At 70.3% G+C, this 57,671-nt stretch carries 45 protein-coding genes and 2 pseudogenes (1 of these 47 running past the window's edge); 24 read left to right on the top strand and 23 right to left on the bottom strand.

Annotated elements, in window-relative coordinates:
- Positions 1 to 226 precede the first annotated feature (226 nt).
- From ABTY62_RS15665 to ABTY62_RS15695, 7 genes are all read left to right on the top strand, one after another.
- On the top strand, positions 227 to 1,156 hold the full coding sequence (locus ABTY62_RS15665; RefSeq protein ID WP_352129946.1) for an ABC transporter ATP-binding protein: 930 nt from the start codon (positions 227 to 229) through the stop codon (positions 1,154 to 1,156).
- Entirely contained in the window at positions 1,156 to 2,085 is a 930-nt protein-coding gene (locus tag ABTY62_RS15670; protein ID WP_352129947.1) for an ABC transporter permease, read from the top strand. The genes ABTY62_RS15665 and ABTY62_RS15670 overlap by 1 nt, the downstream gene beginning before the upstream one ends.
- Positions 2,086 to 2,110: 25 nt before the next feature.
- Positions 2,111 to 3,454: a sensor histidine kinase gene (locus ABTY62_RS15675; RefSeq protein WP_352129948.1), complete on the top strand. Its 1,344-nt coding sequence runs from the start codon at positions 2,111 to 2,113 to the stop codon at positions 3,452 to 3,454.
- A complete protein-coding gene (locus tag ABTY62_RS15680) occupies positions 3,451 to 4,119 on the top strand; it encodes a response regulator (RefSeq protein WP_352129949.1) in 669 nt (222 codons plus the stop codon). The genes ABTY62_RS15675 and ABTY62_RS15680 overlap by 4 nt, the downstream gene beginning before the upstream one ends.
- A gap of 441 nt (positions 4,120 to 4,560) precedes the next feature.
- Positions 4,561 to 5,223, top strand: a complete 663-nt coding sequence (locus ABTY62_RS15685; protein ID WP_352129950.1) for a TetR/AcrR family transcriptional regulator — start codon at positions 4,561 to 4,563, stop codon at positions 5,221 to 5,223.
- Position 5,224: 1 nt separating this feature from the next.
- Positions 5,225 to 5,656: a thioesterase family protein gene (locus tag ABTY62_RS15690; protein WP_352129951.1), complete on the top strand. Its 432-nt coding sequence runs from the start codon at positions 5,225 to 5,227 to the stop codon at positions 5,654 to 5,656.
- On the top strand, positions 5,653 to 6,339 hold the full coding sequence (locus tag ABTY62_RS15695; protein ID WP_352129952.1) for a TetR family transcriptional regulator C-terminal domain-containing protein: 687 nt from the start codon (positions 5,653 to 5,655) through the stop codon (positions 6,337 to 6,339). Before ABTY62_RS15690 ends, ABTY62_RS15695 begins: the two co-directional genes overlap by 4 nt.
- A 162-nt stretch (positions 6,340 to 6,501) precedes the next feature.
- On the opposite strand, the gene ABTY62_RS15700 is transcribed toward ABTY62_RS15695, so the two are convergent.
- Together ABTY62_RS15700 and ABTY62_RS15705 are read right to left on the bottom strand one after the other, a co-directional pair.
- The gene (locus ABTY62_RS15700) at positions 6,502 to 7,461 is read right to left on the bottom strand and encodes an NADP-dependent oxidoreductase (RefSeq protein WP_352129953.1); all 960 of its coding nucleotides are present in this window, start codon (positions 7,459 to 7,461) and stop codon (positions 6,502 to 6,504) included.
- Between the two features lie 110 nt (positions 7,462 to 7,571).
- Positions 7,572 to 8,495, bottom strand: coding sequence for a zinc-binding dehydrogenase (locus ABTY62_RS15705; RefSeq protein WP_352129954.1), 924 nt, complete (start codon positions 8,493 to 8,495; stop codon positions 7,572 to 7,574).
- A 142-nt stretch (positions 8,496 to 8,637) separates the two neighbouring features.
- Here ABTY62_RS15705 and ABTY62_RS15710 point away from each other — a divergent pair, with 142 nt between their 5' ends.
- On the top strand, positions 8,638 to 9,210 hold the full coding sequence (locus ABTY62_RS15710; RefSeq protein WP_352129955.1) for a TetR/AcrR family transcriptional regulator: 573 nt from the start codon (positions 8,638 to 8,640) through the stop codon (positions 9,208 to 9,210).
- Positions 9,211 to 9,442: 232 nt separating this feature from the next.
- Here ABTY62_RS15710 and ABTY62_RS15715 read toward each other — a convergent pair whose 3' ends face one another.
- The 4 genes from ABTY62_RS15715 to ABTY62_RS15730 all read right to left on the bottom strand — a co-directional run bounded on the left by ABTY62_RS15715 (position 9,443) and on the right by ABTY62_RS15730 (position 14,541).
- The gene (locus ABTY62_RS15715) at positions 9,443 to 10,096 is read right to left on the bottom strand and encodes a hypothetical protein (protein WP_352129956.1); all 654 of its coding nucleotides are present in this window, start codon (positions 10,094 to 10,096) and stop codon (positions 9,443 to 9,445) included.
- Between the two features lie 491 nt (positions 10,097 to 10,587).
- Positions 10,588 to 11,433, bottom strand: a complete 846-nt coding sequence (locus tag ABTY62_RS15720) for a YncE family protein (RefSeq protein WP_352129957.1) — start codon at positions 11,431 to 11,433, stop codon at positions 10,588 to 10,590.
- Between the two features lie 52 nt (positions 11,434 to 11,485).
- A complete protein-coding gene (locus ABTY62_RS15725) occupies positions 11,486 to 13,618 on the bottom strand; it encodes a hypothetical protein (RefSeq protein WP_352129958.1) in 2,133 nt (710 codons plus the stop codon).
- Positions 13,619 to 13,623: 5 nt separating this feature from the next.
- Positions 13,624 to 14,541 carry an SGNH/GDSL hydrolase family protein gene (locus tag ABTY62_RS15730; RefSeq protein ID WP_502997468.1) on the bottom strand — a complete coding sequence of 306 codons (918 nt, stop codon included), beginning with the start codon at positions 14,539 to 14,541 and terminating at the stop codon, positions 13,624 to 13,626.
- Positions 14,542 to 14,660: 119 nt separating this feature from the next.
- Between ABTY62_RS15730 and ABTY62_RS15735 the strand changes: the two genes are divergently transcribed.
- The 3 genes from ABTY62_RS15735 to ABTY62_RS15745 all read left to right on the top strand — a co-directional run bounded on the left by ABTY62_RS15735 (position 14,661) and on the right by ABTY62_RS15745 (position 17,371).
- Positions 14,661 to 15,911 carry an RsbRD N-terminal domain-containing protein gene (locus ABTY62_RS15735; protein ID WP_352129960.1) on the top strand — a complete coding sequence of 417 codons (1,251 nt, stop codon included), beginning with the start codon at positions 14,661 to 14,663 and terminating at the stop codon, positions 15,909 to 15,911.
- Positions 15,912 to 16,203: 292 nt separating this feature from the next.
- On the top strand, positions 16,204 to 16,944 hold the full coding sequence (locus ABTY62_RS15740) for a class I SAM-dependent methyltransferase (protein ID WP_352129961.1): 741 nt from the start codon (positions 16,204 to 16,206) through the stop codon (positions 16,942 to 16,944).
- Between the two features lie 85 nt (positions 16,945 to 17,029).
- Complete coding sequence (locus tag ABTY62_RS15745; protein WP_352129962.1) at positions 17,030 to 17,371, top strand: DUF5713 family protein; 342 nt, start codon at positions 17,030 to 17,032, stop codon at positions 17,369 to 17,371.
- Positions 17,372 to 17,580: 209 nt separating this feature from the next.
- Here the strand turns inward: ABTY62_RS15745 and ABTY62_RS15750 are convergent, their stop codons facing one another.
- Positions 17,581 to 17,952, bottom strand: coding sequence for a winged helix-turn-helix transcriptional regulator (locus ABTY62_RS15750; protein WP_352129963.1), 372 nt, complete (start codon positions 17,950 to 17,952; stop codon positions 17,581 to 17,583).
- An 89-nt stretch (positions 17,953 to 18,041) separates the two neighbouring features.
- On the opposite strand from ABTY62_RS15750, the gene ABTY62_RS15755 reads away from it, so the two are divergent.
- Both ABTY62_RS15755 and ABTY62_RS15760 read left to right on the top strand, forming a co-directional pair.
- Positions 18,042 to 18,971, top strand: coding sequence for an NADP-dependent oxidoreductase (locus tag ABTY62_RS15755; protein WP_352129964.1), 930 nt, complete (start codon positions 18,042 to 18,044; stop codon positions 18,969 to 18,971).
- Positions 18,972 to 19,225: 254 nt separating this feature from the next.
- Positions 19,226 to 19,582, top strand: a complete 357-nt coding sequence (locus ABTY62_RS15760; RefSeq protein WP_352129965.1) for a DoxX family protein — start codon at positions 19,226 to 19,228, stop codon at positions 19,580 to 19,582.
- Positions 19,583 to 19,629: 47 nt separating this feature from the next.
- Here the strand turns inward: ABTY62_RS15760 and ABTY62_RS15765 are convergent, their stop codons facing one another.
- Entirely contained in the window at positions 19,630 to 21,279 is a 1,650-nt protein-coding gene (locus ABTY62_RS15765; protein WP_352129966.1) for an allantoin permease, read from the bottom strand.
- Between the two features lie 443 nt (positions 21,280 to 21,722).
- Between ABTY62_RS15765 and ABTY62_RS15770 the strand changes: the two are divergent.
- Positions 21,723 to 22,286 (top strand): annotated as a pseudogene (locus ABTY62_RS15770) (serine hydrolase domain-containing protein); the annotation flags it as partial.
- A 103-nt stretch (positions 22,287 to 22,389) separates the two neighbouring features.
- A complete protein-coding gene (locus tag ABTY62_RS15775) occupies positions 22,390 to 26,967 on the top strand; it encodes a phosphorylase family protein (protein WP_352129967.1) in 4,578 nt (1,525 codons plus the stop codon).
- Between the two features lie 204 nt (positions 26,968 to 27,171).
- Here the strand turns inward: ABTY62_RS15775 and ABTY62_RS15780 are convergent, their stop codons facing one another.
- From ABTY62_RS15780 to ABTY62_RS15825, 10 genes are all read right to left on the bottom strand, one after another.
- Positions 27,172 to 29,448 carry a glycoside hydrolase family 43 protein gene (locus ABTY62_RS15780; protein ID WP_352129968.1) on the bottom strand — a complete coding sequence of 759 codons (2,277 nt, stop codon included), beginning with the start codon at positions 29,446 to 29,448 and terminating at the stop codon, positions 27,172 to 27,174.
- 80 nt (positions 29,449 to 29,528) lie between these two features.
- The gene (locus ABTY62_RS15785) at positions 29,529 to 33,185 is read right to left on the bottom strand and encodes an alpha-glucuronidase family glycosyl hydrolase (RefSeq protein WP_352129969.1); all 3,657 of its coding nucleotides are present in this window, start codon (positions 33,183 to 33,185) and stop codon (positions 29,529 to 29,531) included.
- A 38-nt stretch (positions 33,186 to 33,223) separates the two neighbouring features.
- Entirely contained in the window at positions 33,224 to 35,020 is a 1,797-nt protein-coding gene (locus ABTY62_RS15790) for a glycoside hydrolase family 2 TIM barrel-domain containing protein (protein WP_352129970.1), read from the bottom strand.
- Between the two features lie 58 nt (positions 35,021 to 35,078).
- Positions 35,079 to 35,732 carry a hypothetical protein gene (locus ABTY62_RS15795; protein ID WP_352129971.1) on the bottom strand — a complete coding sequence of 218 codons (654 nt, stop codon included), beginning with the start codon at positions 35,730 to 35,732 and terminating at the stop codon, positions 35,079 to 35,081.
- Positions 35,733 to 35,740: 8 nt separating this feature from the next.
- Positions 35,741 to 36,577: a carbohydrate ABC transporter permease gene (locus ABTY62_RS15800; RefSeq protein ID WP_352129972.1), complete on the bottom strand. Its 837-nt coding sequence runs from the start codon at positions 36,575 to 36,577 to the stop codon at positions 35,741 to 35,743.
- A complete protein-coding gene (locus ABTY62_RS15805) occupies positions 36,574 to 37,545 on the bottom strand; it encodes a carbohydrate ABC transporter permease (protein WP_352129973.1) in 972 nt (323 codons plus the stop codon). Before ABTY62_RS15805 ends, ABTY62_RS15800 begins: the two co-directional genes overlap by 4 nt.
- Positions 37,542 to 38,876 carry an ABC transporter substrate-binding protein gene (locus ABTY62_RS15810; protein ID WP_352129974.1) on the bottom strand — a complete coding sequence of 445 codons (1,335 nt, stop codon included), beginning with the start codon at positions 38,874 to 38,876 and terminating at the stop codon, positions 37,542 to 37,544. Before ABTY62_RS15810 ends, ABTY62_RS15805 begins: the two co-directional genes overlap by 4 nt.
- A gap of 63 nt (positions 38,877 to 38,939) precedes the next feature.
- Entirely contained in the window at positions 38,940 to 39,668 is a 729-nt protein-coding gene (locus tag ABTY62_RS15815; protein WP_352129975.1) for a cupin domain-containing protein, read from the bottom strand.
- The gene (locus ABTY62_RS15820; protein ID WP_352129976.1) at positions 39,662 to 40,585 is read right to left on the bottom strand and encodes a DUF6807 domain-containing protein; all 924 of its coding nucleotides are present in this window, start codon (positions 40,583 to 40,585) and stop codon (positions 39,662 to 39,664) included. Before ABTY62_RS15820 ends, ABTY62_RS15815 begins: the two co-directional genes overlap by 7 nt.
- Entirely contained in the window at positions 40,582 to 41,730 is a 1,149-nt protein-coding gene (locus ABTY62_RS15825; RefSeq protein WP_352129977.1) for a Gfo/Idh/MocA family protein, read from the bottom strand. Before ABTY62_RS15825 ends, ABTY62_RS15820 begins: the two co-directional genes overlap by 4 nt.
- Before the next feature lie 264 nt (positions 41,731 to 41,994).
- Between ABTY62_RS15825 and ABTY62_RS15830 the strand changes: the two genes are divergently transcribed.
- On the top strand, positions 41,995 to 43,038 hold the full coding sequence (locus ABTY62_RS15830; RefSeq protein WP_352129978.1) for a LacI family DNA-binding transcriptional regulator: 1,044 nt from the start codon (positions 41,995 to 41,997) through the stop codon (positions 43,036 to 43,038).
- Between the two features lie 244 nt (positions 43,039 to 43,282).
- Here ABTY62_RS15830 and ABTY62_RS15835 read toward each other — a convergent pair whose 3' ends face one another.
- A complete protein-coding gene (locus ABTY62_RS15835) occupies positions 43,283 to 43,912 on the bottom strand; it encodes a LysE family translocator (protein ID WP_352129979.1) in 630 nt (209 codons plus the stop codon).
- 109 nt (positions 43,913 to 44,021) lie between these two features.
- Between ABTY62_RS15835 and ABTY62_RS15840 the strand changes: the two genes are divergently transcribed.
- Complete coding sequence (locus tag ABTY62_RS15840; protein ID WP_352129980.1) at positions 44,022 to 44,996, top strand: LysR family transcriptional regulator; 975 nt, start codon at positions 44,022 to 44,024, stop codon at positions 44,994 to 44,996.
- A 330-nt stretch (positions 44,997 to 45,326) separates the two neighbouring features.
- Here ABTY62_RS15840 and ABTY62_RS15845 read toward each other — a convergent pair whose 3' ends face one another.
- Positions 45,327 to 45,605 carry a class I SAM-dependent methyltransferase gene (locus ABTY62_RS15845; protein WP_352129981.1) on the bottom strand — a complete coding sequence of 93 codons (279 nt, stop codon included), beginning with the start codon at positions 45,603 to 45,605 and terminating at the stop codon, positions 45,327 to 45,329.
- Positions 45,606 to 45,685: 80 nt separating this feature from the next.
- Between ABTY62_RS15845 and ABTY62_RS15850 the strand changes: the two genes are divergently transcribed.
- From ABTY62_RS15850 to ABTY62_RS15860, 3 genes are all read left to right on the top strand, one after another.
- Positions 45,686 to 46,084: a VOC family protein gene (locus tag ABTY62_RS15850; RefSeq protein WP_352129982.1), complete on the top strand. Its 399-nt coding sequence runs from the start codon at positions 45,686 to 45,688 to the stop codon at positions 46,082 to 46,084.
- Positions 46,085 to 46,501: 417 nt separating this feature from the next.
- A complete protein-coding gene (locus ABTY62_RS15855) occupies positions 46,502 to 48,058 on the top strand; it encodes a hypothetical protein (RefSeq protein ID WP_352129983.1) in 1,557 nt (518 codons plus the stop codon).
- 52 nt (positions 48,059 to 48,110) lie between these two features.
- The gene (locus tag ABTY62_RS15860) at positions 48,111 to 50,042 is read left to right on the top strand and encodes a hypothetical protein (RefSeq protein ID WP_352129984.1); all 1,932 of its coding nucleotides are present in this window, start codon (positions 48,111 to 48,113) and stop codon (positions 50,040 to 50,042) included.
- A 592-nt stretch (positions 50,043 to 50,634) separates the two neighbouring features.
- Here the strand turns inward: ABTY62_RS15860 and ABTY62_RS15865 are convergent.
- Positions 50,635 to 51,720 carry a TolB-like translocation protein gene (locus ABTY62_RS15865; protein WP_352129985.1) on the bottom strand — a complete coding sequence of 362 codons (1,086 nt, stop codon included), beginning with the start codon at positions 51,718 to 51,720 and terminating at the stop codon, positions 50,635 to 50,637.
- 515 nt (positions 51,721 to 52,235) lie between these two features.
- Between ABTY62_RS15865 and ABTY62_RS15870 the strand changes: the two genes are divergently transcribed.
- Positions 52,236 to 53,450 (top strand): acyltransferase family protein, encoded by a 1,215-nt coding sequence (locus ABTY62_RS15870; RefSeq protein WP_352129986.1) that lies wholly within the window; start codon positions 52,236 to 52,238, stop codon positions 53,448 to 53,450.
- 125 nt (positions 53,451 to 53,575) lie between these two features.
- Here ABTY62_RS15870 and ABTY62_RS15875 read toward each other — a convergent pair whose 3' ends face one another.
- Complete coding sequence (locus tag ABTY62_RS15875; RefSeq protein ID WP_352129987.1) at positions 53,576 to 54,250, bottom strand: SDR family NAD(P)-dependent oxidoreductase; 675 nt, start codon at positions 54,248 to 54,250, stop codon at positions 53,576 to 53,578.
- A 21-nt stretch (positions 54,251 to 54,271) separates the two neighbouring features.
- Positions 54,272 to 54,853, bottom strand: a complete 582-nt coding sequence (locus tag ABTY62_RS15880; RefSeq protein ID WP_352129988.1) for an FAD-binding oxidoreductase — start codon at positions 54,851 to 54,853, stop codon at positions 54,272 to 54,274.
- A gap of 165 nt (positions 54,854 to 55,018) precedes the next feature.
- Between ABTY62_RS15880 and ABTY62_RS15885 the strand changes: the two are divergent.
- From ABTY62_RS15885 to ABTY62_RS15895, 3 genes and pseudogenes are all read left to right on the top strand, one after another.
- Positions 55,019 to 55,736 (top strand): annotated as a pseudogene (locus ABTY62_RS15885) (helix-turn-helix transcriptional regulator).
- Positions 55,737 to 55,977: 241 nt separating this feature from the next.
- Positions 55,978 to 56,946 (top strand): PDR/VanB family oxidoreductase, encoded by a 969-nt coding sequence (locus tag ABTY62_RS15890; RefSeq protein ID WP_352129989.1) that lies wholly within the window; start codon positions 55,978 to 55,980, stop codon positions 56,944 to 56,946.
- Between the two features lie 28 nt (positions 56,947 to 56,974).
- Positions 56,975 to 57,671 carry the 5' portion of a dienelactone hydrolase family protein gene (locus ABTY62_RS15895; RefSeq protein ID WP_352129990.1) on the top strand. It continues 62 nt past the right edge of the window, so only the first 697 of its 759 coding nucleotides appear in the window; its start codon is at positions 56,975 to 56,977; its stop codon lies off the right edge, out of view.

Below are 57,671 nucleotides of genomic sequence, written 5' to 3' on the forward strand. Positions count from 1 at the left end.
GGCACCCCCGCGACCGCGCGCGGGCATACCCCCGAGTGACCGCTGGGTCCTTGCTGAGAGCCGTCGGACCGGGCGTCCGAGTGGTACCGCGGTACCACTCGGACGCCGAAGATTCCCCTCCGGTGCCAGAGTCCCGACCTGCTGCGCTCCTAGCTTCGAAGGCAGACACCCCGCCGCATCCGCGGCCGGGTTCGAGGCAGGTTCGAGGCAGGAAAGGCCCACTCCCATGATCGAAGCTCGTGAGCTGACGAAGCGCTATGGCGACAAGACGGTCGTCGACAACTTGAGCTTCACCGTCAAGCCCGGCGAGGTGACCGGCTTCCTCGGCCCCAACGGCGCAGGCAAGTCCACGACGATGCGCATGATCGTCGGCCTGGATGCCCCCACCAAGGGCTCGGTCACCGTGGGTGGCCGCTCCTACGCCAAGCACGCCGCCCCGCTGCACGAGATCGGCACCCTGCTGGAGGCCAAGTCCGTCCACCCCGGGCGCAGCGCGTTCAACCACCTGATGGCGCTCGCCCACACCCACGGCATTCCGCGCCGCCGGGTGGAGGAGGTCATCGAGCTGGCCGGACTCACGAGCGTGGCCGGCAAACGCGTGGGCGCCTTCTCGCTCGGCATGGGCCAGCGGCTCGGCATCGCCTCGGCCCTTCTCGGCGACCCGACCATCGTCATGCTCGACGAACCGGTCAACGGCCTCGACCCCGAGGGCGTGCTGTGGGTGCGCAACCTCCTGCGCGGGCTGGCCGACGAGGGCCGGGCTGTGATGCTCTCCTCGCACCTGATGAGTGAGACAGCGCTGATCGCCGACCACCTGGTGATCATCGGACGCGGCCGGCTGCTCGCCGATACCACGGTCGACGACTTCACCCGGGAGGCCAGCGGCGGAGGCGTGAAGGTCTGCACCGCCGAGGCCGCGAGGCTGCGCTCGCTGCTGGCCGGCCCGGACGTCGCGATCAGCTCCTCCTCCGCCGAGGAACTGCTGGTCACCGGACGCGACGCCCGTGAGATCGGGGCGATCGCCGCGCAGCACGGGGTGCCGCTGTACGAGCTCACCCCGCAGGCCGTCTCCTTGGAGGCGGCGTTCATGGACCTTACCCGCGACGTCGTCGAGTACCAGAGTGCTCCGGCCGACACCGAACGAAAGGCCGCCTGATGCCTGCCACCGCACTCCACCGCAGCCGGCGCCGGCCCCCGGGCAAGGGCCGGAATCACTCCGCGGCTCTTTCCGCGGCACCCGATCCCAAGACGCCCGCCACCCCCGGGACGCCCGCCACCCCCAGGGCGACCTACAAGGTGACCGGTATCCGGGTGCTGCGCTCGGAGCGGGTCAAATTCTGGTCGCTGCGCTCCAGCTGGATCACCCTGGGCGTCGCCGTGTTCCTGCTGATCCTTTTCGGGGCGATCGCCAGCTACACCTACAGCCCCGACGCCGTGGCGACCGGCGGGCCGCCCGGCCCGGGGAGCACCAGCGGCGACAGCGACGCGGTCAGTCTGGCTCTGACGGGTGTGTCCTTCGCGCAGCTGGCCATCGGTGTGCTCGGGGTGCTGCTGTCCGCGGGCGAGTACAGCACCGGCATGATCCGCTCCACCCTCGCCGCGGTTCCGCGGCGGCTGCCCGTGCTGTGGTCCAAGGCCGCCGTGATAGGACCCATAGCCCTGGTCCTGACCACCCTCGGCGCGCTGGCGGCCTTCCAGCTGGGCACCCCCGGCCTGGACGGCGAGAAGATCGCGCTCTCCCTGGGCGACGACGGCGTGCTGCGCGCCCTGGCCGGCGCCGGCGTCTACCTCGGCCTGGTGGCCGTGTTCGGCGTGGCCCTGGGCGTGCTGATCCGCTCGTCCGCCGGGGCCATCGCGGCCTTGGTCGGCGTCCTGCTCATCCTGCCCGGCCTGGCCTCGCTGCTGCCCGACTCCTGGTACGACACGCTCAGCCCCTACTTCCCCAGCAACGCCGGGTCGGCCGTCTACGCCCTGCACCAGTCCTCGGACGCCCTCTCGCCCGGGGCGGGGCTCGCGGTCTTCGCCGGCTGGGTGGCGCTGACACTCGCCGGGGCTGCCTTCCGGCTTGCCCGGACCGACGCCTGACCAGGGCCGGAGGACAATGGTGTTCATGAGCGCGGAACGTCCGGCAGCCGCCACGGACACCCCCCGGAGGGCGGCGCTACCGCCGCCCTCCGGGTTCGACGCCGCCTGGGCACACCCCGTCCTGGGGCGTATGTGGCGCGGCCGGCAGGACCGACAGCGGCTGGACCGCCGCCACCCGTGGCTGCTCGACACCGCGGTGGTGCTGTTCGTCGTGGGCGTCACCCTTCCCGACCTGCTGTGGGGCAGCGGTATCTCGCCCTTCGGGGACACGGACTCCCGCGGCCAACTGCCGTCCGGTGTGCCGTTCGCCTTCGCCGCCGCGCTCATCCTTCCGCTGTGGTGGCGTCGCCGGGCCCCGGCCGTCACGTTCTTCGTGATCGCGCTGGTGTCCCTGGCCCAGTGGGCGGTGGGCATCTGGCTGCCGGCCGGCATCAGCGCCCTGATCGCCCTGTACACGCTGGCCCGGCACGGTTCACTGCGCCTGCTGGGCTGGGCCGGCGCGCTGGCCGCCGCCAATGTGGTCCTGGCCGTCTGGGTCCTGGTGCCCGCCAAACATCCGCTGCTGGGCGTCTTCTTCCTGCTGGGCACGGTGACGGCGGCCGTCGCCGTCGGCCTGACGCTCCGGATCCGTCAGATGTATCTGGCGGCGCTGGAGGACCGTGCCAGACGCCTGGAGATCGAGCAGGAGCAACGCGTCAAACTCACCGCCGCCGCCGAGCGCTCCCGGGTCGCCCGCGAGATGCACGACATCGTCGGCCACAACCTCTCGGTCATGGTCAGCGTCGCCGACGGCGCCGCGACCCTCGCCGCCAACAGGAACGAGCAGTCCACCGAGGCCCTGCGCATCCTCGGCGACACCGGCCGCCAGGCCATGGCCGAACTGCGCCGCGTCCTCGGCGTCCTGCGCGAGTACCAGGAAGACGAACGGATGCTCAGCCCGCAGCCCGGCATTCGGGATCTGGACTCTTTGCTGGCGCGGGTCCGCGCGGCGGGAGTGCCGGTGACGTACCGGACCGTGGGCGATCTTGACGCACTGGGCGACGGCGTGCAGCTCACCGTGTACCGCATCGTCCAGGAGTCGCTGACCAACACCCTCAAGCATGCCGGGACCGACGCGTCCGCCGAGGTCACCCTCGCCGCCGAGGCGGGCGAGGTACGGATCCGGGTCGCCGACACCGGCGCACCGCCGGGGACACTCCTGCGAGTGAAGTCGGCAGCACAGCACAACGACCCCGGCCACGGCCTCGTCGGCATTCGCCAGCGGGCCGCCATGTACGGCGGCACCGTCATCATCGGACCGCGCGACACCGGCCACGGCTGGCTCGTGGACGTCGTGCTCGACGTACCACCAGGAGACCGACTGCCATGACCACCGTCCTCATCGCCGACGACCAGCCCCTCCAGCGCATGGGCGTCCGCATGCTCCTTGCGGGCACGCTGGGCTTGGAGCCGGTGGGCGAGGCCGAGCACGGCGCCGAGGCTGTCCGCAAGGCCGCGCAACTGAGCCCCGACGTCGTCCTCATGGACATCCGCATGCCCGGCATGGACGGCATCGAGGCCACCCGCCGCATCATCGCCGCCGGCGGCCGTACCCGTGTGCTCATCGTGACCACCTTCGACCTGGACGAGTACGTGTACGAAGGACTGCGCGCAGGAGCCAGCGGCTTCCTGCTCAAGGACGCCCGCCCCGAGGAACTCGTGGCAGGCATTCACGCGGTTGCGACCGGCGACGCCGTCGTGGCACCCCGTCTGACCCGGCGCCTGCTGGACGCCTACGCCCACCAGGTCCTCGCACCAGCCGACGCCCCCGCACCGGAGGATCCCCGGCTGCGCACTCTCAGCGACCGCGAGCGCGAGGTCCTGGTCGCGGTCGGCCAGGGCTGGACGAACACGGAGATCGCCGAACGGCTCGTCCTCAGCGAGTCCACGGTGAAGAAGCACGTCAGTCGCGTCCTCACCAAGATCGGGGCGCGCGACCGCATCCAGGCCGTGATCACGGCGTACGACGCCGGGCTGGTCAGGGCCAAGTCGTAGCCCCTGGAGCGCCCAGCCGATACCGGCCTCCATGAAGGCGTCCGGACCGGTACGGTCGGGCCGGCCGCCTGACCCGCGAGAGCTGCTCCTGTCTGCACCTGGCTGCGGCCACCGTGCCGGGTCCCCGGGCCCGGTGGACATCGACGGCCCGCGGCCAGCTGCAATGACTCCGGGCTGCCTTGGTTCCCGGCGGTCAGCCCGTGCCGGCCGTCGTGCGCGGGCCGCAGTCGGGGCAGGCCGAGTTGTCGGCAGGATGGGCCTTGGGCGATGGGGGCGGTGCTGCGGTTGTAGATGCACCCCTGCCATCCGTATCGCCGGGGCGATTGTCTTCAGCGGGATGACAGTTCGGTCCGACGAACGTCCTGGTCCGCCCATGCAGCACATGTTTTATGTGCACCGCGGGACAGCACTTTACTGATCTGTCAGTATAGTCGTGTGGAGATGAAGACCGATGCTGGTGAGAGGCTGCTCGCGGCGGCTTCCGAGCTGTTCTACGCCCAGGGCATCGGGGCGGTGGGAGTCGATGCGGTGGTGGCGCGGTCGGGTGTGTCCAAGCCGACGCTGTACGCCCAGTTCGGTTCCAAGGACGGGCTCATCGCCGCCGTGCTGGACCGGCGGCGCTGGACGAGACAGCAGGCCCTGACCGAGTTCCTGGACGGGCTGTCGTCGGGGCCGGAGGAAAAGCTGCTGGCGGTCTTCGACTGGCTCGCGCGGGGACATGCCAAGCCCGGGTTCCGTGGCTGCCCGTTCACCAACGCCGCGGTGGAACTCCCCGACGCCGACCATCCCGCGCGAGCGGTGATCCTGGCCTACAAGACCTCGCTGCGCACCACCCTGGCCGAACTGGCGGCCGATGCCGGACTGGCCGACCCCGAGGAACTGGGATCGGACCTGCTGCTGCTGATCGACGGCGCGAACGCACGCGTGGTCCACAGCGGTGACCGCACCGCCATGCGCCGCGCCGGGTCCGCCGCGGCCCGGCTCGTAGCCGCCGCCCGCACGCCGTCCGCCCGCACAGCGTCCGCCTGCACGCCGTCCGGCCGCGACGCTTCCGCCCCCGACATCCGTACGCCGGAGAACGACCACGAGGACCCGGAGGACTGAAATGCAGGCGAGTCTCCAGCCGAACCTGACCGCGAGAACGCGATACGAGGTTCCTCTCGACCGCACGGTGCCGCACCTGCTCCCCGAAGCACCGCACTTCACGCAGATGCCCGAGGTCCTGGCCACGGGGTACCTCGTCGGACTGGTCGAGTGGGCCTGTATGCGGGCCCTGGACGGGCACCTCGACGAGGGGGAACGCACCCTCGGCGTGCATGTCGACCTCAGCCACGAGGCCCCCACCCCGCCCGGCCAGAATCTGATCATCGACGTCGAGCTGATCAAGGTGGAAGGGCGAATCCTGACCTTCGACGTCACGGCCCGCGACGAAGCGGCCGTCGTGTGCCGGGGCACCCATCAGCGCGCGGTGATCAGCCTCGAACGGTTCGAGACGAAGCTGTCCGCCCGCGCAGCCGGCGCGGAGAAGCCGGCATGAGCGAGCGTACTGACCAGCGCTCGGTCTTCCCGCTGATCGAGGACGACGGCTACCCGCCGCCCGGGTTCACGGCCGACCGATACGGCGACCACGTCACTGACGACCTCGGCCCCCGTGGCCGAGCGGTGGACCCGGACGGGCTCGACGCCACATCGCTGGACCGGCGGCGCTGGACCAGGCAGACGGCCCTGACCGAGTTCCTGGACGGGCTGTCGTCGGGGCCGGAGGAGAAGCTGCTGGCGGTTTTCGACTGGCTCGCGCTGGGACATGCCAAGCCCGGGTTCCGGGGCTGCCCGTTCACCAACGCCGCTGTGGAGATCACCGACCCGAACCATCCCGTGCGGGCGGTGATCCTGGCCTACAAGAACTGGCTGCGCATGACCCTTTCCGGGCTGGCGGCCGAGGCCGGCCTGCCTGATCCGGAGGAGCTGGGGTCGGACCTGCTGCTCCTGATCGACGGGGCCAACGCCCGCGTCCTGATCAGCGGTGACCACGACGCCATGCGGAGCAAGGTGATCCGGTTCTGTCATCAGATGGAGAACGCGGCCACCGGTGAAGTGTCGGCCATTACGGTCCTTACCGGCGTTCACATCGACACTGTCGAGCGACGCTCCTGCAATCTCCCCGAGGAATACGTTGCCCGTGCCCGAGACCTCATAGTGGGTTTTGATCCCGGTATCTGATGACGCCGCCCCCGTGTTGATGTCGAACTCCTGGAGCAACTCCTCGGCAAGCCCGGGTCGCTGCAAGAGGGAAGGACACGGCCCTACCGACGCGTCCGTCCCCGGCACGGGCAACCCGGCCGTGCCGGGATCCTCGGTGGCCTCGGGTGTGACAGAACTCGGTCAGGGGATCAGTACGATCTTCCCCTTCACGCGGCCGGTCTCGCTGAGTTCGTGCGCCTTGGCCACCTCTGGGAGCGGAAGGGTCTGTTGGATGGCGACCCGCAATTGTCCGCGGAGGGCGAGCGCGATGAGGTCCGCCAGGTCTTTCGCGGTCGGAGTGACGGTGACGTCAGCGAAGCGGATGCCCCGTTGCTGAGCCTTCGCGCGTACTTCCGGGCGACCCGGATTGGGCTGGCGCAGGTCCATGTATGCGCCGCCGGGGGGCAGGAGGGCCAGCGAACGAGGGCCGTAGTCGTCGCCCAGCGGGTCCAGGACCACGTCGACGCCGTCCCGGATCACGCGGGTGAAGTCCTCCGACGTGTAGTCGATCACTTCGTCCGCGCCCAGCCGGCGCAGGAAGGCGTGCTTCGCCAGGCGTGCGGTGCCGATCACATGTGCTCCGTGTGCCTTGGCGATCTGCACCGCGAGATGCCCGACGCCACCGGCTGCCGCGTGGATCAGGACCCGCTGCCCAGGAGCGACCTGAGCCGTCGCCAGGGCCTGCCAGGCCGTCAGTCCCGCTGTGGCCAGTCCTCCTGCCTGGACCAGGTCGACCCCGGTCGGAACGTGGGCCAGCATGTCGGCCCGCGCAAGGGCGTACTGTGCCTGCGCACCACCTGGCGGGTAAACCATCCCGTACACCCTGTCGCCCGGGGCGAAGCCGGTTACTTCACTGCCCGTCGCCGCCACCTCGCCCGCGAGGTCCATGCCGGGCGTGAACGGCGGCTGGAGGAACCGGTGGTCGGCGAGCCCGGCGCGGATCTTCCAGTCGGCGGGGTTGACGCCGGCCGCACGGACGCGGACCAGGACATCCCCGGGACCGGCTACGGGGCGCTCGACCTCGGCGACCTGGAGGACTTCGGGACCGCCGTAGCCGATCTGGCGGACGGCATACATGGAGTGAGCGGTGCTGGTGGGCATGAGTGTGTTCCTGGGGCCTTGGGTTTCGGCAGCGCCGGGCCGGCCCGGCGCTCGGGGGATCCGCTGTGGGGCGGCGGCCGTGCGGTGTCGGCGCAGGAGAAGCCGCTCGGCTACGGGATGCGCACGACCATCCGGCCGTCCAGCTCGCGACGGCCCAGGGCTGCCAGTAGCCGGGGGGCCTCCTCCCAGGAGGCCGCGCCGGTGACCTGGGGATCGAGGCGTCCCGACTCGGCAAGATGCGCCAGCAGCTTCAGCCGCCGTACGCCGCGGCCTGCCTCGCGCTGTCCGTCGGTGTTGTTGACGCTCACGAGCCTCGCCCCGCGGTGCATCGCGAACCAGAAGAAGGGCACGCTCGCGGTCTCCGGGGCGGTCTGCGCCAGCGACGCCACGACCCCGTTCTCGGCCACCAGCGACATCGCATGGCTGAGGACCTCGCCACCCACCAGATCCACGATCAGGTCGAACGGCCCGCCGGTCTCGTCGGTGGTCACGGTGGTCAGCCAGTCGAAGGCCCGCAGCCGGTCACGCCGCTCGGGCGCGCCGATCAGTCCGGTGACGTGCGCGCCCGCCAAGTGGGCCAGTTGCACGGCGAGCCGGCCGACACGGCCCGTCGCGCCGGTGACCAGTACCCGGGACCCGAGCAGAAAGCCTCCGGCTTCGAGCCCCGCGAGCGCGGCGAGTCCACTGTTGGGCAGTGCGGCCGCCATCTCGTCCGAGAGGGTGTCGGGGATCGGCGCGACCAGGGAGCTGTCGAGCGCGGCGCGTTCGGCCCAGCCTCCCCCGCGCGTGGAGGTGTAGCCCATGACCCGTGTGCCCACTGGCGGCCCGGAGCCGTCGGCGGCCTCCTCGGCGACGACGCCGACGACGTCCAGCCCGACGACCCGGCCGGGCGGGGAGAACCGGATCGAGTGCAGGTCACCCCGGCCGACAGTCGACGCCGAGACCCGTATCAGGAGTTCGCTCCCTGTGCGGTCGGGCTCCGGCACCTGTGTGAACTCCACCGAGCCGTCCTTCGTCGTGGTCAACGCGCGCACGTCGGGTCTTCCTCTCATCCGTGCGGGAATGCCCGCGTCGATGCCCGGGCAGGCACCGACAGCGGAACTGGGCTAGGGTGCCCACTTAAGGACCGTAACACGCAAGTGGGCACCCCTGTCCATTTTCTTTCGAGATGGTGGCATGACCGATCAGGACGAAACGCGACGAACCCTGCGCTCCGACGCGGAACGCAACCGAGACCGCATCGCCGGCGCCGCCCGCGCCGCCTTCCGCGAGCTCGGAGCCGACGCGCCGATGAAGGAGGTCGCGAAGCGCGCGGGCGTGGGCACCGCCACGCTCTACCGCCGCTTCCCGACCCGCGAGGACCTCCTGGCCCACGTCTTCGCCGACCGGCTCACCGGATGCGAGGACTCAGTACACACCGCACTGACCAACCCCGATCCCTGGCAGGGCCTGGTCGACCACATCAACCACCTCGCGCACCTCCAGCTGGAGGACCGGGCCTTCACCGCGGTGTTCCTGTACGACTTCCCGCCGGACAGCGCGGTCAGTCACTCGCGCGCCGAGGCCGGAAAAGCACTGCACCAACTGCTCGAGGCGGCGAAGACAGCTGGCGCCCTCCGCCAGGACGCTGACGCGAACGACATCATGCTGCTGCTCAAGGCGAACGACGGCGTACTGCGCTGGTCCCGCGACCCCGCCCAGGAAAGCCGGCGACTCATCGAGCGGTTCCTCCACTCGCTCCACGCCTGACCAGCCGGCCAGTGGGTGCCGGAAGCGGTGTCACCCTAGGTGACCTGCTTGTATTCGTGGATGAGGCCACCGAGCCGATCATGCCGGGAGACTGTTGTGCTGTCGCCGGCTGACCGCGGTCCAGGGGCGATCGGCGGTGTTGGCCGTAGTGCTGGGCGTACTCGTTGACGACGAGGTGGAGGTGGCGGACCACCCCCACGCCCGCGGGGCGGGTCCCGGCGTGGCCGCCCGGTCAGCCGTCGAGCGCTGCGGAAGGTGCGTCCCCGTTCTGGGCCTGTCGGGCCCGCTCGGCGAGCATCGTGGCCAGGTCCCGGACTCCGTCCTCGTCGATGCCGCCCTTGCCCGCGGAACCCGCCACGGTCCACAGCAGCGCCGTGCCGACCCGGGTCTGGGTCACGGCGCCGGGCTCGCCGCGGAAGCCGGAGGAACCGAATCGAGCGTCGCGCTCGTCACCGATCGGGCCGATCCCGAACGTCTTGGCCCTCTGTCCCGCCCTCTTGCCGTAGTAGCCGTCCCAGAGCACGTCGTATGCCTCCCGGGCGGCCTGTTCGCTGTCGTAGGCGATGATCAGAAAGGTGACGGTGGCGGCGTTGTCGTCGTGCCGCAAGGTCGAGGCGCCGTAGAAGCGGGAGTTCTCGCAGCCCGCGTTGCCCTTGATGGGGCAGGCCTGCGAACGGTAGAGCTTGTCCATCTCAACGGCCGTGGGCCGAGTGGACTCCTTCCAACCCGTCATGGCCTCGCCATCCGGCAACGTCTCCCGTACTTGTTCCTTCGTGAGCGCCACCGCCTTGTCGTTCCCGCTGTCGCTCTCCGCGCCACCGCCACAGCCGGCCAGCAGCAGTGCCGCCGCGATCGCCGCGCACCACCGGTAGTTCCTCATGGTCATGCCACCACCCCTCGAGCGGTGATCTTACGCGGACCGTCTTCGCACAGAAGGCGCCGCCCACGAACCGAGGCCGTCAGCCGCCGTCGCGTTGTTCCCCGCGGATCCGCAGTCGGCGAGGAGGGCGTCGGGCCGGTGTCCGGGTCGGCCGACGACGCCGGCCACCGCCCGGACCTTGTCCAGCTGGGGCAGGAGTTGGGTGACGTAGTTGCTCGACGGTGTTTCAGCAGATCGCCGCCCTGGCGCAAGACATGGGCGCCGCATTGGCCGAGCCGCACGGCCGTAACGTCAGGCTCACCCCGGCGGGCCGTCGACCGGCGCAACGTGCGGTGGACATCCTGTCCCCCTGCGCGCCTTCGCCGTTGCCCGCCGGGCCGGGACAGCCGGCCTCCACCCGGTGCTGTGGGGACTCGGCGGGGATTACCGGTCTCGGCTCGGCAGCGTCGCCGCCGAAGCGGCGACGCTGAGAGAGTGCAGTGAGCCCGTTGCGTGGGTCAGCTGGGCTCGTAGTGACGGAAATTGACGCTGAGCCTGTTGGGTGCGACGTCGAGGACGTGCATGGCCGAGCCATCAGGGCGGGAAAGGAAGACGAGGCCCTCGGTTTCGGTGTCTTCGGAGAGGCCGGAGTCGAGTACGTCGCTGACGGATCCGGAATCGGGGTCGATGCGGAAGACCGATTTCGTGGGGCCGTTGGACGAGGCGTAGAGCTGTCCTTGGTAGATCTTGGCTCCCTGGACCTTGGGCACAGGCTGGCTGAGAGGGATCTGCTTGACCAGGTGGCCGTCGGTGAGGCTGTAGGCATTCAGTGCCGTGGCGTTGTACTCGGACGAGTAGAAGTAGCCGCGGGCGGGATCTACGGCGACCCAGGGGACACCGTCGCGCTGGACGGATTGGGGAAGATCGTAGGATATGCCGGTGTATTCGAGCGTGGCGGCGTCGAAAACGGCCACGTGGCCGTGTTGGTAGGCGGAGCCGTCCTCGATCGGTACATAGAGCCGGCTCTGGTAGTAGTCGATATCGCCGATGTGGTTGTCCCCTTGGGCCAGGAATTCGGCGGGAATCGCGAGCGTCTTGCTGGTCAGCGTCGACTCGCCGTCGAGGGTGACCTTGCTCAGGCCGAACTGCCAGGAGAAATACCAGTACTGGCCGTCGGTGGCGACTCCCTGAGATCTTTGCAGCGCGGTGAGCAAATGGAAGCTCTGGTTGGTGGTCTGCCGCCACTCCGCGGCGCTCGCTGTCGTTGTCGTGGTACCGAGAATGAGTGACGTTGTGGCCGCGACCACGGCCAGGGAAAGCCTTCTCATGGAAAATTCCGTTCTGGCGTCGAGGGAACGAGCCATGCGTCGGGTTCGATAGCCTCGCTAGTGGTGCGCGCCGACGCGGTGGTTGTTCCTAGGGGTTTCGAAGGGGAACGGGTGTCGCCGTACAGGGCGCGCCCCCGCACACGTCGATCACTCGCCCCGTCGTGAGGAACGCGCCCTTCTGCGCCCGCGCCGCCACGGAGTTGCGCGGGTCGGAGTGCGGGTCGTGGCCGTGGCCGGTGGGCGGGGTGTTGGTGGTGGGTGGCGACGGGGCGCCGCTGTCCCAGACCGTCATCGCCGAGCCACGATGGGGGAGTTGGCGGATCGGCCGGATGCCCCAGTACGGGGTGCGGTCGGGGCTGCGTCCGGCCGCGAGGGCCGGGGTGACGAGCCGGGCGCCGAGGGTGCGGGCCTCCACGTCCGCTGCCACGTTCGCGACCTGGTGGTCGCCGTACGCGATGTGCATCAGGACCTGATGGCGTGGCGTGCCGGGGAGACGGTCGCGGGTGAGGTGCGCGGCGTATCCATTGGTCTCGCCGTGGTCCCAGAGGAGCTGCGCGAGCCCCAGGTACAACTGCTGGTCGAGTTTGTCGGGGTAGGACCGGTCGAGCACCGCCCGGAAGGGGGCGAAGTCCACGCTGCGGTTGAGCAGCAGCCCGTAGTTCATGCCGGTGACGCCGAGCACACCCCGCTCGATGTCGGGCGAGACCGCGATGAGGGCGCCGCCGAGGATCCCGCCCTGGCTGTTGCCGTCGTACGCGAGTCCGTGCGTGGTGTCGAGCAGCGGCCGTCCGTCGGCGGTGCGCAGGGCCGGATCGGCGGGGAGCCCATCCGGATGGACGAGGGCCCGTCCCACGAACACAGCGTTGAGCAGGCCTTGTTGGAGCCGTTCGGAGAGTTCCGGGAAGCGGCCGAGGTCGCCGAGCGCGGCGGCTGCGATCGGCACGTCCTCCCTGGCCATTCCGGCCCAGTCCGTGGCGCAGAAGGTGAAGCCGTGTTCTTCCGCCATCGCCCTGACGTTGCCGCCGCCGACTTCGTCGCGCCCGCCGAAGAGCCCGTGCCCGTACAGGGCAGGCATCGCCGGCTTCGTCAGGGCGGACCGGGGGATCTCACAGCGAAACGCCGCCTTCTGGGTGTTGCCCGGCAGTTGTCGCGGCGCTCCGTCGGAGCCCCGGTGGAAGCGGGAGCCGGGTGGCCCCCCGGGCGTGTCCAGGTAGCTGGGAACGGTCACCTCGCCGCGTACCTCACGGGTGATGTACGGATCCTGCTGCTCGGTGAAGTCCGTGACCCCGGTGATGGCGTACGGGGGTGCGGAGCCGCCGAGTCCGCGCAGGGCGTCGTCACGGATGGTGAGGAGGTCGTCGGTGAGGCTCTGCCGCGAGGCCACCGTGAAGTCCCAGGCGAGTCCGAGCCCTCCGAGCCTTCCGAGCCCTCCCGACCCTTCGCGGGCCACGCCCGCTCGTGCCAGTGCCCTGAGCGCGGGCCGGAGTGCCCGCTGCCGGGCCGCCAGGGGGTCGGTGGCGGGCAGCCGCGGACCCGCCACTTTCGCGAAGGCCTCCGGTACGGGCAGCGGGGCGCCGTTCGCGTCGCGCAACATCCGCAGCCCGACGGCGTAGCGATGTCCTTCGACGAGGTTCTTCGCCGGATGGATGAGGAGGGCCCGCCGGTCCGGGCGCGTGGCGTTCACGTCCGGTTCGGCCCAGTAGGGTGCGCGCTTCCCGGTGTCCATGTCGACGAGGACGATCGGGGCGTCCGGTGCGAGGGAAAGTCCGATGTCGGTGACCGGAGCGATGCCGGTCGCGTCCGGGTCGAGGTCCGGGACCTGGACGGTGAGGGTGGAGCCCGGCGAGAACCCGTCGAGCCGGTTCCAAGGCGCCGGATCGGGCCGCGTGCCCTGGGAGTCCGCGGGCAGCGCGGTCCGGTCGAGGGCGAGCCTGCGGCCGGTCGGGGAGCGTGGGTCGGGCCGGGTGAACCAGTCGTTGGGGAAGGGGAGGAGGCAGGCGGACGTGCCGAGAGGGTCACACCCCTTCGCCCTGCCATGTCCGTTGTCGCCGGGCGGGGCGGGCTGGTTGCTGCCTTGCTGAACAGGCCTGGTGCTGCCGGAATCGTCGCCGTACGAGACCGGGGCGCCCGCAAGACTCAGCCCGAGCGCCCCAGCCAGCGCCCCGACCAGCGTCCCCGCGAGCCCGGCCGACCGGAACCTCCCGCCGCGTGGCGCTCGCACCGTGCTCAGCCCTTCTGGAGCTGATCGTCGATGATCCGGGCGTAGTTCTCCTCGCCCTGCCGGTTGGGGTGCAGTGGCGCCGCGAGGTGGACGGGGACAAACCCTTCGATCCAGCGGTCGCCGGGCGCCGCGCAGGAGTCGTGGCCCTTGCTCGGGGTGCGCAGGTCGACGTACTCGGCACCGTGCGCGGCTGCGGCCTGGGCGATGGCGCCGTTCATGCGGTCGACACTGGCCTGCAAGTAGTCGGCGTCGACGCCGAGCACGGGCTGGAGCGGGAAGCAGCCGCCGGGCTTGATGTAGTCGCCGTAGCCGACGGCGACGACACGGGCCCTGGGGGAGCGGGCGTGGATGCCGTCGAGCACCGCGGCGATTCTCGGCTTGAACTCCTCGATGCGCTGGGCGATTTGGTCCACACCACCCTGTGTGTACCTGTCTTTGCACGGGGTGGCGCCCGGGTCGAGTGTCATGCAGTTCTGGGCGACGCCGACGAGCCCGGTGTCGTTGCCGCCGAAGGTCAGGGTGACCAGGGTCGTGTCCGGGCTCAGCGCGTCGAACTGGGGCGGCTCGGTTCCCGTGGGCAGGCCGAGGATGCTGCCCGACTGGGGCTCGGTGGTGTGCTTGGTGCTGGCTCCGCTGCACGTCACATCCTTGAAGGAGGCGACGCTGAGGCGAGCGGCGAGCTCGTGGGGGTAGTTGTGCGTGGAGCGCCCGCAGGCCAGGGGGCCGGTGATGTCGGGGACGAGGGGGCCGGAGGCGAAGGAGTCACCGAGCGCCACGTAGGCCTCTCCCGAGGCGGGGGCCGCCGGCCCGGGCTCGGCCGACGCGGCGCCGGTCCCCGCGCCCACCAGCACTCCCGCCAGCGCGATCGCTCGGAGTGAACGCTTGACGGGACGGCGAGTCCCCGGTAACCGAGTTGAGTTCACGGATAGCTCCTCTCATGGCCCTGAAGCCCTGTGGCCCTGTTCTTGCATCGCGGGACATCATGCAGACTTGGCCAACGTTCGTTAACTGGCGAGTACGGCAGACTTCGCGGAGGCCCTTTGTGACGGGCGACAAAACCGGGACCACACACGACCTCCGCATCGGCGGCCGCCCCCTCGCCCCCTTGCTGCGCGCCCGCGCCCCGCGCCTCTCCCAGCGGGTCCTGGAGCGGCTGCTCAGCGAACTCCCCACCTACACCGAACTCCCGCGCGAGGCGGTCGCGGGCGACGTCGCGGACATCGTGCAACACAGCGTCCGGCTCTTCGCCGACGTCCTGGAGCGGCGGCGGCCCGCCGCCGACGCCGCGCTCGACCGGCAGCGGGAGTCGGCCGCACAGCGAGCCGAGGAGGGGGTGCCGCTGGACGCGATCATCACCGCGTACCACCTTGGCGTCGCCATGATCGCTGAGGAGCTGACCGCCGGCGCCCGGCCCGGCGACGTGGCCGACATCCTTGAGTTGCAGCGTCATCTGCTGTGCACACAGCGACAGTTGACCTCGGCCGTCAGCGCCGCCTACCTGGAGACGCGGCAGCTCATCGACAGCCAGGAGGACGGCGGGCGGCACGCCCTGATGGCCGCGCTCCTCGCGGGCGAACCCGTCGGGGACCACTCAGGACGGCGCGGCGCCCTGCGCCCCGCCGACTGGTACGTGACGCTCGTCCTGTTCCTCGCCCCACACCCGGACGAGACGGACCACGGCCGTGCCCCGGGTGCGGCGATCGCCGCGCGCCGCAAGATCCGCAGGGTCCGGGTCGTGCTCGACCGTTATGCCGGACAGCCGGTGATGACCGACCTCGACGCGACGGGCGGCACCGCCCTGGTCCCCGTCCCGGCACCACCGCCCTGGGACGAGCTGCGCGGACTCGTCGCCGCCTGTGCGAAGGCGGCGGGCGCGCCCATCACCGCGGCGGCCGCCACGGCCGACCCCGCCGACCCGGCCACCGTCCCCTCGGCGGTTTCCCAGAACACCGACATCGTGGAACTCGTGCTCCGCACAGGGCGACCTCCCGGTCTCTACCGCCTCGCCAACGTCCTCCTCGAATACCAGCTGAGCCGCCCCGGCGAGGCCCGCGACAGACTCGCCCTGCTCCTGGCCCCGCTCGACCACAAGCCGGTGCTCCTGACCACCCTGGAGACCTATCTCCGCGAGAACCTGGACCGCACTGCCGCCGCCACGTCACTGCATGTGCACCCGAACACCGTGGCCTACCGGATCCGCCGTATCACCGAACTCACCGGGCTCTCCCCGCACCGCCCGACAGACCTGCACCACCTCAACGCGGCGCTCCTGGCGCGACGTTGCGGCCCCTAGCCGCTCCAGCCGGACATCTGCGTATCTCCTGGTCACCGGCCTGACGGTGGGGAAACGGCGCAACTCGGGGTCAGGTCTGCGGCTGCTCGACATCCGCGCGGATCGCGCGCATGATCGGAGCGACGCCCGGTCCGCGAGCGGCTGCTGACCGGCCTGCGGCGGCTCCCCAAGGCCCGGGCCCGGGCCGGCAGCGCGGGCTGAGCCGCCCTGGCCACCGGTGAGGCATACGTCCGCCCCGAACACCGCCAAAAAGGAACGAAGCCGCGCCGCCAACCGGAATACGCTCCCGCGAGTGACCACACATCCGACGAACGAAGTTTCCATCCAGCAGTGGAACACGATGCCCCGCGAGGCGATGGAGGCGATGGAGCCTGACGGCGACTTCGCCAAACGCCATCTGATCAACCCGGTGCTGCTGCGCATGCTCGGTGACGTGCGGGGCCGGTGCGTCCTGGACGCCGGATGCGGCCAGGGCTACTTCAGCCGCATGCTGGCCACTCGCGGCGCCCACGTCACCGGCGTCGAGCCCACCGACGCGATGTTCGCCTACAACCAGGAGAAGGAGCTTGCCCTCCAGCAGGGCATCCACTACATCCAGGCCGACCTGACCCGGATACCAGACCTGGGCAGCGGGTACGACGCCGTCGTCTGCAGCATGGTGCTACCCGCCATCCCCGACTGGAAGCCCGCCATGCGAGCCTGCGTGCAGGCCCTGCGACCTGGCGGGCTGTTCCTTTTCTCCGTCAACCACCCCGCCTTCGAGCAACTGCTGGCCACCTGGCGCAAACACGGGGAGTACCGCCTGAGGCGGTACCTGGAGGAGTACGAGATCCCCCTCACCCACGCAACCGACTTCCACCGGCCGATCTCGGCCTACCTCAACGAACTGGCCGCGCTCGGATGCCGACTACGCGAGATCGCCGAGCCGGGCCTCGAACCCGGCATCGCGCGGGAGACAGCGGACAGCGAACCTGGCATCGAGAGCTACGTCCACCTCCCCAACTTCTTGATCGTCGCAGCCGAGCTCCCGTGAGGGCGGAGGTCGAACGACCTTCGCCCTGTCAGTGGTGTGTTGCATGATCGGCGCATCGGTTCTTTCACGGAGACGGGGGAGCGTCATGTCGATCACAAACGAGCGGGCAGCAGGGCATGCGTTTCTGCGGCAGCTCTACTCGGATAGCTACTTTCCCGATCACGTCGTCGACAAGGGCAGGGCGATCCTGCTGCGGCTGTGCGAGCGGATCGAGGCTGAGCGGCCTGCGGATCTGGCAGCGCTGTATGTGCTCACTCAGGCCGCGACGGAGGAGTTCAACCTGCTGGAGGCGGAGTTCGAGGCAGCCGGAAGTGAGATCGAGACGGTCGCGCGGGAGGAGATTGCCGAGGACTTCTGGTTTGTCGCATCGGCCTATGGGTTCACCGACGCGGACGTAGAGGAGATGATCGCCACCCGGGATTGGTGAGCAACGACCGGGAAGCTGCCACAGGTCAGCGCCTTTCGCTGAGGGCTGCGATCAGCACGGTCGCTTCGTAGCGGACGGCGAGCTTGTCATACCTCGTTGCCACGGCGCGGTACCGCGTGACGCTCGCGGTAGTCGCTCTCCTGCGGCAGCAACGGCTCCAGCCGGGCCCACTGGCCGTACGTCAGATCACCGCGCCCCACGGGACGTGATCACCCACGAGCAAGACGATCTGCGTCGAGCGCATCGAGCACTGCGTCGCCGTTCGTCCTCGCCCACTCGGTCAGCATGTGGATCGGATCGATCAGCGTCGCCCCGAGCGGGGTGAGCTCGTACTCGACGCGGGGCGGCGCCTCGGCGTAGGTGTGGCGGCGGACGAGTCCGTGGGCCTCGAGCCGTCGGAGCGTCTGGGTGAGCATCTTGCGGGAGATGCCGCCGATCAGCTCGATCAGCTCGCCATGGCGCACCGGGCCCTTGCTGAGGCCGTAGAGCACGACCACCGTCCACTTGTCGGCGATCAGCTCGACCGCCAGACGCGCCGGACAGTCGGCGAGAAAGGGATCACCGGGACCGAAACCGCGCATGGCGCCAAAGGTACCTGCGCCCAAGGTACCTGATGGTTCCTATCGGAAACCTAGCCTGGGTTTTCTCCCCCTCCCAAGCCAGGAGAGCCATGCGAGTCATCACCCAGCAGACACTCGGCGGCCCCGAGGTGCTCACCATCGTGGACGCGCCCGAGCCCCGGCCCCTCCCGGCCGAGGTTCTCGTCCGCGTCAGGGCGATCGGGCTGAACCCGCTGGAGGCGCGCCTGCGCGCCGGCGAGTTCCCGCTGATCGGCCGGCCGCCGTTCATCCTCGGCTGGGACATCAGCGGCGTGGTCGAGGAGGCGCCGCAGACGTGGCGGTTCAGGCCCGGCGACGAGGTGTTCGGGATGCCACTGTTCCCGCGGGCGGCGAGCGCGTACGCCGAGGTCGTGTCGGCGCCGGCGTTGCACCTGGCACGCAAGCCGGCGTCGCTCTCGCACGTCGAGGCGTCGGCGCTGCCGATCGCCGGGCTGACGGCGTGGCAGGGCCTCGTCGACCTCGGCGGCGTGACCGAGGGCGACCGCGTCCTGGTCCACGGCGGTGGTGGCGGCGTCGGCCACGTCGCGATCCAGATCGCGAAGGCGCTCGGCGCGCACGTGATCGCGACCGCCGGCGGGAGCAAGCGGAAGTTCGTCGAGGGGTTCGGTGCCGACGAGGTGATCGACTACACGGCGGTCGACTTCACTGGGGCGGTCCGCGACATCGACGTCGTGCTCGACACGATCGGCGGCGACACCGTCGAGCGGTCGCTCGAAGTACTCCGCCCAGGCGGTCACCTGGTGACGGCGGTCGCCGAGGAGGATTCGGAGCTCGCCGCCAAGTACGAGGCGGCCGGCATGCGCTTCAGCGGCATCGCGGTCGACCCCGATCCGGTCGCCCTGCGAGGTCTCGCCGAACTCGTCGAACAGGGCAGGCTCCGGGTCCACGTGCAGGAGACGTTCCCGTTCGAGCGCGTCGCCGACGCGCACCGGCTGCTCGACGGCGGTCACCTCCAGGGCAAGCTCGTCCTCACCGTCTGATCCCGTCGTGGGGCCTCGCGCCAGGCGCTGGATGAGAAAGGGCGCCGGCCCCACGCACTCTCGGATGCCGTTCCCGCCGGTAGCGTCGGTCAGGGCTGCGGCTCACGGTTGGCGTTTTGCGGACACCTCAACACTGCTGGCACGCCCGGCTGCCAAGCGATGTCACAAATCGAGTCGCCTGCTCGTCCTTCTGGAGAACGGCATCCCGTTCCGGAATGCCCAGCAGTAACATTCTCTACAGAAGCGGATAATTCGTGTACGCCACCTACGTCACGGTCACCATCCTCGGCGCGGTCTTCAACGGCGCCGCCGCCGTCACCTACTTGATCGGTCACGAATACCCCAAGACCCAGGCGGACATGAAGGGCATACCCAGGAAGTGGGTTCCGGTACTGGGCATGCTGCTGGCGGCGGGCACCGTGGGGCTGCTGGCCGGGCTCGCCGTTCCGCTCCTGGGAACCCTCGCTGCCACCGGCCTCGTGCTGTACTTCATCGGCGCGATCATCGCCCACCTGCGGGTAGGCTCCCGCAACATCGTGGGCGGGATCGTGTTCCTGTCCACCGCGGCAGCCATCCTGGCTCTGGGACTGGTCGACCACGGCCCCTGGTAACCCGCTGGGCCCAGCAGCTATGCCAAGCGCCCCCTGGCCGCCGGGTGCTATGCGGTGGCCGGCAGCACATGATCGCCGACCTTGTCCGTGCTCAGGCACAGTGAACAGACGGCCGCGTCGTGGGTGGCGCAGGCGGTCAGGTCGGGGCGTTCGTAGGGCTGGTGGCAGACGTGGCAGTCGAGGGTAAGTGCGCTCGGGTTGCCGTCGGTGTCCAGGAGAGGCTCGGCGATGCCGTCGTCGGTGCGGCGCAGGTAGTACCTGCCCTTGGTGACGAACGCCATCAGCGGGGTCAGGACGAAGGCGATCACCGCCGCGGCGACCGGGGAGTACGGCTGGAGGGTGTCGCCGAGGACGTGGAAGTACATGGCGATCGACAGTCCGGAGGCTGCGGCGAACGCCACGACGCCGACCGGGTTGACGGCGTACAGCATGCCGCGGCGGAACTCCGGCTGAAGCGGGGAGAGCTTCAGCAGGTACTTGTTGATTCCGATGTCGGTGGCGACGGTGACGACCCAGGCGATGGCGCAGTTCGAGTAGAAGCCCAGGATGTCGTTGAGGAAGCTGAACATGTCGGCTTCCATCAGGGCCAGCGCGAAGCCCAGGTTGACCAGGACGAATACCATGCGGCCCGGATAGTGCTTGGTGACGCGGGTGAAGGAGTTCGTCCACGCCAGCGAACCGGAGTACGCGTTCGTCACGTTGATCTTGATCTGGCTGATGACCACCAGGGCCACGGCCAGCGGGATGACCATCCAGGACGGCATCATCGCGTCGAACGCGCCACGGAACTGCTGGATCGGCTCGGTCGCGGCGGCCGGGCCGACCTTGGCGAGGATGTACACGGCGAGGAAGACGCCGATGGCCTGCTTCAGCGCGCCGAGCACCACCCAGCCGGGGCCGGCCATGATCACGGCCGTCCACCAACTGCGCTTGTTGGCCTCGGTCTTGGGCGGCATGAAACGCAGGTAGTCGATCTGCTCGCCGATCTGGGCGATGAGGGAGAGGCACACGCCCGCGCCGAGGAGTACGGAGGCGGTGTTGACGCTGCCGTCGCCTTCAGTGCCGGTGTAGGTGAGGAAGCGGTCGACCGTGCCGGGGTCGGTGGTGACCAGGTAGACCAGCGGGCCGACCATGAGCAGCAGCCAGATCGGGGTGGTCCACACCTGGAGCTTGCTGAGGGCTTTCATGCCGTAGATGACGAGGGGGATGACCATGAGCGTGGAGACGAGATAGCCCAGCCACAGCGGGAGCCCGAGGCCGAGCTTGAGGCCCTGAGCCATGATCGAGCCTTCGAGGGCGAAGAAGATGAAGGTGAAGCTGGCGAAGATGACACTGGTCAGCACCGAGCCGTAGTAGCCGAAGCCGGAGCCGCGCGTGATCAGGTCCAGGTCGATGTTGTAGCGGGCGCCGTAGTAGGCGAGCGGGAAGCCGGTGATGAAGATGACCACAGCGGCTACCGCGATTGCCACCAGCGCGTTGCCCGTGCCGTGCGCCAGCCCGATGCCGGCGCCGATGGAGAAGTCGGCCATGTAGGCGATGCCGCCGAGTGCGGTGGTGGCGACGACCATCGGGGTCCAGCGGCGGTAACTGCGGGGCGCGAAACGGAGGGTGTAGTCCTCCAGCGTCTCCTGGACCGCTTGGTCAGCGGCGGCCTTTGTCGCGCCAGTCGTTTTCAGCGGTGACTCGGTGGTGCTCATGTCGCGCCTCCCGGTGGTGCGGGGTGCCGGTGCTGCGATGCGGTGGAGAGCCCCGCGTGGCGTCATCGACAGGACGGGGGAGCCTCGACGGGCGTCATGAGTCGTTCCGGCGGCCCTGTATACGACTCTGATCCCTCGGCCGATCACGCTAGGACGCAGTTGTTACCGTCGGTTTCCTCTTGTCATGAACGCAATGTTTCCGGTGGCTCACGGCGCGGGCACCGCCGACCGCTGAAGGGGTCTTCCGCTCACGCCGGGGTCCTCGTTGGTAGGCCAAGCCGTCCTTCGACGCATCGTGCACCGGAAACTGCGTGCCTTCCGGGCACTGTCCTCGACGTCAACTAACCGTCTTCACGGTCAGGTTGGGCAGGGCACTCCCCGTTGAGCTGTCGTAGCAGGCCGAGCAGGGTTGCCCGGTCCGCGGACGGGAGGAGCGAGAAACTGGCGGCACGTACAAGGCGGCTGTCGAGCAGTACCTCATCAAGCCGCTGGGCCTGCGCGGCACCAGCGTCCCGGACACCTCCCCCGTCCTGCCCGACCCGCATGCCAGGCACTACTCCACGCTCATCGAGGAGGGACCGGACGCGAAGGTGCGCGATGTGACGGAGTTCAGCCCCACGGTGGCCTTCTCGGCCGGCCAGATCATCTCCACGGTCGACGATGTGAACTCGTTCATGACACGGCTCCTCAGAGGCGAGCTGCTGCCCGCCGCACAGCAGCGCCGACTGCTCACGGCCGTGTCCGTAGCGGGGGACAAGGGGCATGGCGGTGAGGACGACCTGTACGGCCTCGGCATACGCCGCTTCAAGCTCGACGGCGATGGCGACGGCGACGGCGATCGCGACGGCGACTGCTGGGCCTGGGGACACGGCGGCATGATCCCCGGCTCGGGAACCCGCACGGTCGTCTCCGGTGACGGGCGGCACGCGATGACGATGAACCGCAACGGTGACTGGGGCGAGCAGAAGCTGGAGGACGCCGCCGTCATCGCGGAGTTCTGCCGGTGAGCCGGAGCCCGGCGCCTGCCCTCGGCGCGATCCCAGGAATCCGCTGGACGGTAGCATTTCGCCTGCGGGCCGCACGGTGGACCCGGGGCCGCCAGGGGGAAACGTGGAGAGCACCGGACATCACAGCGACTCACTCGTCGTGCTGACCGCGCTGGACGTGGAGTACGAGGCCGTTCGGGCACATCTGGTCGATCTGCTGCCGCGCATGCACGCGTCCGGCACCCTGTTCGAGGTCGGCCGACTCGCCGGTACGTCATGGCGTGTGGCGCTTGCCGAACTCGGCGACGGCAACCAGGGGGCGGCCGTGCTGACCGAGCGGGCGATCGCCATGTTCCGCCCGCGGGCCGTGGCGTTCGTCGGGGTGGCCGGGGCGCTCAAGGGCGATATCGAGCTCGGCGACGTGGTCGTGGCCACGCATGTGTACGCGTACCACGGTGGAAAGGACGAGGACGGCGAGTTTCACTCCCGTCCGAGGGTCTGGCCGGTGCGCCAGGAACTCGACCAGCTGGCCCGCTTCGCCCGCAGGTCCGGTTCATGGACCGAATCGCTGCGGGAGCGCCCGCCCGGCGCCTCCCTCCCGGCCGTCCACCTCAAGCCGGTGGCCGCCGGGGAGGTCGTCCTCAACTCGGCGGACTCGCCCCTGCGCCGGCAACTGCGCCGGAACTACCAGGACGCCGCAGCCATCGAGATGGAGGGCGCCGGTGTGGCGCAGGCCGCCCATCTCAACGCGGCCTTACCCGCCCTGATCGTCCGCGGCATCAGCGACCGGGCCGACGGGAAGAAGTACGACGCCGATGCCCAGGGCTGGCAGTCCCGCGCGGCCCGCCATGCCGCCGCCTTCGCCTTCTCCGTTCTCCGCGCACTGCCGCCCGGTGGCGATCCGGCCCCACCCGGGCCGGGAAATCCCACGGGCCCGGCGCCGGCGTACGAGGTGGGCCCGGAAGGGGCGGCGGCACCGGAGCCGGCACCACCACCGGCACGAGAGCCGGCACCAAGACCAACACCGGCACCGGCACCTGATCCGGATGAGGGGAGGCCGTCGGACAGCGAGTCGGCCGCACACCGGCAGCTCCTCCGATGGGCACGGAGGTTCTCGGACGATCTGGACGTCGTGGCCTCTCCTCGGCCGGACGGCGGCGCCGGCTCCCCGCCGCAGCTCAGCGGCGGGCTGTATGTGCGGCGCACCGTCCAGGACCGGGTGATGGAGGCCCTCTACGACGGCGATCCGCAGGCGATCCTGGTGACCGGGGACGCCGGGAACGGCAAGAGCAGTCTGCTGTGGGGCATCGCCCAGGACCTGACCGCGCTGGAGGACACCGAGGTCTTCCTGGTGAACGCTGCCTGGCTGTTGCGCCCCCTGGGCGGCACCTCCAAAAGCCCCATGCTGACCTCCCGGACCGTGGTGTCCGGGACGGACCATGCCCGGGCCCGGGGGCGCGCACCGGTCGTGCTCCTCGACACCGCCGATCTGCTGCTGCACGACGACTTCCACGAGATGGCGCTGCTCGACCTGTGCGAGGACCTCGCCGCCGCTGGTGTCCGCCTGGTGCTGACCTCCCGGCCGGAGGAGGCGAACCGGCTGCGCACCGGCTTCGTCCGGATGTCGCTGGGCCCCTACGACGACGGCGAGATCCCCCACGCCATCCGTGGACACGCCGCGCTCTACTGCCCCGATGCCGTGCCCCGGGACGACGGGGCACGGGTGCGGAGGCTGATGGAGCCCGTCGCCCGCGGACTGCCGGTGCGCGAGGTGTGCAGAAGCCCCCTCCAGCTGCGGCTGCTGTTCGAACTCGCGCGGGACGACGGGGCGTTCCCCAGCGCCGAGATCGACGCCACCGGCCTCTACCGTCGCTACTGGGACCACCGGATCGTCACCGATCGGCGCGTTTACGGCAACCAGAGCGCCACGTCGCCGGAGGATCTCTCATCCATCACCGGTGCGATCGCCGTCGTACTCATGTCGGCCGGCCGGACCGAGCTGTCCCACGAGGACCTGGTCGAGCGGCTCACCTCGGCGGACGCCGCCCCCCGCCCCTCGCGGCCGTACGAACCGGCCCGCGTCGGGGCGGCCATGGATCTGCTGATCGACCGGGGCGTGCTGGCCAGAGGAGCTTCGGACGGTATCCACTTCTTCCACCAGACCATGTTCGAGTACGCGGCCGCGCGTGGCCTGCTGCGCCTCACCGGGGTGCGAGCGCTGCGGTCGCTGGCCGAGTGGGTCGGTTCCCATCCCCATGACTTCTTCGTCGGGGCGATCCTCGAACAGTTCCTCATGCTCGCGGCGGGGCCGGAGCGGTATCGCGGCCCGGTACGGGACACGCTGAGCCGCATGGCGGCGCACCCGGACGCCGTGATCCTCCATACCGTCGCGGTAGCCGTCGCCGCCCGGAACCCGGCCGTGGGGGTGCCCGTCGAGCCTCTGCTCGCGACGGCGCCGCACGGCGTCGCCCGGCGGTACGCGGTCCTGGCCCCGACCGTACGCGACACGGACGTCGACGCACTCCTCCCGCTGCTGCGCGGGCTGTGGGAAAGGAAGGAACCCAGTCTGGAAGAGGCCGTGCTCGAAGCCCTGGAACGGCTGGCCGCGCAGAACTCGCTCGCCGTGCACGCCGCCCTGGCCGACTGGGGCTGCGTCCGGGAACTGACCGGGCGCCGTACGGGCAGCGTGGGCATCGACATCCTGCCTCGGCTTCTCGTGCTGACCTCACACCTCGATGTGGCATCCGCCCAACGGGGTCTCATGGGGGTGCTCGACTTCGCCCTGTCCCGGGGGTTGGCGCAGCTGGCATCCGGTGTCATGACCCTGTGGGCGCGGCACTGGAGACCACTGGGCTCGCCGGAGTGGGCCGCCGCCGTCCAGAAGCGGATCGAGCGTGTGCGCATCGCGCCGAAGTCGGGGGACGTCGAAATCTTCCGAACAGCCCTGGCCAGGGTGGTGGCCGCCTCCTGGACCCATGACCACGGGCTCCCGGGCGACGGTACTGACGGCACTGACGGCGCCGACGGCCGTCCCGACACCGGAACCCACCCCTGGACACACCGCCTCGACCATACGTTGGCGCTGCTCGAAGCGGACGACCAGGACACCGTGGGCAATGCCGGACTCATCGCCGTCACAGCGATCCTGACCACGCTGCCGCACGGACACTGGGCCATCGAGACCACCCTCGACCGCTGTCTGGAGATGACCGGCCACGGAGCGCCGCACGCGCTCCAGCACCGCATGGTCTTCCCCTCGCTGCTCAGCAGCGACTGCGCCGCGGCAGCGGTTCTCATGCACAGGCTCGCGGCCATGCTGAAGGCACTGCCCTGTCCCGAAAACCAGCCGGTCACGCCCTCGAAACGGCGAGCACTGGTCGCCCGCCGGATCCTCGCCCACCGGGACGTTCCCCCGCACCGCGTCCGGCAGGTCCTGGAACACTCCGGCTGGGACGCCGACTCCGACGTGTGGCTGTCCCGGGACGGCCTGGCGACGCTCCTGCTGCCGGCCGCGCTCGGCGGTCACCCCACCGCGGTCCACAGGATCGAGAAGGCGACGACCGCCCCCGCAGCCGCCCGGAGCCTCATCCGCCGTTCCCTGCACCGAGCGGTCACCGACGCCGGTCTCCACACCGAGCGCCACATCGGCCTGCTGGTGACCCTGTCACTCCTGGACGCCGACACCGTGCTCCTGGAGGCCATCACCACCGGCCGGGCCAAGAAGGGCACCGGCCCGCTGACACCCCTCGCCCATGAGCGGGTGCTGGGCGCACTACGGGCATCGGCCCCGGCCCTCACCGGACTGATCGCGGACGAAACGGCCGAGGGCAACAGCGGCAAGCGGCAGCGCCAGGCACTGACGCTCTGGGAATGCTCCGTGTCAGCCGGTGTTCTCCCCGCGCCCGGCCTGACCGAGCTCCTTCCGCGGTACGGCATCTTCTCCGATCAGAAGACCCGGGCGGCCTTTGTCGGGCTGGTGGGAACCATCGCCGCGCGCGAACCCGGCCAGTACCCCACGGCAGACCTCTTCCTTTCGGGGCTGGTGTTCGACGCCGCGGGACACATCCTCCACCTCAACGACACATCGGCCAGCACCCGAAACGCCGCCCGAAAAGCGCTCCTCCACGCCGCCTGCGAGTCCGGCCCTCTCACCCACACCGCCGTCACCAGGGCCCTCGACCTGGCTTTCGCCCCACCGACCGACGCCGGACTGATCAGCGGGCTCGGCCAGCTGGTGCGCCGGCTCAGCACCGCACACGGCGCGGCACCCGCCACCGAGCTGCTGATCCGCGTCATCGGCAGGGCCGTGGCCGGGCGACAGGGCCCAGCCGCCGAGAACCACCTGGCCAAGGCGCTCCGCGGCGCGATGGACAGCATCTTCGACCACGGTTCCCCGGCTGTGTACCGGAGACTGTGGGAGCACCTCAAGGAGCCTGGTGCGGAGGGCGACGCCGGCCACGTGGCTTTTCCGGAGCGGTACGCCTTGGGGCTGGTGAGCTGCGCGGTCCGCCGGGCCTATCCGACAACCCGCCACGACCTGGAAGAACTCGTCGCCCACCCACGGGTGCCGCAGCGCACCAAGATGTGGATCAGCGACCAGCTCAGCGCCCGGTCCCGCGAGCACACGGATCACGACCTCAGCTGGGTACTGGGAGCTGAGGGGCCTGACCGGCACCTCTCACACTCCGTCAGCCCGAGCTGAGGACCGGAGTCGAACACGCGGCGCCCCCACGTGAACCTGCAATGGCGGGCCATTCCGGGCCGGTTCAGGGCAGGAGAACCGGTTTGCCCTTGGTGCGGCGGCCAAGGAGGTCCGCGTGCGCATCGGATGCGCGCCCGAGGGCGTACTCGCTGCGACTGGTCGGCCCCGTCCGGCGCCGGGACGCCGAACGGGGGACCGATCGCGTCAGGAGTAGAAGCGCACGTAGTCGAAGCGTGCGGTCACGCCCTTGCCGGCCAGGGAGACGAGGCCGATGCGCGGGTCGGAGCCTGCGGGCAGATGCCAGACCCCACCCCAGACGTAGTGCTTCCCGTCCCGGCTCGTGGCCGGCTGGAATGTGTGTTCGCCGGTCTTCGGATCGACGGTGTGGCGCAGTCGCAGCCACATGGTGTCGGCCGACGGGCCCAGCTGCATCTCCGGCCAGCTGTCACGGTCTCGGCCGATCCACAGGAAAGCCTGCCGTGACGGACCGGTCCGTGTCGGGGCCAGATGGATCGAGTCCTCCGGGCTCTGGAAGGCGATCATCCCGGCCTGGCTGCGCCCGTCGGGGGCGTCGGTGATCGGGAAGTGCAGCTTGGTCTCGACCGTGTAGGTGCCGGTCGGAGCGTCACGGAGCAGCGCCGATGCCATGGTGCCCTTGCCGGAGAAGTCGGCATCCTGCGTCGGCCACACATACTGGCCGTCGGTGACCTTCCCGTCGGCGGGGCCGAACCACGTCCAGCCGTCCAGCTGGTTGTCGTCGAAGTCCTCGTCGTACTCCGGCAGCCGGGCTCCGATGTCGGGGTCCGGCTGTTTGACGGTCACCGGCCGGTAGAGCCGGGTCACGCCGACGTTGTCCACCTCACCGGCGCCGCGGGTCGAGGCGGCACCGCCACGGCGCCAGTCCTCGGGCACGTCCACCGTCAGTTCGGCCAGCGGCATGTCGAGCATGGCCGAGCTGACCTGTACATGCGCCACCCCGTCGCGGATCTCGGCCGTGAGCGAGTGCCAGGTCCGCGGATCGGCGTTCGCGTGCAGACGAGCGGTCCGCTTCCGCACCACCTTCCGGTCCCGGGTGACCTCGACGGAGAGTGTGCCGGTGGAGTCCAGCCAGGCCACGGCGTGGTCGGACGGGCCCGCGGACGCCAGAACCAGGCCGACCCGGCCTTCGTCGTCGCGCAGCCGGACGTCGGCCTCGATCCTCACATCGCCGTCCGGGGCCCGACGCGGCAGCAGCAGCTGCGGGACCGCGGCCCGGGACCGGCTGCGGGCATAGCGTCCCGAGTCGGGATCCGAACCCGTGGTCCAGGAGCCGTGTCCGGGGATGTCGAAGTGGCCGAGGCCGTCCTCGAAGGTGCTGCCCGCGTCCCATGCGCCCGTCGGCGCGGTCTGCCGGTCCTCGCTGGTCCAGGCCCCCGCGCGGACCGTCGGCCAGCCGTCGATCCAGTCGAGCCGGTCCATCACGCTCGGCCGTCCGCCCCAGTTGGGATCGCTCTCGTGGCGGTCGAATCCATTGGTGAGGATCCAGTCCTGGCCCGATTTGTCGACCAGGTTCGCCGAATGGCCGGTGGCGACCCACTTGTTGCCGTTCGGCGCGTTGACGATCGTGCCGCCCGGGTGCAGGTCGGCCAGGCCGACGCCCTCGGCGTCCTTGAACGGGCCCATGGGGTTCTCGGCCCGCCCGACGAACACCGGATAGGCGCCCTTGTCCCGGGCACAGCAGCCCAGGCCGGAGTAGAACAGGTAGTACCAGCCGTCGCGCTTCACCGTGTACGCGGCCTCGCCGCGCCGGGCGCCGACCACCTGCACCGGATCGCCGACCGGCGCGGTGCCCTCCTCGTTCAGACGCACCGCCTGGATTCCGCCGTCGCGGAACGAGCCGTAGTAGAGGTACTTCTGGCCGTCGGAGTCGACGAACACCGACGGATCGATCTGATTGACCGTCGTCCCGTACGGCAGCACGGGGCGACCGATGTCCTTCCACGGGCCGGCCGGATGGTCCGACGTGGCCAGCGCGATGGTGTTCTTGTCGCCGCCGGCGACCGAGTAGTAGAGGTGGTACTTGCCGTTGATGTAGCGGATGTCGGGTGCCCAGTAGTAGGTGCTCGCGAAGTCGCGCCACTCCGGGTGGTTGTCGGGCCCGAAGACGTCACCGACGTAGCTCCAGTTGACGAGGTCGGCCGAGCGGGTGATCGGCATGAAGTGCTGTGACTCCCAGGGGCCTCCCTGGTTGTCCCGGCGCATGCTGGTCTGGGTCGCATAGGCGTACCAGTAGCCGTCCTTGCCGCGGATGATCGACGGGTCGGAGAAGGCGTCCGCGACGTTGTCCATCACGGGGTTCTGGTACGTCCCGGGCTGATCGGCGGGATCGGCCGCGGCCGGTCCGGGATGCGCACTGCCGAGGCCGAGGACCATGAGCAGGGCGAGGAGGGCGGCGCCGGGTCTGCCCCGGAGCGCGGGGAATCGTGCTGACTTCGATGTCATGTCGGGAGCTCTCCTTTGTGGATACCGGATATGCCGGGCCGCGGTCGGAAGAACAGATGGGTGTACGGCGCGGGGTGGGCTCAGACGACGACCAGGGCCGCGATGCGCCAGAGGCCGTTCAGCTTCGAGCCGGTGATCTCCAGGTCGGCGGCGCGCCCATCGGCTCCACCGTCGAGGGCGAAGGAGAACCAGACGAAGGCCCGGCTCGGCAGGCTGTCGTCGCCGGAGCGTCCGAGGACCGTGCCGTCCTCGGAGATGGTGGTGACACCCGAATCGGTGAGGGAGTCGCCGGTCAGCACCCACACCGTGTGCTTGCCGGCCGGCACCGGGACGCGCAGGACGGTGGGCTTGCCCCGCTGCATGACGATGTCGCGGCGCAGATCGTCGGCGTTGCCCCGGTCACGGGTGTTCGGCCGGTCGCCGACCCAACCGAAGCCGCGGTCGGCGGTGTAGCCGTCCTCGGGGGACAGCCTGGTGTATCCGGTCAGCAGCGGGCTGGACGGCGGGCCGGCGTCGAACGCCGTGGCCGCGTCATCGGGGTGCGGCGTGGTGACCACGGACACCGACCGGCCGCGCTCGATCTCCTCGTCGCCGCTGGTGAGCCGGATCTCGACGGTGGCGAATCCCGGAGTGGGCACCGGGGTCGCGGTGACGGTCAGCTCTCGCTCGGCTCCGGCGGTGACCGTCACGGTCCGCTCGGTGCCGGACCAGCCGTCGGGGGTGACGAGGCGGGCGGTGACATCGCGGTCCTTGGTGCCGGTGTTGCGTACCAGCACCGTGACCGGGTTGGCCCGGCCCGTCCACCACACCGGATCGGCCACCGCCCTCATGACGACCAGGGACGGCACCGGGGCGGCGGGGTCCGTGACGGCGAACGCGGACAGCCGCCAGGGGCCGCCCACCCCCGTGAACGTGATGTCCGTGGTGCGGCCGGTGGCACCTCCGTCGAGGGGGAGCTCCAGCCAGGTGAAGGTTCCGCCGGGCTGCTTCGGACTGGTGGCGACGGTGGCGCCGTCCACCGCGACCCGGGTCGGCGAGGCCGTGGCACCGGTGTCCCCGACCAGCGCGTACCCGGTGTGCTTGCCGGCCGGCAGGGCGACGCGCAGCACCCGGGACGAGTTGTGCCAGAGGTGGTCGCGCAACAGGGGCTCGCCACCGCGGTCCCTGGCCGACGGGGCGGCGCCGACCCAGCCGTGGCCGGCCGACGCGGACCAGGCCGACTCGGGGGTCAGCGCGTCGTAGCCGGGCATCGAAGTCCCGTTGCGTGGACAGCCGTTGAGCGCCCAGAGGCAGCGCCTGCCCTCGGGGGCTACGACGAGGGACGGCGGGCGGCCGTCGAGCCGGGTGAGCTTCGGCGCCACATCCAGGTCCAGGGCGGCGACGGTGCCCGACAAGGGGGGAGTGACCGGCAGTTCGAGTTCGGCGGTCGCGGCGCCGGCCGCGGACTGTTCGGCGGGCTCGGTGCGCCAGTCCGCCGCCGGTGGCCGCAGTACGACCGTCAGGTCGCGGTCCCGCGCAGAGGCGTTGGTGACAGTGACCGGCAGGAGGTTCGGCCGACCGCCGAGCAGCACCCGTGAGCCGTTCAGCGCCGCTTGCAGCCATTCCCGCCGCGCGTCGACGACGCGGCTCTTGTCGAAGAAGAATCCGACCACCGTGTCGCGCCAGAACGTCGCGTGCGCCCGCTGGGCCTCGATCCCTGCCTTGACGGCGGCATAGCGCTGCGGGTCGACCGCCCCGGACAGTTTGCCCCACCCGGCGAGGAACCGGTCGATGCGGTCGACCCCGGTGAAGTGCGTATCGTAGATGTGCTGGATGACCGTCTTGCCCGACCGCAGGCGATGGTCGTACGGCACCCAGTGCAGGAACAGCAGCAGGTCGTCGGGACAGGTCGCCGTGGACTCGTAAGTCTTCTGCCACGGCCGTGGGTAGAGCCCGGTGAAGCCGCTGCCGGTCGCCTCGGTGCGGTCGAAGCCGGTGCCCTCGGTCGTGGAGTGGTGTGACTGGAAGAGGGTGCCCAGCGGGCTCGGGTCGAGATGGTCGCCACCGGGGTCGGTGAGATAGCCCATCCCCAGCGGCGAGGTGTAGTCCTCGTACGTCCGGCGCGAGTGCACGAGGATGTCGGCCACGACCTCGGTGACCGCGCCGTCGGTGCCGAAGGTCAGTCCGGCCCACTCCGCGGCCAGGTCCCGGGGATCGGCGTCCGGGTCCCAGCACATCCTCCCGAAGGCATAGGTGTTCGCCGCTCCCATCAGATAGCCGGTCCAGTTGCGGGCGTTGCCGAAGTTGCTGACCCCGGCGATGCCCGCCCGCGGCGCACGGCCGTCGCCGTCCGCGAGGATGTCGGCGACGGTCGGTCCGGTGCCGGGCCCCCGCGTCGGAAAGGTCAGCACCTCCCGCCACAGCGGAGCCAGATACGTGGTGTGGAGCGTATGGCCCGTGTACTCCTGGGTGAGCTGGAGTTCCAGCATCTGGTTCGTGTGCCGCATCGCGCCGAACAGGGGGTGTACGGGCTCGCGGATCTGGAAGTCGATCGGACCGTACTTGGTCTGGAGGATGACGTTGTCCTCGAACTCGCCGTCCAGCGGGGCGAACACCCGGTACTGGTACTCCGCCCAGTCGCTGAAATCCTCGTGGACGAAGCTGCGCCAGACGATCTGCCCGCCGTGCGGGGCGACCGTGCGGGCCAGCATGTTCGCGCCCTCGGCATGGGTGCGTCCGTAATCCAGCGGGCCGGGCTGCCCCTCCGAGTTCGCCTTCACCAGGAACCCGCCGAATCCGGGCAGGCTCTCGAAGATTTCGGCGCTCTTGTCCTGCCACCACCGCTGGACACGTCGATCGGCGGGATCGGCCGTCGTGATCGGATCCGCGTCGTCCGCGGTCAGGATCATCGGACTGGCGTAGTTGACGGACAGCCAGACGGAGATGCCCCATGAGTGGAGAAGTGCCGCCAGGGGTCCGAGTGCGGTGAGCATCTCGCCGGTGATGAAGTCGGCGTCGGCGTTCACATTGTTGAGCACCGAGGCGTTGATGCCGATCGATGCCATGGACCGCGCGTAGTCGACGAGCCGGTCGGAGATGTCCGGCAGCTTGTCCCACTCGAAGAGCGACGTGCCCGCGTAGCCACGCTCGATCGACCCGTCGAAGTTGTCCCAGTGATTCATCATGCGCAGTGCGGTGCGCGGTTTCTCCACGACGGACAGCTTGTGCAGTGGCCGCTCGAGCTGGAGCAGACGGATGAGATGGAAGACTCCGGCCAGCACGCCCCGATCGCTGCGGGCCCCGACGACCAGTCGCCGCCCGCCCGGCGGGCCGGTCATCTCGATCACGTACCCCTGCTCACCGATCCGGGCCAGCCGGTCGGGGCTCACCTGGGATCGCACGACCGGTGACTCGTCCACCGTGCCGATGACGACCGAGGCGCGATCGGCGGGCACCCGGGCCGGTGCGCTGCCGGTGAGGCCTTGGGCGGCCCGCCGCAGTTCCGACTCGGCGTTGCCCATGACCGGGCCCTCGCCCTGACGCGCCAGTCCGGCCAGGGCCTTCCGGTACTCGGCGAGCCGCCGGGGATCGGTGGTGGGGCGGTAGCGCAGCCAGAGTTCGTAGCCGTCCTCATCGGGGGTGGCCGCCGATTGGGCGAGGCCGGTCGCCGTGCCCCACGGGCTCAGTGCGGTGGCGAAGGCGAGAGCGGATGCCTGGAGCACTCGGCGGCGACTGTACTCGTACTCGGATCGCGCCATTGCGGTTTCTCCTCTGCGGAATCAGATGACGAGAGGCGCTACGTACGGGTTCGGGTGAGAATTTCGCGCAGTTCGGTCAGGGGGATCTTCGGTTGGCGGTCCGGCGTGAGCAGGCCGTTGATCTCCTGTTCCGTGTCGGTGAACTGGGTGTAGCAGTAGCCCGCGAGCCCGGAGTCCACCGCGGCGGTCACCAGGTCGGCGAGGCGTTCCGCGAACTCCTCCTTCGTGGCCACGGTGTCGTAGCCGAACCACTCGGCGCCCTCGGCCGGCTCGAACGTCGCGCCGCCGAACTCGCTGAGGACGACGGGCTGCCCTTGGTGGCGGACGCCGTCCAGGGTCAGCCGTTTGGCGCCGGGCCACTGATCGGCGAGCTCGCCCTGCCGCAGCGAGGCGTGGCCGTAGCGCCGGCGCAGTACGTCCCCGTGCTGGGTGTAGTCGTGGACACCCCAGATATCGGCGGCGGAGATCTCCCAGCCGTCGTTGGAGACGGCTGGGCGGGACGGGTCCAGGGCCTTGGTCAGGTGGTACAGGGCGTCCATGAAGTGGCGCTGCGCGGGGACGAGCGCCGGGTTCGGCACGGACCAGGACTCGTTGATCGGGACCCAGGCGACGATCGAGGGGTGGCTGAGGTCGCGGGAGATGGCTTCGGTCCACTCGGCGACCACGCGCTCGACGGTCTGTGCGCCGAAGGTGTACGCCGACGGCATCTCCTCCCACAGCAGCAGCCCGAGCCGGTCGGCCCAGTACAGGAAGCGCGGGTCCTCGACCTTCTGGTGGATGCGCAGCCCGTTGAGGCCGATCTCCTTCGCCAGTTCGACGTCGCGGCGCAATTCCCCCGCCGAGGCCGACAGATGCGATGCGGGCCAGTAGCCCTGCTGGAGCGCGAACCGGAGGAAGTACGGCTTGTGGTTGAGGAGGAAGACGCCGTCGTCCCAGCCGATGTCGCGCAGGCCGAGGTAGGACGTCGCACGGTCGACCGGTGTGTCCTCGGCCGCGTCGCGCAACTCCACCGCGGCGTCGACGAGGTGCGGCCGCTCCGGACTCCAGAGCAGCTCGTCGAGATCCTGCCCGTGGCGCAGGGCGGGCACCGCGACATCGAACTCCGTCTCCTGGCCCTCGAGCAGCGTCCGCTGCTCGGCGAGCACCCGCTCACCCCGCGTGAGGCGGACCGTCACGGTGAGCGGGCGCTGCGGCCAGTGGCCGAGCCGCAGCCGGCAGCGGACGCGGGCGTGGGCGACCTCGGGGGTCCAGTGCAGGAGCGCGATGTGCTCGGCCGGGACCTCTTCCAGCCACACCGGCTGCCAGATCCCGGAGGTGCGGTGGTACCAGATGACATGCGGATCCCGGCGCCAGTCCTGCTTGCCGCGGGGCTGTGCGGCGTCGAGCGGCTGGTCCTCGGCGCGGACGACGACGGTCTGCTCGCCGTCCCGGTCGATGGCGTCGGTCAGATCGCAGGTGAAGCCGGTGTGCCCGCCCTCGTGCCGTCCCACCAGGCGGCCGCCCAGCCAGACCTCGGCCCGGTGGTCGACCGCACCGAAGTGCAGCAGGAGCCGCCGCCCGGCGGCCGGCCGGGGCACGTCGATCGTGCGCCGGTACCAGAGCACGGGGTGGAAGGCGGTGTCCGCCACGCCCGAGGCCGCGGACTCGGGCGGGTAGGGCACGGTGACGGTGCCGGTGAACGGTGCGGCGTTCGCCGGGTCCATCCAGCGGTCGGCGCGACCGCGGTCCTCGTCGTCGTGGGCGAACTGCCAGGGACCGCTGAGATCGCGCCAGTCGGGATCGCGGATCAGCTGCGGCCTCGGATGGCCTGCGGCGTCCAGGTGCGGGTGGGGCATGCGTGAACTCCGGTGGTGTGGTGCGTGGGTGGGGGATGGGAGGGTGCCGCGCTGCCGTTCAGCTCTCCTGGACGTCCGCGGGCTCCCGGGCGTCCGCGGGGGAGCGGAGGTCCACGACCGTGGCGGCGAACGCCAGTGGGCCCGGCAGCAGCGGGATCAGCAGCGGAATCGACCAGGCCAGGAGCCCGCTGAGGATCACGGCACCGGCCAGCAGGAGACTGCCGCGCGGGTTCGCGGCCGAGCGGAGCAGCGCTTCGCGCGCGGACAGGACGTGCGGTGCCTCCAGCGCGGCCGCCCGCAGCGCCACGACCGCGGCGCCCAGGATGAGCAGCGCGAGCGCGGGCGCCATGACGGCCGCTCCGGGCAGCGCGGCACGCATCAGCGCGGCATCGATCAGGACGACCACCGCGAGCAGTGGCGGCACCAGACCGAGGGCCGCCGACCGCGCGGACAGCTGGGCACGAAGGTGAGCGCCGTACGTACCGGCCCTCACCTGCACGCCGTTGCCCGCAGCCTGCCGGAGCGTCGCGGACGCCGCGGCGAACGCGGCCGGGGCCGTGACGACCGGCAGGCAGGCGAGGCTGGTGAGCAGGCCGATGAGCAGCATGTCGGCGAAGAGGGTGAAGCCGGAGCCGAAGACCTCTCCGGGTTCCCGGCGCCCGCGCCGGGGCGCGATCGGCGCGTGAGTCATGGTGTGCCGTGCGTGCGCCATGGTGTGCCTCACCCCTTCAGTCCGGACGTGGCCATGCCCTGCACCAGGTAGCGCTGGAAGACGAAGAAGAACAGCACGATCGGCAGCACCGAGATCACCGACATGGCGAACATGGGCCCGTACGCGGAGGTGCTGGACTGGTCGACGAAGCTGCTCAGGGCGAGGGTGATGGTGTACTTCTCCGGCGAGAACAGATAGATCATCTGCGTGAAGAAGTCGTTCCACGTCCAGATGAACGTGAAGATGGCCGTGGTGATCAACGCGGGCCGGGCCAGCGGCAGTGTGATCGACCAGTACGTACGGAAGGGACCGCAGCCGTCGATCCGCGCGGACTCCTCCAGCTCACGCGGCAGGCCGCGCATGAACTGGACGATGAGGAAGACGAAGAACGCCTCGGTGGCCAGGAACTTCGGCAGGATCAGCGGCCAGTAACTGTCCACCAGTCCGAGCCGGTTGAAGATGATGTACTGCGGGATCAGTACGACGTGGTGCGGCAGCATCAGCGTCGCCACCATGAAGGCGAACATCACCTTGCTCATGCGGAAGCGCAGCCGGGCGAAGGCGTAGGCGGCCAGCGAGCAGGACAGGACGTTGCCGAGGACGGCGCCCCCCGCGATCAGCAGGGTGTTGCCGAGCAGCTGGGTGACGGTGACGCCCGAGACCCCGTCCAGGGCGGTCGTGTAGTTCGACCACTCCAGGTGGCTGGGCCACAGGTCGAGGCTCGTCAGCACCTCGTCGGCCGGCTTCAGCGAGGTGGCCAGCAGCCAGACCAGCGGATACAGCAGGACGAGCAGCGCGACGGCCGAGACCGTGTGCGGCAGCCACCGCTTCATGGCGATGTTCATCGGCCCTCCTCGTCCGCGTAGAAGACCCAGGACCGGGAGGTCCGGAACAGGATCAGGGTGATCGCGCCGATGGCGATCAGCAGCAGCCAGGCCATCGCCGACGCGTATCCCATATGCGAGGCCGTGAAACCGCGCTCGTACAGGTACAGCGTGTAGAACATCGTGGAGTCGGCGGGGCCGCCGTCGCCGCCGCTGATGGCGAAGGCCGGGGTGAAGACCTGGAAGGAGTTGATGACCTCCAGGACCAGGTTGAAGAAGACGACCGGGGACAGCATCGGCACGGTGATGGACACGAACTGCCGCCAGCGGCCCGCGCCGTCGAGCGCCGCGGCCTCGTAGAGGTCGGGCGAGATCTGCTGGAGGCCCGCCAGGAAGATCACCATGGGCGCACCGAACTGCCACACCGTCAGCAGGACGATCACGTACACCGCGAGATGGGGGTTGCCGACCCAGCCGCCGGTGTGGATGCCGACCGAGTCCAGGACGTCTGTGACGGTGCCGCCGTCGTTGAACAGCGCCTTCCACACCAGGGCGATGGACATGCTCGCGCCGAGCAGGGACGGCGCGTAGAACGCGGAGCGGTAGAAGCCCCGGCCCCGGCTGAGGTTCCTCAGCAGCATCGCCACACCGAGGGCGAGGCCCAGCTTCAGCGGGACGGCCACGACGACGTACAGCATCGTGGTGCCGACCGACCGCCAGTAGCGGGGGTCCTCGGTCAGCATCTCCCGGTAGTTGCGCAGTCCCACCCAGTGCGGCGGGTCGAACAGGTTGTAGTCCGTGAACGACAGGTACAGGGACACGGCCATCGGCACGAGGGTCAGTACGAGCGCACCGATCATCCATGGGGAGAGGAACACATAGGCGGGCCACTGCCGTTCGCGGACCTGGCGCCGCTTGCTCTTCCGCGGGCCCGGCCGCGTCGTGCGGGCGGCGCGTTCGGGCGCCCTCGTCGTCGAGACCGCGCTCATGACTCCAGCTCCCGGTTCGCCTCGTCGATGAGTTCACGTGCCGCCTGCCGCGGAGTGGCCATGCCGTAGATCACGCGCTGGTAGCCCCGACTGAACGCCGTCCGGATCGCGAGGTCGCCGGGCGGCGGTGCGGTCGGCGGGATGTCCAGGCCGTACTTCTCCATCGTCTGCGCGTAGTCGTAGATCTCCCGCTCCGGTCCCTCGAGCGTCTTGGCGACCCGGGCGGCGATCTTGCGGTTGGGCGAGGTGGACCGGGAGAAGGCGAGGATGTCGCCGGCCCGTGGGTCGTTGAGGAGGAAATCGATCAACTGGGCCGCCTCCTTGGGGTGTTCGCTTTGTGAGCCGATGCCGAGGAGCATGCTCGGCTTGAAGTACGCGCCCTGCCGGCCGTCGGTCGTGGGCACGGGTGCGAAGTGGATGTCCTCGCCGAGCAGGCCCGTGTACCCGGGGAACGGCGCGTCCCAGGTGAAGTCGGCGGCCGCGAGACGTCGGCCGATGGGGCTGGTCTCGGTGCTCCTGGCCTGCACGGTGTCCCGGGCCTGGGCGATGGCGCCCTCTTCGCGGAGCGTGTTGAGGAACGACCAGAAGGCGGTCAGATCGTCCTCGGTGAAACCGAGTGTCCTCTGGTCCGCGTAGAGGTTCTTGCCGCGGCTGCGCAGCCAGGTCTCGAAGACATCCTCGTTGGTGCCGCCGTCGTTGGCGCCGGTGAAGGGGCGTCCGTCGGGGGACTTCAGCCCCAGGGCGGCGATCTTCTTGTTGGCCTCGGCCCAGTCCTGCCAGGTCCAGCCGGGCCGGGGCGTGGGGATACCGGCCTTCTTGTAGACGGCGGAGTCATAGGCGTATCCGGTGATGCCACGCCCCATGGGCAGGGCGAACTGCCTGTCCTTGTAGGTTCCGGTGCGCAGGAAGTCCTGGTCCATGTCGGCGGTGCGGATCGTCCGGTCCTTGATGACACCGTCCAGCGGCATGATCGCCTTGCCGCCCGCGTACTGGGAGATCTGCCGGTAGTCGAGCTGTACCACATCGGGTACCCCGCCGCCGGCTGCCTGGGTGGCCAGCTTCTGGAGATACGAACCGAATTCGCCGTTCGAGGTGCGCACGGTGACACCGGGGTGTTCCTTCTCGAAGAGACGGACCGCCTTCTCCGTGCGCGCGGCCCGGTCGTCGTTGCCCCACCAGGAGAACCGGAGGGTGATGCCGGACGTGTCGCCGCTCGCGGCGGAGCACGCGGAGAGCGTGCCGGTCAGGGCGGTGCTGAGGCCGACGGCGGCAACGGCCAGGACGGCCCGGCGGCTCGGGCGTGGGAGCCGGCCGTTCGGAGGCTCGGGCATGGGGACCTTCCAGGGGAGGAGAGGGTGTGAAGGGGAGGGCTGCGCAGGGCAGTCGGAGGGACGTCAGATCCCCGGATAGACGTCCAGGCGGCCGCACATGCCGAAGCGTCCGCGTGCGGTGGGCCCGGTCGCGGCGACCCGGGCCTCGGCCAGGTGCCGCTCGTCCTTGTCGCGCAGGGCGGCGAGGTGGGCCGCGGTCGCCGACGTGGCGGCCTGCGCGCCGTCGCGCCAGCGCCGCTCCCAGGCGTCCACCAGGGGGCGTACGAGATCGGCGGCGGCATGCTGGAACTCCGCCAGCGGCTCGAGGTCCCCGCTCTCGGTGGCGTCGCGCAGCTCCAGGAACCAGCGCGTCGCCAGATCGCGGCGGGCGCGGGCGACCGCCACCTGTTCGGCCTCGGGGACATCGGAGGGGATCCGGATCGCGTCCGCGTAGGTCTCGGCGTCGGTGAGCAGGCCGGGCGGCAGCGTGAGCACGGCGTCGCCCGCCTCGGGCAGGCCGCTGTTCTGCATGACGACGGTGATTTCCAGCCCGCCTTCGTTGACGAGGCGGTGGATCGTGCCGGGCGTGAACCAGGCCACGGTGCCCGGTTCCAGGGGCGTCTCCTGGTAGCCGGAGGTGGTCAGGGTCTGCACGGCGCCCCGGCCCGCCGTCACCACGTACCCCTCGCTGCATGTGAGGTGCAGATGCGGGGTGCCACCGCCGGGCCTGCCGTCGACGGTGGGCCAGTCGTAGACGTGCAGCCGGGACACGCCGACCGCCGCGGGGAATCCGTCGTACGTCGCGCTCACCATGCGTGCCGGTCCAGGTGAGCGGTGACCTGCTCGCGGTCCCAGGCGCCGTCGGCGACGGTCACGCGGTAGCCGCGGGAGAGGGTGTCGCCGGGGGCGAGGACGAGCTCCTCGTGGAACGCCCAGGACGGCGCGACCGCCGCGAACGGGTCGCTGCGCACGAACCAGTGCGCGGGGTGTGTCCCCTTGTCGCCCGCGTGGTCGTTGGCCGGGGCGTGCTCGAAGACGACCGTGGCGTGGCCGTCGCGCCCGTCGTGCTCACCGACGTACGCCAGCCAGGGCGCCTGGCTGCCCATGAGGTCGCCGCCGTCCGCCTCGGAGGTGAAGACGTGGCCGTCGCGGAAGGCGCGCGGGCCCCGCCAGAACAGGCCGGTGTATCCGGCCGCCGGGCGGCCGTGGGTGGTGGGGCTGCCGAAACGCAGCGGTTCGGTACGGCGGTTGGTGACGGCCGAGGTCCAGGTCAACGACCAGCTGCCGGCCCCCGGATCGACATCGCTCACCTCGATGCGGCGCTCCTCCTCGGCCCACAGCTCACCGTCGTACGGATGCCAGGTCAGGCGCTCGGCGATCACGGCCCGGCCGTCCTCGGCGGCGACCTCCTCGAAGGCGACGTGTGCCATCGAGCCGATCCGCTCCGGCAGCGCGACATACCCCTCGCCGTGGACATAGGTGTTCCCGCCCCACAGGTTCTGGCCCGACAGATGGGAGGCCGTCAGCTGGAGCCCCTTGTGCCAGCGGTGGTCGTTGGGGCGGTAGTCGGTGACGAGTCCGCCGGAGAGGGTCCGGACCGGGTGCAGATACGGCTTGGGGGCCTCCCACGCGGCTTCGGGGCGGTACACATAGGCGAACAGTTCGGTGCCGGTCGCCTCGTGGGCCACGGTGATGCGGTCGCCGTGGGCGTGGGTCAGTGCGAGCGTCATGCGTGGGCCTCTTCCTTGCGGGCGGTGTCCGGCGCCCAGCCCTGGGCGCCGCCGTGCAGCTCGGTGTAGTAGGGGTCGCCGGGGCCGATCTCCCCCGCGCGCACCGGGGCGTCGGTGAACGCGGACTTGTACAGGGCGGTGATGAACTCGAGCGTCTGGCGGCCACCCGCGCCGCTGGTCGCGTGGCGGCGTCCCGCCCTGATGTCGGCCACCAGGGCGCGGAGCTGGGCCAGGTGCGAGCTGGGCTCGTCCGTGCCGAAGTCGCGCCAGGCGGCCACGGTCTCCTCGGGGACACCGGGGGCCGGGGTGATGCGCCAGTCCGCGTTGCGGTAGCCGTAGAGGTGGGTCAGTTCGATCGTGGCGAGCTCGCAGTCGATACGGATCCGGCTCACCTCGTCGGGGCTCAGCACACTGTTGACCACGGTGGCCACGGCGCCGCTCGCGAACCGCACCTGCGCCGTCGACACGTCCTCGGTCTCCACGTCGTGCACGAGCCGCGACGCCATCCCCCGCACCTCGCTCCAGGGCCCCATCAGGTCCAGGAGCAGATCGGTCTGGTGGATGCCGTGCCCCATGGCGGGCCCGCCGCCCTCGGTCGCCCACCGCCCCCGCCACGGAACGGAGTAGTAGGCGGCGTCCCGGTACCAGGTGGTCTGGCAGTGGGCGACGAGTGGGCGGCCGAACGCCCCCTCCCGCAGCAGCCGCCGCACATGGCGCGCGCCGGAGCCGAACCGGTGCTGGAAGACGATGGCGGCGTACGGTCCCGCGTCCCCGGGCTTCTCGGCGGTCTCGATGGCATCGAAGTCGGCGAGGGACGGGCACGGAGGCTTCTCGCACCACACCCAGGCGCCCGCCTTCAGCGCGGTCACCGCCTGGTCGCGGTGCACAGCGGGGGGTGTGCACAACACCACGAGATCGGGACGCAGTCCGGCCAGGGTCGCGTCGAGGTCCGTCGAGGCGTGCGGGATCCCGGCGCCGGCCGCGAACGCGCGCACCGCGTCCATGTCGACGTCGACGGCGGCGACGATCTCCACCTCGCCCGCGTCGGCGAGCGTCCGCAGCGCGGGCAGGTGGCTGGAGCGCGCGATGCCCCCGGTGCCGACCACGGCTGTGCGCAGTGGGGTGGTGGAGCGGTGCGAAGACATGCGGACCCCCTGATGGGATGTGCGGTGAGCGTCGGCGCCGCGGGCACGGGCGGGCAGCCCGGACCCGTCCGACGGACAGCAGTCGGCTGCCCGCGTGACGGCCTCGGTGGCAATCGCTTGCTATCGATCGGTTCCAACGTTGTAACCGCGATATCTCGCCACGGTCAACCCCTCGTCCGGAACGGGATTCCGAGCCACCCTGGAGCTGACAGCCCGCCGTGGCCCATGCATAATGCGGAGAAACACAGGTGAGGAGGTTGGCCAGTGGCCGCGGTGACACTCAAGGACGTGGCGGAGCGGGCGGGGGTTTCGATCAAGACCGTGTCCAACGTTGTACGCAATGCTCCCCGCGTATCCGAGGCCACGCGGAAGCGCGTACTGAAGGCCGTGCACGAGCTCGGCTACCGGCCCAACCCGTCGGCCCGCCGCCTGCGCACCGGGCAGAGCGGCCTGATCGGCCTCGCCGTCCCGGATCTGGCCACACCGTACTTCGCCGAACTCGCCCAGCACGTACGGGCCGAGGCCGCGCACCTGGGCCTGACCGTCCTGATCGAGGAGACGCTGGGCGACGCGACGGAGGAACTGCGCCTGGCCACCGGCGTCGGCGCGTCCCTGCTGGACGGTGTGATCCTGTCGCCCCTGGGTGTCTCGCCCGACGAACTCGCGGCCGTGGCCAACGAGTTCCCGCTGGTCCTGCTCGGGGAGCGCAGCTACGCGCGCGACCAGGTGGGGGCCGACCACGTCCTGATCGACAACGTCGCGGCGGCCCGCGACGCCACCGCGCACCTGGCCGCCCTCGGCCGTACGCGGATCGCCGCCATCGGTGTGGACCAGCAGGCGTCGGCGACCAGCCGTCAGCGCCTGGAGGGCTTCCAGCTCGCCCTGCACGAAGCCGGGGTGATCTACGACCCCCGGCTCGCCCCCGCCATCAAGGAGTTCGACCGGCGCAACGGCCTGCTGGCGATGCGCGCCCTGACCGCCCTGCCGGCCGGCGTACGCCCCGACGCGGTCTTCTGCTTCAGCGACCTGCTGGCCGTCGGTGCCCAACGCGCCCTGTTCGAAGCAGGGTTGACCATCCCTGACGATGTCGCCGTGGCGAGCATCGACGGCACCGACGAGGCGCTCTACAGCACGCCGTCCCTCACGTCCGTGGTCCCCGACAAGACCGCCATCGCCTCGCTGGCCGTGAAGTGCCTGGCGGCCCGCATCCGCTCGGACGAGCCCCTGCCGTTCGAGGTGCACACGGCTCCGCACTGGCTGCACGCCCGGGAGTCCACGAACGGCGGGCGCCAACAGCTCTTTCTCTGATCCGCGCCGAGGGGACCGTCCGGCGAAGGACGGTCCCCTCAAGTGCGCGAGCGCTCAGCCGCTCCTGGTGACGGTCATGTGCCGCCGGCTTGACGGGCCCGGTTAGGCTTCGCTCCGCTTCTCCAGGCGACTGTCGCGCGCGACAACGTCGACGTGGCCGCGATCGCCCGCATCGCCGGCAGCCCTCAAGATCTGGATCTGGAGACGTTTGTGAGAGTCCGGGTGCGAAGTGCCGGCCCGGCCCTCAGACACCCGCTGCCACCGCGGCGCCCAGCCCAAGCAGGACCACGCCGGTCGTCACACTGAGCCCCCGCAGGACCGTCGGCCGCGATACCAAGGCGCGCCCTCGGCCGACGGCCCAGGTGAGAAGCAGGTACCAAGAGGCACTGACGAGCGCCCACAGAGCTCCCAGGGCGACGGTCGACAGGAACACCGGGCCCTTCGCCGTCACGAATTGGGGCAGCACCGAGACGGCGAACACACCGGCCTTCGGGTTGCCGAGGTTGGTGCTCAGGCCGGTGAGGTATCCGCCCGCGAAGCCGGTGCGGCGCCCGTCCTCGCGGGGCGGACGGGTGGAGGTGGAGGCGGCGGTGAGCGCGGTCCGCAGTGTGTTCACCCCGAGGATCATCAGCACGATGCCGCCTGCGATCCGGAGCACCGCGTACGCACGCGGGCTGGCCAGCAGGACAGCGGACAGCCCGGCCGCGGCGGCCGTGGACCACAGCAGGAAGCCGGTGGCGTTGCCCGCGAGCGTGCCTCGGACTGTGCGTTGCCCGCCTTCCAGAACCTGCCGGATCATCATGGCTGTACTCGCGCCTGGCAGCATCGCCAGCAGCAATGTGGTGGCGATGAAAACGGGCACATGCGTAGGCATGGGGAAAGAACCCTTCCAGGGATCGGGGTCGATGGGTGCACCACCAGGCTTCCTCTCCCGCACTTATAAGAGAAGTTAAAAGAGAAGGGTGCAGCGTTAGGATTAGTGAATGGTGGTGGACCCGGGACAGCTCCGGCTTCTCGCGTTGATCGAGCGGCACGGCTCCTTGACGGCGGCGGCTCACGCCCTCCAGCTCACGCCGGCGGCGGTCACACAGCAGGTGGTCAAGGCCGAGCGCGACTGGCAGGTGCCCCTGGTCATCCGTGGTCCTCGCGGAGCAACGCTCACCAGGGCCGGTGCGCTGCTCGCCTCCCACGGCCGAACCGTGGAGGAGACGTCGGACAAGGCCGAGGCGCAACTGGCCGCACTGCTCGGTCACCTCTCCCTACGGCTGCGGATCGGAACGTTCCAGGCGGCTGCCCTGCACCTGCTGCCACCCGCTCTGACGGCCCTGCGGCACCGCCATCCGGACGCCGACGTCTCCGTCGTGGACGTGGTGTCCGGGCGAGGAGCGGACGAGATCAGCGCAGGGCGCCTGGACCTCGCCATCGTCGCGTCCTGGGGCACACCGCTCGCGCCGCCCCCGCACCTACGCGCCCACCCGCTCCTGCTGGACCCGATGGTCGTGGTTCTCCCCGACGACCACCCACTGGCCACCGGGCAGCCCGCGGACACCGAACTGCGCCTGAAACAACTGCGCGACGAATCGTGGGTTTCCATCCTGGCCGGCCACGCCGCCCGCGAACAGTTCCACGACGCTGCCCGCGAGGCCGGCTTCACTCCCACGGTGCGGTTCGAGACCGAGTCCTACGACGTTGTCCAGGCCCTCGTCGGCACGGGCAGCGCTGTGGCTCTGGTATCGCGCCTGGCTCTGACCCATGCGCCCGGCACCACCCATCGCGAACTGGCCCACCCCAGGCCCTACCGCCAGCTCTACGCCCTGACCAGAACCGACGCCAGCCTCACACCACTCGCAGACATGCTGATCGACCTCCTGCGCGATGTCGCCCGCGACATCACCGCCACCTGGGAGGCTCCCCTGCAAGAGGAACAACGCTCATCGGACTCACCGCACGGAGCCTGAATAGCCCCTGGTCCTGAATCACCACCGCCTGGTCGATGGTCGGCGCTTCACCTGGAGGCTGCGGGCCCCTCTACCGGGTTGGTGGCGAGAACACAGGCGACTGGTGGGGCCAGAGGGAGGGTTTCGATGCGGGCTTGAGTGAAGCCTGCCTGGGTGAGCCGATCGTGAAGTTCCCGGCCGGCTCGGGCGGTGGTGTCAGCGGTGGCCCCGGCGCAGCGGGGCTGGCCGGCGAGCGCGATGCGTCCGCCCGGGCGGAGCAGACCGCGCAGCTCGCTGAGCTGTTCCGTCGGGTTGGGCCAGAACCCGAGCGAGTTCACGGCGACGATGGCGTCAAGCGGCTTGTCGAAGTGCGGCCCGGTCCACCGAGGTGTGCAGCAGCGTGACCCGCTGGGTGCGGATGGCAGCCGCGTTGCGTTTGCGGGTTTGGCGGACCATGGCGTCAGAGTGGTCGATGCCGTAGACGTGTCCTCGGCTGGCGCGGCGGGCCAACTCGGCGATGGTCAGACCAGGGCCGAAGCCGACTTCGAGCACCCGATCGGTGGGTTGGACGTCGAGCAGGGACACCACCTCAGCACGCGGCCGGTGGGTCGAGGCATGTTCGCAGTGCAACGCGAATTCAGGACCGATTCTGTCCGCTATTTCTCCTAGCCTGCGACGCGCACGCCCCCAGCACAGCCAAGGAGATTCCCATGGACTTCGTCTCGATCCGCATCATCACCAGCGACGTAGCGCGCCTCGTCGAGTTCTACGAGCGAGCCACGGGGGCGCGGGCGACGTGGGCCACCGAGGACTTCGCCGAACTCAGGACCGCGGGCGCCACCCTCGCGATCGCCAGCACCCGCACCGTCCCGCTGTTCGCCCCGGGCTCCGCCCGTCCGGCGGACAACCACAGCGTGATCACCGAGTTCCTCGTCGACGACGTGGACCGCGTTCACCAGAACCTGACCGGCTTCGTCACCGACTTCGTCACCGAGCCCACCACGATGCCCTGGGGCAACCGGTCGCTGCTGTTCCGCGACCCCGACGGCAACCTGGTCAACTTCTTCACCCCGGTCACCCCGGCGGCCATCGAAAAGTTCGCACGCTGACGCCATGCACAGCCGCTCACGCGGGAGCCCTGAGATCCCAGGGCTCCCGGTGAACGCGGCCGCCGAGTCCAGAAGCGCCACCAGCAGGGGACCGTCGCGTCGGCGACCGTCCACCGCACCCTGGTGAGGCGAGGACTCAACCGGCTCCGGGACATCGACCCGCCGACCGACGACGAGCAGCTGCCGCGCGCGAGATCATCCGCTGCTGGGCTCTATTGTCCGTGGACAAAGGGCGTTGTCCACCATTCATCACCCCCTGACCTGCGGTGTTGCCGCCGCCGTCTGGTGGCCATTTCCTCCGGTTCGCATGGTGGTCTCCAAGCGGGGGGCGTCTGCCCGGTCCCGGTGCCGAAGCACCGCGCGACCAGTGGCCGCGCGTCCGCGCTTCCCATCCATGACTTACGGGAGGAGACCCCGTTGTCCCGTTTCCCTCTCCGCACGGTGGCGCTGCGTGGCGCGTACGGCCTGATCGGGGCCGTGCTCGCCGCCACCGCCGTGGCATCCGTCCCCGTCCAGGCCGACAGCGTCCGGGCCACCTCGCAGACGGTCACCGAAACCGGGCGTACCGGGGGTGACACCGTCCGGGGGGCCAGGGTGACTCGCCGGCAGATCATCCAGCGTGCCCAGGCCTGGGTGGACCGCAAGGTGCCCTACAGCGCCAACGGCACCCGCGCGCCGTTCAGTTGGTGGCCGGACGAGGCCACCGGATGGTCCTACCGGCAGGACTGCTCGGGGTATGTGTCGATGGCCTGGCAGCTCGGGAGCAGCCTGTCGACCCGCTCCCTGCCCAGCGTGTCGACGGCGATCCGGATCGGCGATCTGAAGCCCGGCGACATCCTCAATTCCCCCCAGCACGTGGTGATCTTCGGCGGCTGGATCGACCAGAAGCGTGGCACCTTCAGCTACTACCAGCAGAGCAGCCGCTCCCGGCCCACCAGCAAGGACGTCGGGAACCTCACGTCCGGGCGGCTCGCGGGGCATCCGCTCAGCAGCTACACCGCCCGCCGCTACCTCCATGTCGTCGACTCGCCCGCCCCGGCGACCCCACCGGCCCCGAAGGCCTCACGCACTCCGACGGCCCCCTCCCGCACGCCCGCGCCGGCTGCCACGGCGCAGTCGCCCAAGGCAGCTCCGTCCAAGCGCAATCCGGCGGCCGCCAAACCTCGGACGAGTGCGAGGACGACCGCCCTCGTCTCCCTCGCCGGGCACAGCCGGCTCTACGCCCTCGCCGCAGACCACAGCGCGGTGTACGAGTGGCGCGGCGGCCAGGGCGGCTGGCGGCGCATCGGCGGGCCTGCCGGGGAGATCTACGCGGGCGAGCTGGGGCTGTTCGCGACCAACCCGGACGACGGCCGGATCTACAAGTACAACGGCCGCCCGCACTCCTGGACCCGGATCGGCGGCCGCGGAGCCACCTTCGCCGTCACCAGCAACCGCCTCTACGGCCTGTCTCCCGATCACAGCGCCGTCTACCAGTGGACCGGCCGGGGCACCGCCTGGACGCGCGTCGGCGGACCCGCCGAGGACATCTACGCGGGCAAGCTCGGCCTGTTCGCCACCGACCCCGACACCGGTGACCTCCACCGGTACGGCGCCCGGCCCGGCCAGTGGAGCCGTATCGGCGGGCCGGGAGGCTCCTTCGCGATCGCCGGGAACCGTCTGTATGGCCTGTCCCCGGACCGCGGCGCGGTCTATCAGTGGAGCGGGCACGGCACGGCCTGGAAGCACGTCGGCGGTCCGGCCGGGGAGATCTACGGGGGCGGCGCCGGGCTCTTCGCCACCGATCCCGACACCGGCCGGATCTACGCGTACGAGAACCGCCCCCACTCCTGGACCAAGGTCGGCGGCCCCGGAACTACCTTCGCCGTCGCGGGCAACCGCCTCTACGGCCTCTCCCCGGACCGCACCGCGGTCTTCCAGTGGACCGGCCACGGCACGGCCTGGGCCCGTATCGGCGCGCCCGCCGCCCGCTGACGGCCGCGGCCTTCGCCTCTTCCTCTCCCTTTCTCTTCCCTCTGGAGGACACATGTCTCTTCTCCCGCACCGGGGCCGCGGGCGGCCGACCGCACTGCGGCGCATCGGCGCCTTACTGGCCGGGGCCGTCGTCGCGAGTCTGCTCACCGCGGCGCCCGCCCTCGCCGACGAACCGGAACCGCCCGTCCCGATGGTGTCGGTCGTGTCCGTCGCAGACAGTCAGTACGGCCTGGCCGCCGACCGCTCAGCCGTCTACCAGCGTTCCAGCGCCGGCCCTGGCTGGAACAGGGTCGGCGGTCCCGCCAAAGACATCTACGCGGGCGGTGCCGGGCTCTTCGCCACCAACCCCGACACCGGCGACCTGTACCGCTACGACGGCACTCCACAAGGATGGACCCCGATCGGGGGGCCCGGTGCCGACTTCGCCGTCACGGACGACCGCGTCTACGGCCTCGCCCCCGACCAGAGCGGCATCTACCAGTGGTCACAGGACGCCCCTGTCTGGACCAGGATCGGAGGGCGAGCCAAGGACATCTACGCGAACGGCGCCGACCTCTTCGCCACCGATCCCGACACGGGTGCCGTGTCCCGGTACGGCGGCGAGCCTCCCGCCTGGACGGCGGTGAGCCCGGCGGCGCCGTCCGAAGCACAGCGCCGGATCAGGCAACGCCCGGCGCCCGCGCAGCACGAGCAGCCGCAGCCCCAAGCCCCTCAGGGCGCCCCCCTGAGCACGCCCACGACGCCCCCGGCATCCGAGATATCCGATCCGCCCAACGGCCCCTCGGACCGGACACCGGATGCTGATCACCCCAGCGATCTGGCGGTCACCGCCGAAGACGACCTGTACGTCCTGGCCGCCGACCACAGCGCCGTGTGGAAACGCAACGGAACACAGTGGGATGCGATCAGTTCCCGTGCCACGGCCGTCTACGCCGGCCGCCTGGGCGTCTTCATGGTCGACCCCGACACCGGTCTGATCAACAAGTACAACAGCGAGGCCAAGCGGTGGGACCCGATCGGCGGCGGTACGGGCCAGTTCGCCGTCACAGGAGGCAGCCTCTACCGGCTGACCGCAGACGGCATCGGGGAATGGCGGGGGGACACCTGGACCAGGATCGGCGGACCGGCCGAGAACATCTACGCCGGCGGCGCGGGGCTCTTCGCCACGGACCCGATCACGGGGGAGATCCGCAAATACGACGGTGAGCCCGACCGGTGGACCGAGGTCGGTGGACCGGGTGCCGCCTTCGCTGTCAGCGACAAGCACCTTTACGGCCTGACCCCCGACCGCACTGCCGTCCACCAGTGGAACGACGACACCGGCGACTGGACCCGGATCGGCGGACCGGCCGAGAACATCTACGCGGGCGGCGCGGGGCTCTTCGCCACGGACCCGATCACGGGGAAGATCCGCAAATACGACGGCGAGCCCGACCGGTGGACCGAGGTCGGCGGACCGGGCGCCTCCTTCGCCGTCAGCGACAAGCACCTTTACGGCCTCACCCCCGACCGCACTGCCGTCTACCAGTGGAACGACGAGGACGGCACCGAAGCCCGCTGGACACCCGTCGCCGACGGCCTGCCCGGGGCTGCGGCGCCCGCATCCCGCACGCCCTTCTGGAACAAGAACGTCAAGTGCAGCCAGACCGACCCGGACGGCAGGAAGATCCCCACCCGTTTGGGCAATCACGAACTCGGCTGGAACCACTTCACCGGTCGGCACAACATCAGGCAGTGCAAGGTCATCGACGCGGCTCTCGCCGGCAAGGTCGACAAGGTCGAGCAGAACGGAACGCGCCTCACATACTTAGGCAAAGCCTTCAACAGCTCCGGCCAGGTGGTGGATATCACCGTCATCGTCCAATACGCGCAAGCAACCGCCGACAACCGCTACGACGCGGGCCCCGGGCAGAAAATCGGCGTCATCACCGCCTACTGCAACAAGGTCAAGAACAACAAGTGCCCCAACTGGGTCAACCAGTGACGCCCCGCGCGTAACCAGATCGCCGAGCAGCAGGCGGACCTCACCCGCCTGCTGCTCCATCCGTGCGCTGGACGGCCCGCGCGTCCTACGGGCCCGCGGGCGAGCAGGCGCCGCGAGGAGGGGGGTCGATGCTGGTGGGCTCGCCTATTCAAGTGTCACCAGTTCGCCAGGAGTCCAGCCTGCTGGTGACTATGTGTCATCGCTGGACCGACGTCCGTCTCCGGTCACACGTCGATGCCCACGAGCAGGGTGAGCGAGCCCACGGCGGCCGCCGGCCTGGCACCCAGCACTGACGCGGAACGCGTCAAGCAGGAGACTCGGGCCCAGGTGTAACCGAGTTCTGGCAACAGGGGCAGTCGCTTCGGCATCCGCAAGGTGCCTGGCCCGGCTTGGCGACTGGGACGACGAGCATAGGCTCAGCCCCTCGAACCGGCCTCACGTAAGGCTGCCCCGACGAGGGGTCGTGTCCAACTCGACCACGGCGTCACCGTACGGCGAGGACAGGGCTGCACCCTGCGCGTCACCGCCGTGCGGACCATGATCCGGTCAGCGGCTGCCACTGATTTCCGTTCGGATACTCCCCGAGGGCCGATCAGTAGAAGCGGCGGATGAAAACGTCCGACGTGCCGTTGGTGTCGCCGGGCACGATGTCGTCGGCCGTGGAATGGAAGACCACGTCGCGCCCACCGGCGCTGACCGCGTCGGTCCCGGCCGAGGCGAGCTGGTTCGAGACGATCTCGTCGGTGCCCGTCTCCAGGTCGCGCAGCGTGAGCGACGGTCCGCTCGTGTCGTGTGGGGCGTACAGCAGATAGCGGCCGGTGGGATCGATGGCCACGCCCCGCACGTTCGGCACCAGTTGGTCGGTGCCCGAGCTCTCGTCGTGGACGTAGGTGTCGGAGCCCGAGAGGTAGACGATCTTGCTGCCGTCCTTGCTGATCTGGACGAGGGTCGCCGCCTTGGACGGGCCCTCGATCGGGCCGGAGGAGGTGTCGTCGGTCCGGTCCCACACGAAGACGTCCTCCGCCTGGCCGTCCTGGTAGGCGACAAAGCGGCCGTCGCCGCTGATGGACGGCCGGGCCGAGACGGTGTGGTCGAACTCGGCGACGGTCTCCGTGGTGTCGGCGCGCCAGTCCCGTACCTCGATGCGCTGCCGGGACGGCGGTCGATTGAAGGTGGCGACCTGGGCGACGTAGCGGCCGTCCGCGCTCAGCGACGGCTGGCTGCAGCTGAGGCCGGGGCAGTTGATGCCGATCGTGCTGCCCGAGCTCACCTGGGACAGGAAGGACTTCGTGTCTCTTTGCAGCAGCCCCCAAAAGGCAACGTATTGCCCGTCACCGCTGATCACCGGGCCCTGATTCGTTGGGGTGATGCTGCTCATCAGCGTGGTCTGGCTCGTCCGCTGGTCGCGGACGAACACCCTTGCCCATGTCACTGGGTTGGCGGGTGTGAGATTCTTCGCCAACGACGAGAAGGCGATACGCCGGCCGTCGGCCGTGATCGTGGCGCCGGCGGAGTCGCCGTCGCCCTGGGTGCCGTCGGTCGCGACACTGATCCGCTCGACCCCGGCTCCGCTGTCGCCCGCGACGCCCGGCACGGTCGAGGGCTCAGCCGAAGCGGCTCCCGGCAGCACCGTGGTGACCGCGCAGACCACGGCCGTGGCGCCTAAGGCGGCCCGCACACGTCTGGTGGTGCTCCGGTTCGTGTTTCCCCTCATTTTTCCCCCCAAGACAGGACATGGCCCTTCCCCCGGTTCCCCACCGGAGGGCCACAAGCATGCAATCGCGACGGCGCTGTGGGGTCAATGCGTCGCATGACTATCGAGAGGCGGGGTTCCGGTCTAGGTGAGAGCGGTCGGCGGCAAGCGGATGGCCGCGCGAGGACCTCAGCCCTCCCCGTACCTACAGCCCTTCGGGGCTGTAGACGCCGGCGGTTTCGCGGTCCCACTGGGAGTCGTCGGCGAAGACGTCGTCAAGTGCGCTGAGGCCCGAAGCCGGACGGCTGAGTACGTCGGTCTCCAAGCGTCCGCACTATGCCCTCGGGTCCACCGGGCGCCCCTCGGCCGATGTCGGCCACTCGACGGCGCCCAGGGCCTGCCGGCCGAGGGCAGGGGCCGTGCTGTCTCCTTCCGGCGGAGCCCTGTCCTCCGTGGATGCCCTCCGCCACACTGGGGCGGGGTACGGAGGGAGGGGCCGTATGAGCCCGGAGGCCGAGCGGCCGACGGCTGCTGCCCGGCGCGGTGAACTGGACGCGCTGCGTGCCCTCGTTGTGCTGGGCCTGGTCTTCTTCCACGCAGCCCTCGTCTTCTCCCCGGACGACGACTTCTACGTCAAGAACGCGCAGACGACCGGAGCCGTCACCGTCCTGGCCGGGTTCGGCGTGGTGTGGGCGATGCCCATGCTGTTCCTCGTCGCCGGCCTCGGCGCCTGGCACTCGATCCGCCGCCGAGGCCGGGCTGGGTTCGCCCGCGAGCGCCTGCTGCGCCTGGGCGTCCCGCTCCTCTTCGCGACGCTCGCCCTCAACCCGCTGCCGCAGTGGCTGCGGCAGCGGGCCGCCGACCCCGGCTACCACGAGTCGTACTGGCACTTCTGGCCGCGTTTCCTGACCGTCCACCCGGACCCCGCTGACTTCCCCTTCGTCCTCAGCGGCCGCTACTTCGAGACCGGCCATCTGTGGTTCATCGTCCTCCTCCTCGCCTTCTGCCTGCTCCTGGCACCCGTCGCGGCGGCGGTGCAAGCCGGCGGCGGGCATGCGGGATCCGCGGTGACCCGATGGCCCGTCCTGCTCCTGCTGCCCGCGCTGCCGCTCGCCCTGCTCAATGCGCTGGCAGGTATGGAGGAGGACTACGCGGGCTGGAACCGCTGGGCGTACCTGGTGTTCTTCCTCTGTGGCTACGCCTGGGCCGGCGACGAGCGGATCCGGGCCGTCATACGCCGCCTCGCCGTACCGGTCGGCGTGCTCGGGCTCGCCCTGTTCGCCGGGACCGCGCCCGGCTTTCTGGCGGAGAGCGATCCGTTCACCGCGCGGAGTGGGTTCGCGATGTTCACCCGGGCGTTGTTCGGGGTGGCGGGATGGTGCTTGGTGGTGGCGATCCTCGGCCCGCTGGACCGGCCCCGTGAACCTCGCGAAGGCAGGCAGGCCGGGGACGGGAGCAAGCCGGTGTGGGGGTACCTTACCGTCGCCGCGCTTCCGCTGTACGTACTGCACCAACCCGTCGTGGTCGCCTTCGCTTACGCAGTGGTGGGATGGTCCGCGCCGTCCGCGGTCAAGTATGCGGGCATCGTGGCCGGTTCACTGGCAGTGATCCTCGCGGTGTACGAGTGCGCAGTGCGCAGGGTGCGGGTGACGCGTTTCCTGTTCGGGATGCGCCCCAAGCCCAAACCTTCAGGAACCGAAAGCAGTTGGGTATAAGCCCTCCGCCTCGACGATTCGAGCCCCACAGGATCGTGAACGCCTCCGAGACGTCGGTGATCGAGCCACACTGCTGCCTTGCTGTGCTGCCGCCCGCTGGAGGCCGCAGCACAGGAGGGCGCGGGTCACCAGGGCAGGGTCAGCCCGTCACCAGTGGCATCGGAGCAGGTGAACGTTCCCGTGGGGCCCCCGTCGGGCAAGGTGGCCATCCGCACCGGCATACGGGCGCCCTGTTCCGGGGTGAGGATCCCGGAGTGGCCGTTGGCGTCGGTCGGGACCCAGTTCGGGGAGACCGCGTTGACGAGGATGCCTTCGGCACGCAGTTCGTTGGCGTACATCACGGTGAGCGAGTTCACCGCTGCCTTCGACATGCTGTGACTGAGGATCACAGGGAACTGGCCGTCGGGGAAGGCCCCGGTGGGGTCGTGGTTCTCGGCCGCGGCGGTCAGGGAACCGATCACGCTGCTGATGTTCACGATGCGCCCCGCGTCGGAACGGCGCAGCAGCGGGAGTGTGGCGTTGGTGACCCTGATGTATCCGAACACGTTGGTGTCGAAGGTGTCCTGCACGTCCTCGACCGCGGTCTCGCTGGGCAGGTCCCAAGGGCGGCTGATTCCCGCGTTGTTGACGAGCACGTCGAGTCGGCCGCTCTCGCGTCCGATGTGCTCGGCGGCGAGAGCGACGGTCGCCTCGTCGGTGACGTCGAGCCGGATGAAGCGGAACCCTGGTCGGTGGTGAGGTTGACGTAGCCGGTCGGCAGCGAGTGCGGGGCCAGTGCGGCGGCGGTGTCGGCGGCCCACTGGTCGTAGCCGGTGTCCTGCTCAGGAGAGTCCCAGAGGGCGACAGCCTGCCAGGTCCAGGCCGCGCCGGCGCGTGGGAAGGCCGTGGCGTCCTCGTCGGCATCCTCGGTGATGGCACCGCACCGGTGACCCGGCCACTGCGGACGCCGTAATGCCGCCGCCGAGCGCGAGGCCCGCGATGCCGGTCGAGGTGACGGTGCCGGAAGGTACGACCAGGCCGTACTTCTGGGTGGCCGCGTCCAGATCACCCAGCGTGACGCCGGCCTGAGCCCGCACCGTTCGCTCCACGGAGTCCACGACGATGGACCGCAGGGCGGACAGGTCGACGACGAGGGCGCCGCCGGGCATCGCGTGCCCGTCGTAGCCATGGCCGCCGCCGCGCACCGCCACCGGAGTCCCCGTGGCGGACGCGTAGCGCAGAACGGTGGCGACGTCGTCCTCGTCGAGGCAGCGCGCGATCAGTGCGGGGCCCTCGTCGGCGGCGCGTCCGTTGTTCACGGCCCGGGCCTCGTCGTAGCCGTGCTCACCGGGGCGCAGGACCTGCCCGCGAAAGCCCGCCGGGAAGTTCGGGAACCCGTCGCCGGGGGTGATTGCGCTCGTCATGTTCTTCGCTCCTGAAGCAATGGGGCGGTGGTGCTTGGTGCGGTCACCAGACTTCCGTGCGATACATGTCATAGAGCAGCATGTATTTCAGATCACATGTGCCGCATGACTGAGCCGAGCGAATACATGTCAGTGATTGGCATGTTTGTCGAGGATCCTGGCCCCATGAAGTCCGATCGCCAGCTGGCCTTCCTCCTGCTGCTGCAGACCCATGGGCAGCTGTCGGCCACGGACCTGGCCGAACGACTGGGGGTATCCGTCCGCACGGTCTTCCGAGACGTGGAGGCCCTGTCCGCGGCCGGTGTGCCGGTGTACACCGAGCGCGGGCGCAACGGCGGGATCGCGCTGGTGCCCTGTTACCGGACCGATGTCACGGGTCTGACGGCCGACGAGGCCCGCGCACTGTTCGTGCTCCTCACCGACCGGACCCACGCCGATCTGGGTCTGGGACAGGCCATCGGCTCGGCGCTGCGCAAGGTCATGGCAGCGCTGCCCGAGGCGCATCGCGGCGCCGCCGACGCGTCGCAAGGGTGTGGAGCTGGCCGATGTATGGGACGAACTGCGCCGGCAGCTCGACGAGGCCCCCGCGGATGTCGGCGTCGTGATGCGGGTCCGGCGCGGGATCCTGGGCTGGTTCCTGCGTCTGCATCAGGCCGACTTGGCCGGCCCGCCGCCGGAGGGCGGTGCCACCGGGGGCGACGGCGATTCCCCCGAGGGTGACGACGAGGGGTGGGCCGTACTGGAGCTGCGCTTCCGCGGCCTCGGCGCCGCCCGGCCGCTGCTGGCGTTCGGTACCGATGTCGAAGTCGTCTCACCGCCGGAACTCCGCGAGGAACTCGCCCGCGTCGCCACGGACATTGCCTCCCTCTACCGAGCCGAGTAACAGCGGCGGGGCGTGGCGGGAAGGCGTGGCTGGAACGTGCTGCTCGCACGCCCCTGGAAGATAACGATTCGGCAACCCGCGGGCCCTGTGTGCGTTAGGGTCCAGATTGGAAACGTCGTCCGTCGCCTTGCCTTCCGTCGCACGCTCCGAGACCTGACCGTTCTGCGTCACGTCCGTGCCTCGGTTCCTGTTGCCGACGACCCGTGTGACGCACAGAGTTCTGTGAAAGCGGGCTTCCTCCTTGAGCGCACCCCCCACTTCGTACGAGCAGTCCCTCGTCGTCGCGGAAAGGGCCCAAGCAGCCTATGAAACAATCTCCCTGACACTTCGCCACCCCGAGGGCGAGGTGCTGCCGGACTGGCAGCCGGGAGCACATGTCGAGCTGCTGCTCGGCAATGGCCTCACCCGTACCTACTCCCTGTGCGGCGACCCTGCCGACCGCACGGCCTGGCGCATCGCCGTGCTGCGCACCCCGGACAGCCGGGGCGGTTCGGCCTGCGTGCACGACAAACTCCACCCCGGAGTACGGGTCGAGGTACGCGGTCCTCGGAACAACTTCCCGCTGCGCCCGGCGCGTCGGTACCTGTTCGTGGCCGGCGGCATCGGCATCACGCCGCTGCTGCCGATGGTCGCCGCGGTGGAGGCGGCGGGCACGCCGTGGCATCTGCTGTACGGCGGACGAAGCCGCGCCTCAATGGCGTTCACCAGCCAACTGGCCCGGTACGGCGAGAAGGTGACACTCCGCCCGCAGGACGAGTACGGGCTCCTCGACCTCGATGCCCACCTCGGCGAGCCCGACGGTGACACCCTCGTGTACTGCTGCGGGCCAGAGCCCCTGCTCGCCGCCATCGAGGAGCATTGCCGCGCCTGGCCCACCGGGGCGCTTCAGATGGAGCGGTTCACGGCGAAGGCGCAGGAGGCGCAGGAGGCGCAGGGTGCCGGTACCGCCTTCGAAGTCGTCTGCGCCGAGTCCGGCGTCACCGTCCAGGTGCCCCCGGAGCACACCGTGTTGTCGGCCGTGCGGGCGGCGGGGATCGATGCCCCGTTCTCGTGCACCGACGGTATCTGCGGCACGTGTGAGACGGAGGTGCTGGAAGGCGAGCCGGACCACCGGGACTCCGTCCTGAGCCCCGAGGACCGGGCGGCCGGCGAGACGATGATGATCTGCGTCTCCCGCGCCCGGGGCCCCCGTCTCGTCCTCGACCTGTGACCCCGTCCCCGGAGATCCGGAGAAGTCCATGTCCCCTGTCGAACACGTCGACTTGAGCAACCTCAGCGCCCCGGCCGGAGGCTCCCGACGGCTGAACGGGCACCTCGCCCGCCCCGCCGGCCCGGGCCCCCGCCCAGGAGTGGTCGTCGTCCACGAGGCACTCGGCGTCGACGACGTGATGCTCCGCCAGGTCGAGCGCCTGGCCCGGGCCGGATACCTCGCTCTGATGCCGGACCTGTTCACGCAGGGCGGCGTACGGCGCTGCCTGGTCCCCACCATGCGCGCGGCACTGTCCGGCACCGGGCGCGCCTACCTGGACATCGAAGCCGCCCGCGCCCACCTGGCGGCCCTGCCCGACTGCACCGGCGCGGTCGGCATCATCGGGTTCTGCATGGGCGGCTCCTTCGCCCTGATGACGGCCGGGCGCGGTGGCTTCCAGGCCGCCTCCGCCAACCACGGAATGCTCCCCAAGGACCTGGACGCCCTCGCCGGCGCCTGCCCCGTCGTCGCCAGCTACGGAGGGCGCGACCGTGCCCTCCGGGGCGCGGCCGCCCGGCTGCGCACCAGCCTCGACCGGCTCGGTGTCGTGCACGACGTCCACGAGTATCCGCAGGCCGGCCACTCCTTCCTCAACGACGCCGAGGTCGGCCCCCGCCCGCTGCGCCCCCTGTTCCGGGTGATGGGCATGGGCCCCGACCCGGAGGCCGCCGCCGACGCCTGGCAGC

The sequence above is a fragment of the Streptomyces sp. NPDC097640 genome (assembly GCF_040302705.1).
GTDB lineage: Bacteria > Actinomycetota > Actinomycetes > Streptomycetales > Streptomycetaceae > Streptomyces.

What these genes read in the sequence shown, in the direction of transcription:
- ABTY62_RS15840 (WP_352129980.1), top strand. Translation starts at nt 44,022, where the DNA reads ATGGTGGTGGACCCGGGACAGCTCCGGCTTCTCGCGTTGATCGAGCGG.
- ABTY62_RS15700 (WP_352129953.1), bottom strand. Translation starts at nt 7,461, where the DNA reads ATGCCCACCAGCACCGCTCACTCCATGTATGCCGTCCGCCAGATCGGC.
- ABTY62_RS15790 (WP_352129970.1), bottom strand. Translation starts at nt 35,020, where the DNA reads ATGCCCCACCCGCACCTGGACGCCGCAGGCCATCCGAGGCCGCAGCTG.
- ABTY62_RS15755 (WP_352129964.1), top strand. Translation starts at nt 18,042, where the DNA reads ATGCGAGTCATCACCCAGCAGACACTCGGCGGCCCCGAGGTGCTCACC.
- ABTY62_RS15745 (WP_352129962.1), top strand. Translation starts at nt 17,030, where the DNA reads ATGTCGATCACAAACGAGCGGGCAGCAGGGCATGCGTTTCTGCGGCAG.
- ABTY62_RS15720 (WP_352129957.1), bottom strand. Translation starts at nt 11,433, where the DNA reads ATGGCTCGTTCCCTCGACGCCAGAACGGAATTTTCCATGAGAAGGCTT.
- ABTY62_RS15870 (WP_352129986.1), top strand. Translation starts at nt 52,236, where the DNA reads ATGAGCCCGGAGGCCGAGCGGCCGACGGCTGCTGCCCGGCGCGGTGAA.
- ABTY62_RS15795 (WP_352129971.1), bottom strand. Translation starts at nt 35,732, where the DNA reads ATGGCGCACGCACGGCACACCATGACTCACGCGCCGATCGCGCCCCGG.
- ABTY62_RS15780 (WP_352129968.1), bottom strand. Translation starts at nt 29,448, where the DNA reads ATGACATCGAAGTCAGCACGATTCCCCGCGCTCCGGGGCAGACCCGGC.
- ABTY62_RS15750 (WP_352129963.1), bottom strand. Translation starts at nt 17,952, where the DNA reads ATGCGCGGTTTCGGTCCCGGTGATCCCTTTCTCGCCGACTGTCCGGCG.
- ABTY62_RS15765 (WP_352129966.1), bottom strand. Translation starts at nt 21,279, where the DNA reads ATGAGCACCACCGAGTCACCGCTGAAAACGACTGGCGCGACAAAGGCC.
- ABTY62_RS15715 (WP_352129956.1), bottom strand. Translation starts at nt 10,096, where the DNA reads ATGACCATGAGGAACTACCGGTGGTGCGCGGCGATCGCGGCGGCACTG.
- ABTY62_RS15820 (WP_352129976.1), bottom strand. Translation starts at nt 40,585, where the DNA reads ATGACGCTCGCACTGACCCACGCCCACGGCGACCGCATCACCGTGGCC.
- ABTY62_RS15850 (WP_352129982.1), top strand. Translation starts at nt 45,686, where the DNA reads ATGGACTTCGTCTCGATCCGCATCATCACCAGCGACGTAGCGCGCCTC.
- ABTY62_RS15680 (WP_352129949.1), top strand. Translation starts at nt 3,451, where the DNA reads ATGACCACCGTCCTCATCGCCGACGACCAGCCCCTCCAGCGCATGGGC.
- ABTY62_RS15690 (WP_352129951.1), top strand. Translation starts at nt 5,225, where the DNA reads ATGCAGGCGAGTCTCCAGCCGAACCTGACCGCGAGAACGCGATACGAG.
- ABTY62_RS15800 (WP_352129972.1), bottom strand. Translation starts at nt 36,577, where the DNA reads ATGAACATCGCCATGAAGCGGTGGCTGCCGCACACGGTCTCGGCCGTC.
- ABTY62_RS15805 (WP_352129973.1), bottom strand. Translation starts at nt 37,545, where the DNA reads ATGAGCGCGGTCTCGACGACGAGGGCGCCCGAACGCGCCGCCCGCACG.
- ABTY62_RS15835 (WP_352129979.1), bottom strand. Translation starts at nt 43,912, where the DNA reads ATGCCTACGCATGTGCCCGTTTTCATCGCCACCACATTGCTGCTGGCG.
- ABTY62_RS15810 (WP_352129974.1), bottom strand. Translation starts at nt 38,876, where the DNA reads ATGCCCGAGCCTCCGAACGGCCGGCTCCCACGCCCGAGCCGCCGGGCC.
- ABTY62_RS15665 (WP_352129946.1), top strand. Translation starts at nt 227, where the DNA reads ATGATCGAAGCTCGTGAGCTGACGAAGCGCTATGGCGACAAGACGGTC.
- ABTY62_RS15670 (WP_352129947.1), top strand. Translation starts at nt 1,156, where the DNA reads ATGCCTGCCACCGCACTCCACCGCAGCCGGCGCCGGCCCCCGGGCAAG.
- ABTY62_RS15695 (WP_352129952.1), top strand. Translation starts at nt 5,653, where the DNA reads ATGAGCGAGCGTACTGACCAGCGCTCGGTCTTCCCGCTGATCGAGGAC.
- ABTY62_RS15685 (WP_352129950.1), top strand. Translation starts at nt 4,561, where the DNA reads ATGAAGACCGATGCTGGTGAGAGGCTGCTCGCGGCGGCTTCCGAGCTG.
- ABTY62_RS15675 (WP_352129948.1), top strand. Translation starts at nt 2,111, where the DNA reads ATGAGCGCGGAACGTCCGGCAGCCGCCACGGACACCCCCCGGAGGGCG.
- ABTY62_RS15860 (WP_352129984.1), top strand. Translation starts at nt 48,111, where the DNA reads ATGTCTCTTCTCCCGCACCGGGGCCGCGGGCGGCCGACCGCACTGCGG.
- ABTY62_RS15710 (WP_352129955.1), top strand. Translation starts at nt 8,638, where the DNA reads ATGACCGATCAGGACGAAACGCGACGAACCCTGCGCTCCGACGCGGAA.
- ABTY62_RS15785 (WP_352129969.1), bottom strand. Translation starts at nt 33,185, where the DNA reads ATGGCGCGATCCGAGTACGAGTACAGTCGCCGCCGAGTGCTCCAGGCA.
- ABTY62_RS15825 (WP_352129977.1), bottom strand. Translation starts at nt 41,730, where the DNA reads ATGTCTTCGCACCGCTCCACCACCCCACTGCGCACAGCCGTGGTCGGC.
- ABTY62_RS15815 (WP_352129975.1), bottom strand. Translation starts at nt 39,668, where the DNA reads ATGGTGAGCGCGACGTACGACGGATTCCCCGCGGCGGTCGGCGTGTCC.
- ABTY62_RS15880 (WP_352129988.1), bottom strand. Translation starts at nt 54,853, where the DNA reads ATGACGAGCGCAATCACCCCCGGCGACGGGTTCCCGAACTTCCCGGCG.